Origin of the sequence: Brachybacterium sp. (assembly GCF_036379615.1) — a bacterium.
Lineage (GTDB): Bacteria > Actinomycetota > Actinomycetes > Actinomycetales > Dermabacteraceae > Brachybacterium.
The window spans coordinates 56131-112622 of record NZ_DASVGJ010000047.1; the positions used below are offsets into that span (position 1 = coordinate 56131).

General features: G+C 71.2%; 52 protein-coding genes and 1 pseudogene (2 of these 53 only partly in view). 23 read left to right on the top strand and 30 right to left on the bottom strand.

Going from position 1 to position 56492, the window contains the following annotated elements; translation table 11 throughout:
* The 6 genes from VF289_RS08905 to VF289_RS08930 form a co-directional block, all read right to left on the bottom strand.
* Positions 1-417 carry the beginning of a hypothetical protein gene (locus tag VF289_RS08905; protein WP_330883208.1) on the bottom strand. Its footprint begins 570 nt before the window's first position, so the window shows 417 of its 987 coding nt (coding positions 1-417); the start codon lies at positions 415-417; the stop codon falls past the left edge of the window.
* 177 nt (positions 418-594) lie between these two features.
* Entirely contained in the window at positions 595-1734 is a 1140-nt protein-coding gene (locus tag VF289_RS08910; protein WP_330883210.1) for an ABC transporter ATP-binding protein, read from the bottom strand.
* 38 nt (positions 1735-1772) lie between these two features.
* Positions 1773-3086, bottom strand: coding sequence for an ABC transporter substrate-binding protein (locus tag VF289_RS08915; RefSeq protein WP_330883212.1), 1314 nt, complete (start codon positions 3084-3086; stop codon positions 1773-1775).
* A 167-nt stretch (positions 3087-3253) separates the two neighbouring features.
* Positions 3254-4198: a carbohydrate ABC transporter permease gene (locus tag VF289_RS08920; RefSeq protein ID WP_330883214.1), complete on the bottom strand. Its 945-nt coding sequence runs from the start codon at positions 4196-4198 to the stop codon at positions 3254-3256.
* Positions 4199-4211: 13 nt separating this feature from the next.
* Positions 4212-5150, bottom strand: coding sequence for a sugar ABC transporter permease (locus VF289_RS08925; RefSeq protein WP_330883216.1), 939 nt, complete (start codon positions 5148-5150; stop codon positions 4212-4214).
* A 358-nt stretch (positions 5151-5508) separates the two neighbouring features.
* Positions 5509-7434: a glycoside hydrolase family 15 protein gene (locus VF289_RS08930; RefSeq protein ID WP_330883218.1), complete on the bottom strand. Its 1926-nt coding sequence runs from the start codon at positions 7432-7434 to the stop codon at positions 5509-5511.
* Positions 7435-7611: 177 nt separating this feature from the next.
* Here VF289_RS08930 and VF289_RS19580 point away from each other — a divergent pair.
* Positions 7612-7809, top strand: a pseudogene (locus VF289_RS19580) (FAD-dependent oxidoreductase); the annotation flags it as partial.
* An 83-nt stretch (positions 7810-7892) separates the two neighbouring features.
* Positions 7893-8642, top strand: coding sequence for an FAD-dependent oxidoreductase (locus VF289_RS19585; RefSeq protein ID WP_414644462.1), 750 nt, complete (start codon positions 7893-7895; stop codon positions 8640-8642).
* A gap of 170 nt (positions 8643-8812) precedes the next feature.
* Here the strand turns inward: VF289_RS19585 and VF289_RS08940 are convergent, their stop codons facing one another.
* The 3 genes from VF289_RS08940 to VF289_RS08950 form a co-directional block, all read right to left on the bottom strand.
* Positions 8813-10366 (bottom strand): S10 family peptidase, encoded by a 1554-nt coding sequence (locus VF289_RS08940; protein WP_330883220.1) that lies wholly within the window; start codon positions 10364-10366, stop codon positions 8813-8815.
* Between the two features lie 78 nt (positions 10367-10444).
* Positions 10445-10804 carry a hypothetical protein gene (locus VF289_RS08945; RefSeq protein WP_330883222.1) on the bottom strand — a complete coding sequence of 120 codons (360 nt, stop codon included), beginning with the start codon at positions 10802-10804 and terminating at the stop codon, positions 10445-10447.
* A 22-nt stretch (positions 10805-10826) separates the two neighbouring features.
* The gene (locus VF289_RS08950; protein ID WP_330883224.1) at positions 10827-12524 is read right to left on the bottom strand and encodes a sodium:solute symporter family protein; all 1698 of its coding nucleotides are present in this window, start codon (positions 12522-12524) and stop codon (positions 10827-10829) included.
* Between the two features lie 296 nt (positions 12525-12820).
* Here VF289_RS08950 and VF289_RS08955 point away from each other — a divergent pair, with 296 nt between their 5' ends.
* The 13 genes from VF289_RS08955 (at position 12821) to VF289_RS09015 (ending at position 30838) form a co-directional block, all read left to right on the top strand.
* Entirely contained in the window at positions 12821-14155 is a 1335-nt protein-coding gene (locus VF289_RS08955; protein ID WP_330883226.1) for an extracellular solute-binding protein, read from the top strand.
* Entirely contained in the window at positions 14152-15036 is an 885-nt protein-coding gene (locus tag VF289_RS08960; protein WP_330883227.1) for a sugar ABC transporter permease, read from the top strand. Before VF289_RS08955 ends, VF289_RS08960 begins: the two co-directional genes overlap by 4 nt.
* Complete coding sequence (locus tag VF289_RS08965) at positions 15033-15968, top strand: carbohydrate ABC transporter permease (protein ID WP_330883229.1); 936 nt, start codon at positions 15033-15035, stop codon at positions 15966-15968. The genes VF289_RS08960 and VF289_RS08965 overlap by 4 nt, the downstream gene beginning before the upstream one ends.
* Positions 15969-16119: 151 nt before the next feature.
* Complete coding sequence (locus VF289_RS08970) at positions 16120-17517, top strand: serpin family protein (RefSeq protein ID WP_330883231.1); 1398 nt, start codon at positions 16120-16122, stop codon at positions 17515-17517.
* 198 nt (positions 17518-17715) lie between these two features.
* The gene (locus VF289_RS08975) at positions 17716-19446 is read left to right on the top strand and encodes an ABC transporter ATP-binding protein (RefSeq protein WP_330883233.1); all 1731 of its coding nucleotides are present in this window, start codon (positions 17716-17718) and stop codon (positions 19444-19446) included.
* Positions 19447-19516: 70 nt separating this feature from the next.
* Positions 19517-21388 (top strand): beta-galactosidase family protein, encoded by a 1872-nt coding sequence (locus tag VF289_RS08980; RefSeq protein ID WP_330883235.1) that lies wholly within the window; start codon positions 19517-19519, stop codon positions 21386-21388.
* A 399-nt stretch (positions 21389-21787) separates the two neighbouring features.
* Positions 21788-22900 (top strand): ABC transporter permease, encoded by a 1113-nt coding sequence (locus VF289_RS08985; protein WP_330883237.1) that lies wholly within the window; start codon positions 21788-21790, stop codon positions 22898-22900.
* Positions 22901-22910: 10 nt separating this feature from the next.
* A complete protein-coding gene (locus VF289_RS08990) occupies positions 22911-23864 on the top strand; it encodes an ABC transporter permease (protein ID WP_330883239.1) in 954 nt (317 codons plus the stop codon).
* 111 nt (positions 23865-23975) lie between these two features.
* Positions 23976-25652 (top strand): ABC transporter substrate-binding protein, encoded by a 1677-nt coding sequence (locus tag VF289_RS08995; protein ID WP_330883241.1) that lies wholly within the window; start codon positions 23976-23978, stop codon positions 25650-25652.
* Between the two features lie 55 nt (positions 25653-25707).
* Positions 25708-26760: an ABC transporter ATP-binding protein gene (locus tag VF289_RS09000; protein ID WP_330883243.1), complete on the top strand. Its 1053-nt coding sequence runs from the start codon at positions 25708-25710 to the stop codon at positions 26758-26760.
* Positions 26757-27977 carry an ABC transporter ATP-binding protein gene (locus VF289_RS09005; RefSeq protein WP_330883245.1) on the top strand — a complete coding sequence of 407 codons (1221 nt, stop codon included), beginning with the start codon at positions 26757-26759 and terminating at the stop codon, positions 27975-27977. Before VF289_RS09000 ends, VF289_RS09005 begins: the two co-directional genes overlap by 4 nt.
* A gap of 86 nt (positions 27978-28063) precedes the next feature.
* Positions 28064-29287: a Gfo/Idh/MocA family oxidoreductase gene (locus tag VF289_RS09010; protein ID WP_330883248.1), complete on the top strand. Its 1224-nt coding sequence runs from the start codon at positions 28064-28066 to the stop codon at positions 29285-29287.
* A 132-nt stretch (positions 29288-29419) separates the two neighbouring features.
* The gene (locus VF289_RS09015) at positions 29420-30838 is read left to right on the top strand and encodes a phosphoglucomutase/phosphomannomutase family protein (protein WP_330883250.1); all 1419 of its coding nucleotides are present in this window, start codon (positions 29420-29422) and stop codon (positions 30836-30838) included.
* A gap of 18 nt (positions 30839-30856) precedes the next feature.
* Here the strand turns inward: VF289_RS09015 and VF289_RS09020 are convergent, their stop codons facing one another.
* From VF289_RS09020 to rpmB, 8 genes are all read right to left on the bottom strand, one after another.
* The gene (locus VF289_RS09020; RefSeq protein ID WP_330883252.1) at positions 30857-31174 is read right to left on the bottom strand and encodes a MazG nucleotide pyrophosphohydrolase domain-containing protein; all 318 of its coding nucleotides are present in this window, start codon (positions 31172-31174) and stop codon (positions 30857-30859) included.
* Positions 31175-31306: 132 nt separating this feature from the next.
* Positions 31307-31579, bottom strand: a complete 273-nt coding sequence (locus tag VF289_RS09025; RefSeq protein ID WP_330883254.1) for a type B 50S ribosomal protein L31 — start codon at positions 31577-31579, stop codon at positions 31307-31309.
* A 108-nt stretch (positions 31580-31687) separates the two neighbouring features.
* Complete coding sequence (locus VF289_RS09030; protein ID WP_330883256.1) at positions 31688-33283, bottom strand: FAD-dependent monooxygenase; 1596 nt, start codon at positions 33281-33283, stop codon at positions 31688-31690.
* 220 nt (positions 33284-33503) lie between these two features.
* On the bottom strand, positions 33504-33740 hold the full coding sequence (locus VF289_RS09035) for a hypothetical protein (protein WP_330883258.1): 237 nt from the start codon (positions 33738-33740) through the stop codon (positions 33504-33506).
* Between the two features lie 581 nt (positions 33741-34321).
* The gene (locus VF289_RS09040) at positions 34322-34585 is read right to left on the bottom strand and encodes a type B 50S ribosomal protein L31 (RefSeq protein ID WP_330883259.1); all 264 of its coding nucleotides are present in this window, start codon (positions 34583-34585) and stop codon (positions 34322-34324) included.
* Positions 34586-34628: 43 nt separating this feature from the next.
* Complete coding sequence (gene rpsN, locus VF289_RS09045) at positions 34629-34934, bottom strand: 30S ribosomal protein S14 (protein ID WP_330883261.1); 306 nt, start codon at positions 34932-34934, stop codon at positions 34629-34631.
* A complete protein-coding gene (gene rpmG / locus VF289_RS09050) occupies positions 34934-35101 on the bottom strand; it encodes a 50S ribosomal protein L33 (protein ID WP_330883262.1) in 168 nt (55 codons plus the stop codon). Before rpmG ends, rpsN begins: the two co-directional genes overlap by 1 nt.
* 9 nt (positions 35102-35110) lie before the next feature.
* Positions 35111-35347 (bottom strand): 50S ribosomal protein L28, encoded by a 237-nt coding sequence (gene rpmB, locus VF289_RS09055; protein WP_330883264.1) that lies wholly within the window; start codon positions 35345-35347, stop codon positions 35111-35113.
* A 57-nt stretch (positions 35348-35404) separates the two neighbouring features.
* Here rpmB and VF289_RS09060 point away from each other — a divergent pair, with 57 nt between their 5' ends.
* A complete protein-coding gene (locus tag VF289_RS09060; RefSeq protein ID WP_330883266.1) occupies positions 35405-36526 on the top strand; it encodes a GTP-binding protein in 1122 nt (373 codons plus the stop codon).
* 24 nt (positions 36527-36550) lie between these two features.
* Here VF289_RS09060 and VF289_RS09065 read toward each other — a convergent pair whose 3' ends face one another.
* Both VF289_RS09065 and VF289_RS09070 read right to left on the bottom strand, forming a co-directional pair.
* On the bottom strand, positions 36551-37366 hold the full coding sequence (locus tag VF289_RS09065) for a PrsW family intramembrane metalloprotease (RefSeq protein WP_330883268.1): 816 nt from the start codon (positions 37364-37366) through the stop codon (positions 36551-36553).
* A gap of 66 nt (positions 37367-37432) precedes the next feature.
* Complete coding sequence (locus VF289_RS09070; protein ID WP_330883270.1) at positions 37433-37999, bottom strand: helix-turn-helix transcriptional regulator; 567 nt, start codon at positions 37997-37999, stop codon at positions 37433-37435.
* Between the two features lie 88 nt (positions 38000-38087).
* On the opposite strand from VF289_RS09070, the gene VF289_RS09075 reads away from it, so the two are divergent.
* Positions 38088-39185, top strand: a complete 1098-nt coding sequence (locus tag VF289_RS09075) for an NAD(P)/FAD-dependent oxidoreductase (RefSeq protein WP_330883271.1) — start codon at positions 38088-38090, stop codon at positions 39183-39185.
* 223 nt (positions 39186-39408) lie between these two features.
* On the opposite strand, the gene VF289_RS09080 is transcribed toward VF289_RS09075, so the two are convergent.
* Positions 39409-40431 (bottom strand): zinc-dependent alcohol dehydrogenase family protein, encoded by a 1023-nt coding sequence (locus VF289_RS09080; protein ID WP_330883273.1) that lies wholly within the window; start codon positions 40429-40431, stop codon positions 39409-39411.
* A 204-nt stretch (positions 40432-40635) separates the two neighbouring features.
* On the opposite strand from VF289_RS09080, the gene VF289_RS09085 reads away from it, so the two are divergent.
* Positions 40636-41613: a helix-turn-helix transcriptional regulator gene (locus VF289_RS09085; protein WP_330883274.1), complete on the top strand. Its 978-nt coding sequence runs from the start codon at positions 40636-40638 to the stop codon at positions 41611-41613.
* A 36-nt stretch (positions 41614-41649) separates the two neighbouring features.
* Here VF289_RS09085 and VF289_RS09090 read toward each other — a convergent pair whose 3' ends face one another.
* On the bottom strand, positions 41650-42468 hold the full coding sequence (locus VF289_RS09090) for an NAD(P)H-dependent oxidoreductase (protein WP_330883276.1): 819 nt from the start codon (positions 42466-42468) through the stop codon (positions 41650-41652).
* Positions 42469-42596: 128 nt separating this feature from the next.
* On the opposite strand from VF289_RS09090, the gene VF289_RS09095 reads away from it, so the two are divergent.
* A complete protein-coding gene (locus VF289_RS09095) occupies positions 42597-43676 on the top strand; it encodes an AraC family transcriptional regulator (RefSeq protein WP_330883278.1) in 1080 nt (359 codons plus the stop codon).
* On the opposite strand, the gene VF289_RS09100 is transcribed toward VF289_RS09095, so the two are convergent.
* Together VF289_RS09100 and VF289_RS09105 are read right to left on the bottom strand one after the other, a co-directional pair.
* Positions 43648-44598, bottom strand: coding sequence for a permease prefix domain 1-containing protein (locus tag VF289_RS09100; RefSeq protein ID WP_330883280.1), 951 nt, complete (start codon positions 44596-44598; stop codon positions 43648-43650). The two genes, VF289_RS09095 and VF289_RS09100, sit on opposite strands and share 29 nt — an antisense overlap.
* A 1-nt stretch (position 44599) precedes the next feature.
* Complete coding sequence (locus VF289_RS09105) at positions 44600-44959, bottom strand: PadR family transcriptional regulator (RefSeq protein WP_330883282.1); 360 nt, start codon at positions 44957-44959, stop codon at positions 44600-44602.
* A gap of 277 nt (positions 44960-45236) precedes the next feature.
* Here VF289_RS09105 and VF289_RS09110 point away from each other — a divergent pair, with 277 nt between their 5' ends.
* The 3 genes from VF289_RS09110 to VF289_RS09120 all read left to right on the top strand — a co-directional run bounded on the left by VF289_RS09110 (position 45237) and on the right by VF289_RS09120 (position 47044).
* A complete protein-coding gene (locus VF289_RS09110; protein ID WP_330883284.1) occupies positions 45237-45722 on the top strand; it encodes a pyridoxamine 5'-phosphate oxidase family protein in 486 nt (161 codons plus the stop codon).
* A gap of 184 nt (positions 45723-45906) precedes the next feature.
* Positions 45907-46134: a hypothetical protein gene (locus VF289_RS09115; protein ID WP_330883286.1), complete on the top strand. Its 228-nt coding sequence runs from the start codon at positions 45907-45909 to the stop codon at positions 46132-46134.
* Positions 46135-46165: 31 nt separating this feature from the next.
* Complete coding sequence (locus tag VF289_RS09120) at positions 46166-47044, top strand: biopolymer transporter Tol (RefSeq protein WP_330883288.1); 879 nt, start codon at positions 46166-46168, stop codon at positions 47042-47044.
* 49 nt (positions 47045-47093) lie between these two features.
* On the opposite strand, the gene VF289_RS09125 is transcribed toward VF289_RS09120, so the two are convergent.
* The 7 genes from VF289_RS09125 to VF289_RS09155 form a co-directional block, all read right to left on the bottom strand.
* Positions 47094-48608: a Y4yA family PLP-dependent enzyme gene (locus VF289_RS09125; RefSeq protein WP_330883289.1), complete on the bottom strand. Its 1515-nt coding sequence runs from the start codon at positions 48606-48608 to the stop codon at positions 47094-47096.
* Positions 48605-50395: an FAD/NAD(P)-binding protein gene (locus VF289_RS09130; protein ID WP_330883291.1), complete on the bottom strand. Its 1791-nt coding sequence runs from the start codon at positions 50393-50395 to the stop codon at positions 48605-48607. Before VF289_RS09130 ends, VF289_RS09125 begins: the two co-directional genes overlap by 4 nt.
* Positions 50388-51464, bottom strand: a complete 1077-nt coding sequence (sbnA, locus tag VF289_RS09135) for a 2,3-diaminopropionate biosynthesis protein SbnA (RefSeq protein WP_330883293.1) — start codon at positions 51462-51464, stop codon at positions 50388-50390. The genes VF289_RS09130 and sbnA overlap by 8 nt, the downstream gene beginning before the upstream one ends.
* 113 nt (positions 51465-51577) lie before the next feature.
* On the bottom strand, positions 51578-52363 hold the full coding sequence (locus tag VF289_RS09140) for an ABC transporter ATP-binding protein (protein ID WP_330883294.1): 786 nt from the start codon (positions 52361-52363) through the stop codon (positions 51578-51580).
* Positions 52360-53382 carry an ABC transporter substrate-binding protein gene (locus VF289_RS09145; protein WP_330883296.1) on the bottom strand — a complete coding sequence of 341 codons (1023 nt, stop codon included), beginning with the start codon at positions 53380-53382 and terminating at the stop codon, positions 52360-52362. The genes VF289_RS09140 and VF289_RS09145 overlap by 4 nt, the downstream gene beginning before the upstream one ends.
* A gap of 83 nt (positions 53383-53465) precedes the next feature.
* A complete protein-coding gene (locus VF289_RS09150) occupies positions 53466-54590 on the bottom strand; it encodes an iron ABC transporter permease (RefSeq protein ID WP_330883298.1) in 1125 nt (374 codons plus the stop codon).
* Positions 54591-54675: 85 nt separating this feature from the next.
* Positions 54676-55098: a metalloregulator ArsR/SmtB family transcription factor gene (locus VF289_RS09155; RefSeq protein ID WP_330883300.1), complete on the bottom strand. Its 423-nt coding sequence runs from the start codon at positions 55096-55098 to the stop codon at positions 54676-54678.
* A 128-nt stretch (positions 55099-55226) separates the two neighbouring features.
* On the opposite strand from VF289_RS09155, the gene VF289_RS09160 reads away from it, so the two are divergent.
* Positions 55227-56492, top strand: partial view of a NupC/NupG family nucleoside CNT transporter gene (locus VF289_RS09160; RefSeq protein WP_330883302.1) — the 5' portion only. It continues 204 nt past the right edge of the window; 1266 of the gene's 1470 nt are visible here — the first part of the coding sequence; the start codon lies at positions 55227-55229; its stop codon lies beyond the right edge, outside the window.

Below are 56492 nucleotides of genomic sequence, written 5' to 3' on the forward strand. Positions count from 1 at the left end.
GGAGTACAGGAAGGGATCGGCACCCTCGACGGCGCGCTCGGAGAAGGCACCGCCGATCGAGGACTCGTCGAGGTAGACGCCGTAGCTGCCCTTGCTGATCAGGTTCCCCGCCACCTCGGTGCCGGTCGCGTCGACGTAGCCGTCGGGGTTGACCACGACGCGGCCCCCGATGCTCGAGTCGGTGAGCAGCAGGTCCGCCCCGGCCTGCACGCGCACCTCGCCGTCGACGGTCACGCCGTCCAGGTCGCAGGAATCCCCCTTGGCGACGACCAGGTCGCCGGGCACGGTGACGTCCGCGGCGTCGCCGTCGCAGTAGGTGGTCAGCGCCGCAGAGGCGGTTCCGGCACCGACGACCATGCCTGCGGAGGCGAGGGCGAGGGCGGACAGCGAGATGACAGATCGGGAGAGGGTGCGCACGTCGGCTCCTAGTCGCGCCGTGCGCAGGGCTGCGCCGACGGCGGGTGGGGGAAAGAGGATTCCCTACGACCGTATCGGGGTGTGATCCACGTCGCCACCGATTCCCGAGGATCGCCCATGTTCCTTTGGACGGAGTTCACCTCGCGTCCAGCCCGTGCCCGCGCCACCCCGCAGCACTCACAGGTATTCGAGGTTGATCTCGCTCTCGGGGTGGAAGAACACGCAGCTGCCGGGGGTGGGGCGCACATGGATCGTGGAGTCCGGCTGGATGTCCTTGAAGCCGTGGTCCAGGCGCAGCACCAGCTGGTGACCGCGCACAGCGGCGGTCATCGACTCGGTCTCGCGGGCGTAGCAGTGGACGAACGCCTCGCCGCCCAGCTTCTCGACCAGCCGCACGGTGAGGGGGAGGCTCTCCCCGCCGTCCGTCGGCCCGGAGCCTCCGCCCACGATCTGCCAGCTCTCCGGGCGCACCCCGACGATCACCCGGTCGGTGGTCTTCTCGAGGTACTCGCGCGGGATGCCGAGGTCCAGGCCGTGCTGGGGCCCGAACAGGGCCCGGCCGTCGGAGGTGATGGTGGCACCGTCGATGAGGGTCATCGAGGGAGAGCCGATGAAGCCGGCCACGAAGGTGTTGCCGGGGTGCTCGTACAGGTGGGTCGGCTCGTCGACCTGCTGCAGCACGCCTTCCTTCAGCACGGCGACCCGGTCGCCCATGGTCATCGCCTCGGTCTGGTCATGGGTGACGTACACCGTGGTCACGCCCAGCTCGCGCTGCAGGGAACCGATCTGCGAGCGGGTGGAGACCCGCAGCTTCGCGTCCAGGTTCGACAGCGGCTCGTCCATGCAGAACACCTTGGGATTGCGCACGATCGAGCGGCCCATCGCCACCCGCTGGCGCTGCCCGCCGGACATCTGCGAGGGCTTCTTGTCCAGCAGCGGCTCGAGCTCGAGCATCGCCGCGGCGCGCGTGACCTGCTCCTCGATCTCGGTCCTGGGCAGCTTGAGGTTCTGCAGGGCGAAGGCCATGTTCTGGCGGGCCGTCATGTTCGGGTAGAGGGCGTAGGACTGGAACACCATGGCCACGTCGCGGTCCCGGGCGCGCAGCTCGCTCACGTCGACGTCGTCGATGAGGACGGAGCCCTCGTCGATCGGCTCGAGACCGGCCAGCATCCGCATCGCGGTGGACTTGCCGCTGCCGGAGGGCCCCACCAGCACCAGGAACTCGCCGTCCGCGACGGTGAGCGAGACCCGGTTGACCGCAGGCGGCCGGGAGGGGTCATAGATGCGGGAGGCCTGCTGGTACTCGACGGTGGCCATGGTGTTCCTCGTGCTCCTTCAGGGGGTCGGGCGGGTGCTCACAGATTGGGGGTGATGTCCCGGTCGATGACCTCCTGCGTCTCGGTCTGCAGGTCCTCCATCACCAAGGCCACGTCCTCGCCGCCGATCGCGATGCGGTCCAGGCCGGCGCCGATGCGCTGGCCTCCGCCGCTGACGAACACGCGCGCGGAGTCCTGCGGGGCGGTGTTCTCGCTCAGCTGCTGGATCGCGGTCATGGCGTTCGGGTTCTCCTCGAGGTATGCCTTCTCCTCGGGATCCTCCATCGCGGACTTCCGCACGGGCATGTAGCCGGTGGCCTGGCTGAACATGATCGTGTTCTTCGTGTTGGTGAGGAAGTCGGCGAACTTCACGGCCATCAGCTTGCGCTCGTCGGAGATCCCCGCGGGGATCGCGACGCCGGCACCGCCGGTGGCCGCGCCCGGGGTCGGGCCGGGCAGGTAGGTGGTGCGGAAGTCGAACTCCGCGGTCTCCGTGAGCCCGCCGAGGGAGCCGGTGGACTGCAGCAGGGCCGAGGCGTTGCCGAGCGCGAAGGTGTTGTTGGCGTCCTTCTCGATCGCGATGTGACCGGCGGCGACCTGCTCCTGCAGGAAGGTCGCGGCGTCGATCGAGCCCTGCTCGGTGAAGGTCGGGGTCCACTCGTCCGAGTAGGCGCCGCCGAAGGTCCAGATCATGCCCTGGAAGTACCAGTCGAGGTAGTTGGAGCCGTCGGGGACGGTGAGCGCGGGCTTGCCGTCGTTCGCCTCGAGCATCTTCGGTGCCCACTCGGCGAACTCCTCCCAGGTCTCCGGGCCGCGGTCGGTGGGCAGCCCGGCCTTCTCCATCACCTCGGAGTTGAAGTACATGAGGGTGGTGGAGCGGGAGTAGGGCATGCCGTAGTGCTTGCCCTCGTAGGCGTAGTCCTCGCGCAGGGTGTCCACGAAGTCGTCGGAGTCGATCCCGGCCTCGGCCCACAGATCATCCAGCGCCGTGGTGGTGCCGGTGAAGGCGAAGTTGAACCAGGTGACGTCCGAGGCGACGATCAGGTCGGGCAGTCCGCCGCCGGCGAGCGCCGCGTTGAACTTCTGACCGAGCTCCTCGTAGCTGGCGCCGCCGTCGATGAGCGTCGCCGGGGTGTCGGGGTTCTCCTCGTTCCAGGCGTCGATGATCTGCTGCTCGAGATCCTTCGAGCTGCCGGGGTGGTTGGACCAGAACTGGATGGTGCCATCGCCCTCCTCGCCGCCGCCGTTCTCGCCGCCGCCGGCGGCGGTGGACCCTCCGGCGCAGGCGCCCAGGGCCAGGGCGGCCGAGCCGGCGCCGGCCATGCCGATGAGTGAGCGTCGCGTCAGTGCCATGTCGTTCTCCAATATCTGTGGGGGTCAGGGGCCGACGGGTGCCGGCCGGGGGTGTGAGGTCGGAAGCGGGATCAGGAACGGGGTCGGAGGGAGGGGCAGGAAGGGGGAGTCGGAGGGTGCGTCGGCGGGGCGCGTTCGCGCCGGGCGTCGAGGGCGCAGGGATCGGATCAGCCCTTGACGGCCCCGGCCGTCAGGCCCTTGATCATCTGCTTCTGCAGGATCAGGAACACCAGGAGCATCGGGACGGTGGTCAGGACGGTGGCGGCCATGACCGGACCCCAGTTGGTGATGCCCTCGTTGTCCTGCAGCTGGGTCAGTCCGATCGGCAGCGGCGCGACGGCGTCGGTGTCCGACATGAGGAACGGCCAGAGGTACTGGTTCCACTCGGTGACCACGGTGATCAGGGTGAAGGCGACCAGGGTGGGCCAGGACATCGGCAGCACGACGCGGAACAGGGTGCGGAAGAAGCCGGTGCCGTCCAGCTCGGCGGCCTCCATGATCTCCTTCGGCAGGGACAGGAAGTGGTTGCGCATGAGGAAGGTGCCGAAGGCGACCGCGGCCAGCGGCACGATGATGCCCTGGAAGGTGTTGCGCCATCCCCAGCTCGCCACCAGTGCGTAGTTCGAGATCACGGTGATCTGGTTGGGCACCATCAGCGAGGCGATGACCAGCAGGAACAGCAGGTTCCGGCCGGGGAAGCGCAGGAACGAGAAGCCGTAGGCGCACAGCACGCCCAGACTCACCTGCACCACGGTGAGGATCGAGGTGATGATGAGGGAGTTGCGCAGGTAGCGGTCGAACCGTACCGAGGAGAGCACGTAGGAGTAGTTCTCCGGGGCGAAGGGGTTCGGGAACCAGCTGATCGGGTCCGCGTAGATGTCGCCGTGGGTCTTCAGCGAGGTGACCACGATGAAGTACAGCGGCACGAAGAACAGCAGCACGGCCGCGATCATCCCCGCATAACCGAGGAGCTTCCCGGTGGTCCCGCCCTGGTAGGCGAGGTGGCGGGAGGAGGCGCGCTTCTTCTGGGCGGCGGTGAGCTGCGGGGCCTCGCCGGGCTCGAGCCCGGGGGCGGGAGGCAGGACGGCCTGCGCATCGTTGGTCATGGTCATGGTGGCCTCCGCCCTAGTCCTGCTTGTCCTGCAGCGCGACCTGGACCAGCGTGACCACAAGGACCACCAGGAACATGATCGTGGCGACCGCCGCGCCGAACCCGGCGCGGTTGTTCACGAAGGTCTCCTGGTACACCTGGTAGATGAGCGTGGTGGTGCCGGTGCCGAAGGGCCCGCCCTGGGTCATCACCTGGATCACGTCGAACACCTGGAACGAGTTCAGCAGCACGGTCACCGAGAGGAAGAACGTGGTGCCCTTGAGCTGGGGGAGCGTGACGCGCCAGAACTTGCGCCCGGCGCGGGTGCCGTCGATCTCCGCCGCCTCGTCGAGATCGGCGCGACGGCCCTGGAGCGCGGCCAGGTAGATCACGAAGGTGTAGCCGAGGTTCTTCCACACGTAGGTGGTCGTGATCATGAACAGCGCCCAGCCGGAGTGCTGGTAGAAGTGCGGGGAGTTCAGGCCCACGGCATCCAGCAGTGCCTGGATCAGCCCGTACCCGGGATCGAACACGAACTGGAAGGCGACGCCGATCGCGGCGCCGGAGATGACGTACGGCGCGAACACGATGGTGCGCACCATGTTCCGGCCGCGCAGGTGCTGGTCCAGCAGCAGCGCGAGCGCGAGCCCCAGCGCCATCGAACCGATCACCGCGACGAGCGTGAAGATCAGGGTGTTGCGGGCGATCTCCCAGCTGGTGTCGTCGGTGAACCACTCGATGTAGTTCCCGAGGCCCACGAAACTCATCGTGGGTGAGGAGATGTTCCAGTTGTAGAGGGAGATCCGGAAGTTGTCGATCAGCGGGCGGTACGTGAACAGGAACAGCAGGATCATGTTCGGCAGGATCAGCGCGGTCGCGAGGCCGATCTGGCGCCAGTTGAGCGAACGGGACCGCTTGATCGGCTCCTGGGAGGAGTCCGATCGCTCGAGTCCGGGGATCGCAGGGGTCGTCACGAGGGGAACAGTACGCGCGGCGCGGGGAGCCCGGGCGGGTCTCTGTGCATCGCTCCAGCGGTCCTGTCGGGCCCCCGCGGTCTCCGAGATGTGCATCCCATGTTCGACATATCTGCAGGTCAAGGAGATGCGTAGCGGGTATCGGCGACATCGCCCGGGAGGCGCGATGGCGGGAGCTCCTCGCCCGGAAACCGGCAGGCCCCGTGCCGTTCACCCGGTTGCCCGCCAGCCTTCATCTGCTCGCGATCCAGTCGTGACCTGGGGCGTGATGGGCGTCTCGGTGGACGGACCCCGCCCAGCTCATGGCCGTGCGTCCGGCGGGCACCGCCTCACCCGATGCGGGCCCGGCAGCGCGAGCTCAGCGAGGGGCGGCCAGGGCGTCGACAGCGCGGATCAGGCCCAGGTGGCTGAAGGCCTGGGGGAAGTTCCCGGCCATCCGTCCCGCGCCGCCGTCGAACTCCTCCGCGAACAGGTCCAGGTCGTTCCCGCAGGCCAGCAGCTGACTCATGAGGGCCTTGGCGTCGTCCCGTCGCCCGGAGGCGGCGTACTGCTCCACCAGCCAGAAGCAGCACACCAGGAACGGGTGCTCGTCCCCGGGCAGTCCGTCCTGGCCCTGCGTGCGGTAGCGCAGGATCAGCCCGTCCGCGGTGCGCAGGTCCTGCTCGATGCGGCCGACGGTGGCGAGCATGCGCGGGTCGTCCGTCGGGAGGAAGCCGGTGTGGGGGATCTGCAGCAGGGACGCGTCGACCTCGGTGGAGCCGTAGGTCTGGGTGAAGGCGCCGTCGGCCCCGACGCCGCGCTCCATGACCTCCTCGCGCACCTGGTCGCGCAGATGGATCCACCGCGTCAGCTCCTCCTCGGTGGCGGGCAGGCCGTGCTCGTGCACCGCGGTCACGGCGCGGTCGAAGGTCGCCCACACCATCACCCGTCCGTGCGTGAAGTACGCCGGCTCGCCGCGCATCTCCCAGATGCCCTGGTCGGGATCGTCGAGGTGGTCCTCGGTGTAGCGGACCAGCGCCTTCTGCAGCGGCCAGGACCACTGCGTCTCCTCGAGACCTGCTTCCCGCATCGCCTCCAGGGCGATCATCACCTCGCCCACCACGTCGGCCTGGTACTGGCCGGCGGCGCCGTTGCCGATCCGCACGGGCACCGAGCCCTCGTAGCCGGGCAGGTGCGGCAGCTCCTGCTCGGGCAGGTTCCGGTCCCCGGTGATCGAGTACATGATCTGCAGCCGCTCCGGATCCCCGGCGATCGCGCGCAGCAGCCAGTCGCGCCAGGTCGCGGCCGCGTCGACGTGGCCGTGGGCGAGCAGCGCCTCGAGCGAGAGAGCCGCATCGCGCAGCCAGCAGAAGCGGTAGTCCCAGTTGCGCACCCCGCCGAAGTCCTCTGGCAGGCTGGTGGTCGCGGCGGCGATGATGCCGCCGGTGCGCCGGTGGGTGAGCGCCCGCAGCACCAGCAGGGAGCGGGTGACGGGCTCGGAGTACTCGTCCTCGACCCGCACCTGGCCGAGCCAGTCCGCCCACTCGGCGACGGTCCCGGCCAGTGCGGCGTCGACCTCGGGCGCGGCCGGCACCTGCTGCCAGGAGGGGAACCAGGTGAGCACCCAGGCCGCGCTCTCCCCGGCGCGCAGGCGGAGCGCCCCGTGGTGGGCACGGCCGTGCGCGCTCAGCGCGGGGCCGTGCAGGGCGATGCCGTCCCCGCCGGCGACCGCGATCAGCACCGGTGCACCGTCCTCGTCGGTCCCGCGGCGCACCCAGGGCACGGCCTGGCCGTACTCGAAGCGGATCACCAGCTCCTGGACCACCTCGACCTCCCCCTCGTGGCACTCCACCTGGCGCACGAGATCCGCGTGGTCATCGACGTCACCGGCGAGGGAGGAGGCGCTGCCGGGGCCTGAGCCCGGCGTCGCTCCGGCCGCCTCACCCTCGCCGCCGTCGTCGCTCACCGCGGCATCGGAGTGCCCGGCCGCGGTGCCCGCGCCGGTGCCCTGCTCGCCGCCGAGGGAGATCGGCATGAACTCGGTGACCGTCGCCGTGCCGGTGGGGGAGCGCCACACCGTCTCCAGCACCATCGTCGAGGGCAGGTAGCGGCGGGAGAGGACCTCGCCGTCGGCGATCCGCAGCGACCAGTGCCCGTGCTCCTCGGTGCCCAGCAGCGCGCAGAACAGGGCGCCGGAGTCGAAGCGCGGCAGGCACAGCCAGTTGATGTCCCCCTCCCGCGTCACGAGCGCGGTGGCGCGCTGGTCGGACAGGAGAGCATGGTCTTCGATGAGCGGGCTCGACATGGTGACAGTCCATCACGGGCCCGCTGCCCGGGGGCGGACCACGCTGAGGCCATGGAGAACTCCCCGGAGCTTGCGCTGGATGTGCTGGTGATCGGCTGGGGCAAGGGCGGCAAGACCCTCGCAGCCACGCTCGCGGCCGCCGGCACCCGCGTCGCCATGATCGAGCAGTTCGCGACGATGCACGGCGGGACCTGCATCAACATCGGCTGCGTCCCCACCCGCCCGGACCTGCCCGGTGCGGACTCCCCGCGCGTGCACGACTCCACGTCGCTGCAGCACGTGGAGCCCTTCCCGCAGCGTCTCGTCGTGATCGGCGCCGGACCCATCGGCCTCGAGTTCGCCTCCATGTTCGCCGGCTACGGCGCCGAGGTGATGGTGCTGAACCGGCGCGAACGCCTGCTGCCGGGCGAGGACGAGGACGTCGCCGCCGAGGTGCTCCAGGGGGGGATGGGATCACCGTGCTGCACCAGGCGTCGGCGACGGCGATCGAGGACGGCCCGTCGGCCGCCGTGGTCGTCGCGGAGGTCGAGGAGATCGGGAGGGCCGAGGGGGTCGAGCGGGCCGAGGGGCGCGTGCAGCGGATCGAGGCCGAGGCGGTGCTGCTGGCCACCGGGCGCCGACCCGCGACCGAGGGCCTGGGTCTCGAAGCCGCCGGGATCGACACCGACGCGCACGGCGCGATCGTGGTCGATGCGCAGCTGCGCACCAGCGCCGACGGGGTCTTCGCGATCGGGGACGTCCACGGCGGTGCGCAGCAGACCTACCTGTCGCTGGACGACTTCCGGGTGGTCCTCTCCCAGCTCCAGGGCGATGGCAGCCGCAGCACCGAGGACCGGGTCGCGGTGCCCACCAGCACCTTTCTCACTCCGCCGCTCGCGGCCGTGGGCCTCACCGAGACCGAGGCGCTCGCCGAGGGCCGCGACATCCTGGTCGCCACGCAGAAGGTCGCCACGATCAAGGCGATGCCCCGCCCGAAGGCCGTCGCGGATCCGCGCGGCCTGGTGAAGATCGTGGTCGACGCCGGCACCGATCAGATCCTCGGCGCCCGCCTCTTCCACGTCGACGCGCAGGAGGTCATCAACCTCGTCGCCCTCGCGATGCGCACCGGGGCCACCGCGACGCAGCTGAAGGACGGGATCTGGACCCACCCCTCCTCGACCGAGGCGCTCAATGAGACGCTCGGGAAGCTCGCCCCGCCCCACGGGTGAGCCGCGGCCCGCGTCCGCGCGATTCCGCGCTCAGGACCTATGTCGTCGCGTCGGACAGGTCCTGAGCGCGGAATCGCTGCCGGGGTGCTGCGCCGTGGTGCGGGGACGGGGTGCTGGGACGCGATGCTGCGCCGCGGTGCGGGGACGGGGTGCTGCGCCGCCGCGGCGGGTCACTGCGTGGTGTCGGGCTCCGCATCGCTCGTGCCGCCGCGCTTCGTGCCGCCGGGCTCCGCGCCGGTGACGAACTCGCTGAGGTGCTGCGAGAGGGCGAGCCGGCTGGGCTCGTGGCAGTACATCATGTGCCCGGCCTCGTAGTACTCGATGCGGATCCGCTCGCTGTAGTCCTCGCGTGGGATCGCGAGCTGGGCGAGGACGTGCTCGCTGGCATGGAACGGGGTCGCCGCGTCGTGATAGCCGTGGGAGACCAGCACCTTGGTGTGCGGGGACTTCCGCAGCAGCCGGGAGAGGTCCGAGGCGACCTCGACGGAACGGTTCTCGAAGTCCTTGTAGCTCCAGGGGTGGACGCGGCCGGACATGATCTCGTAGACCACGTCGGAGGAGAACTCGAGCTCACCGCGCAGGTACTGGTTGATGGCCGCGGTGTAGGACGGGGCGAGCTGGTCGATCGACGGATCGGTCTCCATGCGCGGGGCGTTGCCGTCCCCGGCCGGCGCGGTGAAGCGGCCGTCGATCCGCCCCGTGACCAGGCCCTGATCCCGCAGCAGCTCGGCGAGGAAGGCCATGTGCTCGATGCGCAGATCGGCCCTCTCCACCCACTCCGGATCCACGCCGATGAGGGCGCCGATGCGGGCGGCGGCCTCCTGCTTCTGCTCCGGGGCGAGCCGCAGCCCGGCGGCGAGCAGCGCCGGGTACTCCTGCTCGGCGAAGGCCTCGGCCTCGTCGACCACGTCCTGCAGCATCCGCTCCTCGTGCTTGCCGTGCGCATGCGCGATCGCCGCATAGGTGGGCAGGTAGTGGACGTAGGGGCGATCGTTCGCCGGATGGAAGCGGATCGTGCCGAAGTCGAGCACCGGCGAGATGAGAGCGATCCCGGCGATGGCCACGTAGTAGCGGTCCATGAGGTGCGCGGCCACGGCGGAGGCGCGGGTGGTGCCGTAGGACTCCCCGGCCAGGAACAGCGGCGAGGTCCAGCGCTGATGGCGGGTCAGCCAGTCGATGACGAACGCGGCGATCAGGTCGCGATCCTCCGTCAGCCCGTGGTGCCGGGCGGGCTTCTGCCCGGGCGCGGGACGGGAGTAGCCCGTGGTCATCGCGTCGACGACCACCAGGTCCGCGTCCTTCAGGACCGTCTCGTGGTTGTCCAGCAGACGGTGCGGGGCAGCGGCCGGAGCGCCGGCGTCCCCCGAGTCGACCCGGCGCGGGCCCAGCAGGCCCAGATGCAGCCACACCGTCGAGGCGCCGGGACCGCCGTTGAAGGCGAACACCACCGGGCGCTCGGCGGCGTCGGTGCCCTGGGCGACGTAGGAGACGGAGAACAGCTCCGCATAGGCGGCTCCGCGCCCGTACTCCTCGCCCTCGGGCTCCTCCTTCAGCACCACGGTGCCGGCGGTGGCCGTGTAGTCGAGCGGGCCATCTGGGAGGGAGAGCGAGTGGAGGGTCGTGACCAGGTGGTCCTCGGGCGTCGGCGCGGCGGGCTTCTCTGCGGCCGACGGGTCGGCGGCGGTCCCTGCGGCGGTGTCGGTGGAACGGGGCTGGTCGGTCACACGTGCTCCTTGGTCGGATCCGGCGTCGACGACGATGCTACGTGGACCGGCGAACGCCGCGCCCCGGGTCGGTGCGGGTCAGTCGACCGCTGCGATGTCGTGGGGCTCCTCGGCGCCGGGCTCGTTGTCCCGCACGACCATGCGGATCGGGTCGAGCTTCGTCCACACCACGAAGGCGATCGCGACCACGACCATGGCCAGGCCCGCCCACAGGTTGGCGTTGACGCCGCCGGTCTTCTCCGCCTCCGCGGGGGTGAAGAAGAACAGCCCCCACACCACGAGGATCACGCCGAACAGGCCGATCAGGGTGCCGATGAAGTTGCGGATGTCGAAGGCGCCCGCGGTCTGGACCTCGCCGCCGGCTGCGGCGTTGCCGCTGCTGCCGCCGGTGCCGCGGCCGGTGCTGCTGCCGCCGGTGCTGTTGTCGGAAGTGCTCATGAGATCTCTTCTCCGTCCGGGCTCAGGCGAACACGATGTTGAGGAGGATGACCAGGACCAGGGCGAGGCCCGCCATGGGGACCGGACGGCGCCAGATCGGCAGGTCCTTCTCGTCGGGATCGACGAGATCCGACTGCGGGGTCTCGGAGTAGACCAGGCCCTTCAGCGCGTGCGCTGGCTTCGGGACGGTGAACTGGGTGACCACCACGGAGACCACGATGTCCACCACGAAGGCGGTGGCCGCGCACACGAAGGCGAGGCCCTGGCCGGGCAGCTCGAACACGCCGGCGAACTCGCTGGCGAACCACAGGCCCACCGCGGAGAGGGTGCCTGCCGCGAGGCCGGTCCAGCCGGCGGCCGGGGTCATCTTCTTCCAGAACATGCCCAGGATGAAGGTGGCGAACAGCGGGGCGTTGAAGAACCCGAACAGCGCCTGCAGGTAGTCCATGAGGTTGGAGAACGAGGCGGCGATCAGCGCGGTGAAGATCGCGATCACGCAGGCGGCGGCCGTGGCGAGGCGTCCCACCTTCGTGTAGTGGTCGTCCGGGGCGTCCTTCTTCACGTACTGCTGGTACAGGTCGTAGCTGACCACCGTGTTGAAGGCGGAGATGTTCGCGGCCATGCCGGCCATGAACGCGGCCAGCAGGCCCGCGATCGCGACGCCCAGCAGGCCGTTGGGCAGCACGTCCCGCATCAGCAGCAGCAGCGCGTCGTTGTAGGTGACGCCGGTGGCGGCGGCACCCTCGGCGTTGCCCTCGAAGTCGTACTTCTTGAAGTCCGCGAGCTCGTTCACCAGCACGGCGGCGATCATGCCCGGCACGATCACGATGAACGGGATGAACATCTTCGGGAAGGCGCCGATGATCGGGGTCATCCTCGCGGCGGTGATGGACTTGGAGGCCATCGCGCGCTGGACCTCGACGAAGTTCGTGGTCCAGTAGCCGAAGGAGAGCACGAAGCCGAGGCCGAACACGATGCCCACCACGGAGAGGATCGGGCTGTCGAAGCCGGAGAGGGCGGTGCCGGGCCAGGAGCTGAGCTGCTGCTCACCGAGCATCCCGTCGGCCGAGACGCTCTCCTTGAGGCCGCTCCAGCCGCCCACACGGTGCAGGCCGATGAGGGTCAGCGGCAGCAGCGCCGCGACGATCACGAAGAACTGCAGCACCTCGTTGTAGATCGCGGCGGAGAGACCGCCGACGGTGATGTAGAACAGCACGAACGCAGCGGCGAGCACGAGTCCCACCCACATCGGCCAGCCCAGCAGGCGGTTCACGATCGTGGCCAGCAGCGAGAGGTTCACGCCGGCGATCAGCAGCTGTGCGACCGCGAAGGAGATCGCGTTGATCAGGTGCGCCCCGGTGCCGAAGCGCATGCGCATGAACTCGGGGACGCTGCGCACCTTCGAGCCGTAGTAGAAGGGCATCATCACCACGCCGAGGAACAGCATGGCCGGGATCGCGCCCACCCAGAAGTAGTGCATGGTGGGCAGGCCCAGCTGGGCGCCGGTGGCGGACATCCCCATGATCTCGACGGCGCCGAGGTTCGCGGAGATGAAGGCGAGGCCGGTGACCCAGGCGGGCAGGGAACGGCCGGAGAGGAAGAACTCGATCGAGGTGGAGACGCCACGCTTGGCGTACCACCCCACACCGAGGACGAACACGAAGTACAACGCGATGATCGCGTAGTCGATCCACTGGGCATCGAGGCGGAGGTCGACCATAGGAGACGTTCTCCTTGGGGAATGAGGAGGGGAGCCTCGGCGTGCGCACAGCACCCGTGACGAGGCGTGCGGCAGCTTCACCGACGGCGGGACACTACCACCGCGTGCGGGTGGCGTCGCCCGCGCCGGAGGGAGCAGGCTGCGATGATGGTGGCCGCCGCGCAGGGGCGATGGCCCTGGACCGTCCGAGGCGTGACCGGTGTCTCGTCGGCGGCGCGGGCGTGCCAGAATAGTGCGCTGCACCTAATAGTCGTCAGACCGTGCGAGCTCGAGGACGAGTACCGATGAGGAGAACGATGAAGTCACCTGTGTCACGACGATCGGCGTTGGTGGGAGGCGGAGCCGCGCTGGCGGCCGGCCTGGCCGCCTGTGCGCCCCCGAACCCCGGCAACGTCAACGCCGAGGCCGCGATCCCGCCCAGCGAGGGCCCTGTGACCCTCAGCTACTGGGCGTGGCTCAAGGACCTGGACAAGGTCGCCGCGGTCTTCAACGAGTCCCAGGATCGGATCACGGTCGAGACCACCTGGATCCCCGGGGGCAACTCCGGCGGCTACGCCAAGATCCTCTCCGCGGTCGCCGCCGGCGGCGGCCCGGACATCGCCCAGGTGGAGCTGCGGCAGGTCCCCGAGTTCGCCCTCGCCGGTGCGCTCACCGACCTCACCCGCTACGGCTTCGCGGACATCGCCGACACCTTCGACCCCGGCGCGGTCGCGCAGGCTCAGGTGGGGGACTCCTACTGGGCGGTCCCGCAGGACACCGGCCCGGTGGCCACCTTCTACAACCGCGAGGTGCTCGAGGAGGAGCTGGGACTGGAGCCGCCCGCCACCTGGGACGCGTTCCGGGAGGTCGCGGGTGCGGTCTCCGAGGCCGGCAAGAACCTCATCAGCCTCGACCCCTCCGACGGCTCCCACCCCATCGCCTGGGCCATGCAGAGCGGCGCCGTCTGGTTCCGCCCCGAGGGTGACGGCTGGATCGTCGACATGCTCGGGGAGCCGTCGATGCGGATGGCCGAGTTCTGGGACGGGATCCTGGCCGACGGGATCATCGGCACCGGCTACGGCTCCTACACCACCCCCTGGTACGCGGCGGCAGGCGAGGGCAATGTGCTCGCCTCCATCAGCGGCTCCTGGTCCGACGCGCTCACCGAGTCCGTCCCCGGCGGCTCCGGGAAGTGGGGCGTGGCGCCCATGCCGCGCTGGGAGGACGGCTACGCCTCCGGCGGCCATGGTGGTTCGTCGGCCGCGGTGCTCTCCACCAGCAAGCACCCCATCGAGGCGCTCGAGTTCCTCACCTGGATGTGCACCGACCCCGCGGGCATCGACGCGATGATCGAGTACTCCGGCATCGGCTGGTCCCCGGCCAAGGACTACATCGGAGAGGTCCGCCAGCAGCCCTCCGAGTTCTTCTCCGGACAGAACTACAACGAAGAGATCATCGTGCCCATGGCCGAGGGACAGAACCTCGACTGGACCTGGGCGCCGATGATGCAGCGTGCGCAGGCCATCATCGGGGACGGCTTCACCCAGGCCGTCGCCGGCGGCAGCACGATGGTCGCGATGCTCGAGAACTCCCAGCAGGAGATCGTGAAGATCATGCGGGACATGGGCCTGGATGCGGAGGAGGCGCGATGAACCACAAGACGGCTCCCTGGGTGCTGCTGGCACCCTTCCTGGTGGTGTTCATCGGGACGATGATCATCCCGATCTTCATGGCGATCGGCTACAGCTTCACCTCGGTGCAGCGCCACGGTCTGCTCGGCGAGGCCGGCCTGACCAACTCCTTCGCCTGGTTCGACAACTACGTCGCAGCGCTGTCGAACGCGAACTTCATCGCGTCCATCGGGCGCATGATCCTGTTCGGCATCGTGCAGGTGACCGTCATGATCGTCGCCGCGACGGTGCTCGCGCTGCTGCTCGAGAGCGCGTCGGCGAAATGGCCCGGCTTCTTCCGCGCCACCTACTTCCTGCCCTACGGCATCCCCGGCGTGATCGCCACGATCCTGTGGTCCTTCCTGTACATCCCCGGCCTCTCACCGATCGTGGACGTGCTGCAGGTGGTCGGGATCAACGTCGACTTCCTCGGCCCGAACATGGTGCTGTGGTCCATCGCGAACATCGTGACCTGGACCTACACCGGCTACAACATGCTCATCATCATCGCGCAGCTGAAGTCGATCCCCGGTGAGCTGTACGAGGCCGCGAAGATCGACGGCGCGTCCTCCTTCCGGGTGGCGATGGCGATCCAGCTGCCGCTGATCCGCCCGGCCCTGATGCTCACGATCATCTTCTCGATCATCGGCACCCTGCAGCTGTTCGCCGAACCGCGACTGCTGCAGACCATGAGCGCCGGCATCACCTCGGAGTACACCCCGAACATGGCGGCCTACGCCTTCGCGTTCCAGTACAACGACATCGGCATGGCCGCGGCGCAGTCCGTGATCATCGCCCTGGCAGCCTTCCTCCTCTCGGCGATCGCGCTGGGAATCTCGAACTGGACGGAGAAGCGTCGATGAGCGCCCTCGAGACCCCCGCGCCCCCCGCGCCCACCCCGCGTCGCCGCAAGGAACGGGCCACCGACTCCCGCGCCGGTGCCCGGGACGCCGGTCGCAGGCCGACCACCACGATCATCGTCACCGCGATCCTGGTGATCGTCGCGCTGTACTTCCTGGTGCCGGTGTACTGGGTGGTCATCAACGCCACCAAGTCCACCGAGGACCTCTTCGGCACCAGCGGGTTCTGGTTCGGCGAGGACTTCCAGCTGTGGGAGAACATCACGTCCGTGCTCACCGCCAACAACGGGATCTTCCCGCGCTGGGGGCTGAACTCGCTGGTCTACTCCGGGATCGGCTCCGTGCTGGCCACCTACTTCGCGGCCGCCGCGGGGTACGCCCTGGCCAAGTACCGCTTCCCGGGGCGGAAGTTCGTCTACGGCCTGGTGCTGGGCGGCGTGCTGGTCCCCGGCACCGCCGTGGCCCTGCCGCTGTTCTTCCTGTTCTCCTCGATCGGGATCACCAACACCTACTGGGCGGTGCTGATCCCCTCGCTGGTGAGCCCCTTCGGACTGTTCCTGGCCTCGATCTACGCGAGCGCCGCGGTGCCCGACGAGATGCTCGAGGCGGGCCGGCTGGACGGCGTGGGCGAACTGGGACTGTTCCATCGCCTCGCCCTGCCGCAGCTGACCCCGGCGATCGTGACCATCCTGCTGTTCCAGTTCGTCGCGATCTGGAACAACTACATGCTCCCGCTGGTCATGCTCGCCGACGAGCGGCTGTACCCGATCACCCTGGGCCTGGACAACTGGCGGGCCCAGACCGATCGCCTGCCGGAGTTCTACCAGCTCACCACCACCGGCGCCCTGCTGTCGGTGATCCCGCTGGCGATCCTCATCCTGGTGCTGCAGCGCTTCTGGCGCGGCGGCCTGACGGAGGGGTCGGTCAAGGGCTGACCCGCAGGCGGCCAGCGATGGGCGGCACGCTCTGTCTTCACGGGCAGAGCGTGCCGCTCTCTCGTGTCGCTCTCTCGCACCGCCCCCTTGCACCGCCCCCGTCGCGCGGCGGCCCCTTGCGCGCGGCCTGCAGGACGACTTCGATGAGCACATGACGCCCGCGCTTCCCGACCACGCGACCATCGGCCCGGAGCTGTCCGCTCCCGCCCCGGCCCCCGACCGCCTCCCGCGCCGTGACCAGCTGGGCCGCCGGCCGGTGCTCGGGCTCGGCGCCCTGCTCCCGGCCCTCGCTCTCGGTCTGAGCGCCTGCGGCGAGGAGGACGGAGACGGCGGCGCCGCCCCCGACCTCCGCGCCGAGGTGCCGCGAGCCGACCCGGGACCCGCCGAGGGGGCCGGGGAGCTGGTGGTCCCCTTCACCGCTCGGATGCTGGGTGCAGTGGACCGTGCGGACATCAACGTCATCTGCTCGCCGCTGTCCGCCCAGGTGGCGCTCGCGATGATCGGGATGGGCGCGGCGGGTGAGACGCTCGCGCAGATGGAGGGCGTCCTCGGCGAGAGCATGGACGAGCTGGCGGCGAGTGGGAACACGCTCTCGAGCGTGCTCGCCGCCGTCGGCGAGCAGGAGCGCGAGGTCGCGGACGAGGAGCGCCCGGAACCCGCCCGTGCCTCGCTCGTGAACGGCACCTGGCTGCAGGAGGGCGTCGAGGTCGAGCAGTCCTACCTCGAGGACCTCGCGACCTGGTTCGGCAGCGGGGTGCACGAGGCGGACTTCGTCGATGAGGCGGAGCGGGCCGCCGCCCGCGAGGAGATCAACGGCTGGGTCGCCGAGTCCACCGACGGACTCATCGAGGAGCTGCTCATGGAGGGATTCCTGCGGCCCACCACCCGACTGGTCCTGGTCAATGCTCTCCATCTCAAGGCGGCCTGGCCGGAGCCGCTGACCACTGCCGGTGGCCGGTTCACCACGGCCGACGGCGAGGAGCTCAGCTGCGAGATGCTCCAGGGCGGCACCCGCACCTGGTACGAGGACGAGGTGTGCCGCGCCACCTCCCTGGACACCTACGGCGAGGACCTCGCGCTCGCTCTCGTGCAGCCCACCGGTGAGCTCGCCGAGGTGCTCGCGGCCTGGTCCGACGGCGCCGAGGACCCCGACGCGGGACTCGCGGCGCTGCTGGCCGGCCTCGAGGACTCGACGGCGACCACCCAGCTGAGCGTGCCCTCGTTCGACATCGGCTGGGAGGCCTCCCTCAAGGAGCTCCTCGAGGGGCTCGGCATGACCGACGCCTTCTCCGGCGCCGCCGACTTCTCGGGCGTGACCGGGCAGACGGACCTGGTGATCGACGAGATCGTGCAGAAGGCCGTGATCACGATCGACGAGAACGGGATGGAGGCCGCCGCGGCGACCGCCGTGGGGGTGGGCGAGACCTCCGCCCCGGTGCTCGAGCAGGAGCTCGTGCTCGATGCCCCGTTCCTGGTCGTCGCCTACGAGCGCAGCACCCTCGCCCCGCTGGTGGTCGGGTGGATCGGGGATCCGACGCAGACCCGCTGAACCGTGCGGGCCGCGTCGCCCTGCGCGTCGGCTCTGCACCGTCGGCCCTGCCTGCCGGCCCTGTCTGTCCGCTCTGTCTGCCGGTTCCGCCTGCTGGCACTGTCTGTCGGCTCCGCCTGCTGGCACTGCCTGCTGCGCCTCGAGGGCGATCGCGACAAAGACGGTGCGGATGTCGGACCCGTGTGAAAGGTTTGTCCGATGGGGATCTTCGCGGTGGGGGCATGGAGCATCAGGCAGGGCTGGGCCGCGGCGCCGCGCATGGTGCTCGCGGCCGTGGCCCTGGGGCTGCTGGTCGCGGCCGTGCCCTCGCTGCAGGTGATCCTCATGGCGGATTTCGTGCGCACCCTGACCGGGGCGGCCGCCTTCGCGGACGTCGCCGCTCCCTTCGCCGGGCTCGTGCTGCTGATCGCCTTCACCGGTCCGGTCGAGGCGATCGCCGGGACTCTGCAGTGGCGGGTCGTGGACCTCATCGGCCTCCGGTCCAAGCAGGAGGTCGCCTCGGCTCTCGCGACCCTGCCTCCCACCGTGCTGGCAGATGCGGCGGCCGCGGCGGACATCGAGGCCGGCAACAAGGCCGCCGAGGACGAGCTCGCCTTCCTCTATCCGTTCGTGCTGAGCCTGCTGCGCGACATCCTGTCGGTGGTCGGAGTGTTCCTCACCCTCGCCACGATGAGCCCGCTCGCCGCCGTGTTCGTGCTCATCTCCCTCGCCCCGATGCTCATCGCCTCCCAACGCATCACCCGCATCAGCTCCCGGATGTGGGATGACGTCGGCAAGCTCTACTGGCGCTCCCGGTATCTCCACCAGCACCTGGTCACCACCGCCCCCTCGATCGAGCTGACCTCCCTCGGCGCCACCGGGCAGATCTCGGAGAAGGTCTCGGCGACCGTCGGCCGGATCACCGAGCGCAAGGCGCAGACCTACCTGCCGATGCTCTCCTGGCGGCTGCTCGCCGGCGCGGCGACCTCGCTGCTGCTCGCGGGTGCGCTCGCCGCCCTCATCGTCGGCGTGAACTACGGCCCCGCCGCAGCGGGCGGGGTCTACGGCGTGATGGCCGCGATGGCGGCCGTCGGCTCCCTGGGATCGAACCTCGGGCACATCGTCGAAGGCGGCGCACCCTTCGAGCGGTATCTCAAGCTCCTGGCCATGCGCCGCGAGGAGCACGGACCGGTGACCCCGGCCGGCGCCGGCTCGCTCGTGGTCGTCGGCGTCTCCCACACCTACCCCGGCAAGGACGATCCCTCGCTGGTGGGGCTCGACCTGCGGATCGACAAGGGCAGCATCGTCGCGCTGGTGGGTGTGAACGGTGCCGGCAAGACCACCTCCGTCAATGCGATCGTGGGGACGCTGGATCCTGAGGTCGGCACGATCTCGATCGATGGCCGCACCCGCGCGGACATGCCGTTCCAGGAGTGGGTGGGGCACTTCGGCACCCTCACCCAGGAGTTCGGCCGGTACGAGCTCACGGTGCGGGAGTCGCTCCAGCTGGGCACCCCGCGCACCGACGTCACCGATGAGGAGCTGTGGGCGGCGCTCGAGGCGGCGAATGCTGCCCGCATGGTGCGCGGCTTCGAGAACGGTCTGGACCAGCAGCTGGGCTCGCAGTGGGAGGGTGGCGTGGGGCTCTCCGGCGGGCAGTGGCAGCGGATCTCGCTGGCCCGCATCCACCTGCGCGCCGCACCGATCTGGATCCTCGACGAGCCCACCAGCGCGATCGACGCCGAGGCCGAGCAGGACATCTTCCGCGAGCTGCAGCGCTCGAAGGCGGAGCGCATCACGATCGTCGTCTCCCACCGGGCCTGGACCCTGCGCGGTATGGACGAGATCCTCGTGGTCGACGAGGGTCGGGTCGTCGAACGGGGCCGGTACGACGAGCTGCTCGCCACGGGCGGCCGGTTCAGCGAGATCTTCGCCGAACAGGCAGGGTGAGGCACGTGCCGCGGGCCCGCCGCACCTGACACACTGGTGCAATACGTTTCACACGAGAGGACGTCCGACGATGCCCGCCCTGCTCCGCCCCACCCACGAGGGATTCCTGCGCGCCGGGGAGCCGCACCTGGTGATCTCCGGTGCGCTCCACTACTTCCGGGTCCACCCCGAGCAGTGGCGCGACCGACTGCGCCGACTGGTCGCCATGGGCTGCAACACCGTGGAGACCTACGTGGCCTGGAACGTGCACCAGCCCGCACGGGAGGTCACCACCTTCGAGGGGATCGCGGACCTCGGGCGCTTCCTCGACCTCGCCGCCGAGGAGGGGCTCGACGCGATCGTGCGCCCCGGCCCGTACATCTGCGCCGAATGGGAGAACGGAGGATTCCCCGGCTGGATCCTCGGTGACCGCAACCTGCGCCTGCGCCACCGCGACGCCCGCTACCTCGAGCTGGTCGACGCCTGGTTCGACCAGCTGATCCCCGTGATCACCGAGCGGCAGGCATCCCGCGGCGGCAACGTGGTGATGGTCCAGGTGGAGAACGAGTACGGCAGCTTCGGCGACGACAGCATCTACCTCGCCCACCTGCGCGACGGGCTGATCGCCCGCGGCATCGACGAGCTGCTGGTGACCTCCGACGGCCCGGCGCGGATGTGGCTCACCGGCGGCACGGTCGACGGGGCGCTGGCGACGGTGAACTTCGGCTCCCGTGCGCTGGAGGTCCTGGCGATGGCCGAGGAAGAGCTTCCCGGCCAGCCGCAGATGTGCATGGAGTTCTGGAACGGCTGGTTCGACCACTGGGGCGAGGAGCATCACGAGCGCACCGGCGGCGAGGCGGCCGGGGAGCTCGCGGACATGCTGGGCCGTGGCATGAGCGTGAACTTCTACATGGCCCACGGCGGCACCAACTTCGGCCTGCGCGCCGGGGCGAACCACGACGGCGCGCTGCAGCCCACCACCACCAGCTACGACTACGACGCCCCGATCGCCGAGAACGGTGCGCTCACCGAGAAGTTCCGCGCCTTCCGCGAGGTGATCGCCCGCCACCGGGAGCTGCCCCCGCTCGAGGAGCATCTCGCGCAGCTGGGCCTGCTCGCCGCCCCGTCCACCCTGCCCGCCGCCGAGGTGAGCATCGAGAAGGTCGCCTCCCTACGCGGCACCGAGCGCTTCACCCGCCCCGCCGCGCTGCACCCGGTGCCGCCCGCCTTCGAGGACATCGGGCTCGAGCGCGGCCTGCTGCGTCTCACCCGCGAGATCGAGATCGCCGCCGCCGATCGCGACGGCCGGTCCGTGATCTCCCCGCTGAAGCTCTATGACCTGCACGATCGCGCCTGGGTGTACGTCGACGGGATCCCCGTCGGCGCCGCAGGTGTGGTCGGGAACGAGCAGCACGAGACCGACCCCGCCACGATCGAGCTGACCCCCTTCGCAGACCGCCTGCTGCCGGACGGCGGTCGCCGCACAGTGCGGGTGGAGATCCTGGTGGAGAACCTGGGCCGGGTGAACTTCGGCCCCCGGCTCGGGGAGCGCAAGGGCATCCTCGGCGGGGTCTGGCAGGCGATCCGCTTCCTCAACGACTGGGAGGCCGATGCCTGGCCGCTCGAGGAGATGGGGGAGGAGCTCGCGGCGCTGCTGGCCCAGGCCCCGGCCTGTGAGGGCGCGCCGGATGCCGAGTCCCTGCCGGTGCTGGTCGGTGCCTCTTTCGAGGCTGCCGCACCCGCGGACACCTTCCTCGACGTCTCCGGCGCCGGCCACGGGGTCGCCTACGTCAACGGATTCTGCGTGGGCCGCTACTGGAGCATCGGCCCCCAGCAGACCCTCTACGTCCCTGCGCCGCTGGTGCGCCAGGGGCGCAACGAGGTGCTGCTGCTGGACCTCGAGAAGGTCCCGCGACGCCTCGCGCTCGCCGAGGAGCACGCCTTCGGGCGCACCGACCGCTGAGCAGCGCGGGCGCGCCGTCCGCTGAGTCACGCGGGCGCGCGAGCCCGAGCAGTGCCTGCGCGCGACAGCGCGCCTGCAGCGCCAGCGTGCCTGCGGCACCAGCGTGCCTGCGCGCCACCTCGGAGCACCTCAGGTCACGAATCGATGTCGACCCGTTCGCGGGGCGTGCGGAGATTGACCAACGGGCACTTCGGCCCTAGTCTTCGTAAAACCATTTGCATGTGTGATCTCCTGCACACGCACGATGTGGACTCGACGCCGAGACCCCACTCGAGCAGCCGGGCCGACGAGAACCCCTCCCGTCGGGCCGGAGGATCCCGGAGATCGCACGGCAGACCCCCGACGAAGCGGAGCGCAGACGATGGGCCGTGAGCGGATGACCCCCAGGGAGCCCCAGTGATGAGCCAGCCGACGGCGACCGGTCGTCGCGAGGTGCCGCTCGAGGAGCCGCTGCGCCCGGACTCCGGGATCGTCGGCGCCAAGGGCCTTCTGCGCCGTCGCCGGGGGAGCGGGCGCGGCGCGTACTTCCTCCGCCGGGTCGGCAGCTATCTGGTGGTCATCTGGGCCGCGGTGACGTTGAACTTCGTCATCCCGCGCTTCATGCCGGGGGACCCGGCCGAAGCAGTGCTGCGGCGCATCCGCCAGACCACCGGCGAGCCGCCCACCGCGTCCCAGGTCGACGCCGTGCAGCGCCTCTACGGCGATCCCACCGATAACCTGGTCCAGCAGTACTTCGCCTATTGGGGTAGCGTGTTCCGCTTCGACTTCGGCGTCTCCACCGCTCATTACCCGACCCCGGTCTCCGAGATCGTGCTGCAGGCGCTGCCCTGGACGCTGTTCCTCATCGGCGTCAGCACGATCGTCGCCTGGATCATCGGCACGGTGCTCGGGGCCGTGATGGGGTGGCGGCCCGGCAGCCGATTCGACTCCTGGTTCGCGCCGCTGTCCACCTTCTTCCATGCGTTCCCGGGCTTCTGGATCGCGCTGGTGCTGCTGTGGATCCTCTCGATCCAGTTCGAGTGGTTCCCCGTCGCCGGCGGCTACGACGCCTCCGTCCCGATGCAGATCAACAACGTGTACTTCCTGGCCAGCGTGTTCTTCTACGGCGCGCTGCCGATGGGCGCGCTGATCTTCATCGGCTTCAACGGCTGGCTGTTCTCGATGCGCAACGTCATGGTCGCGACCGTCACCGAGGACTACGTGCTGATGGCCCGCGCGAAGGGGCTGCCTGAGCGGAAGGTCCTGTTCGGCTATGCCGCCCGCAACGCACTGCTGCCGAACGTGACAGGCCTGGCGATGGCGATCGGCGGCGTGATCGCCGGCGCGGTCCTCATCGAGGCCGTGTTCACGTATCCCGGCATGGGGTATCTGCTGCAGACCTCCATCACCGGACACGACTTCCCGGTCATGCAGACGGTGCTGCTGATGCTCACCTTCACGTCGATCCTCGCCAACTTCATCGCCGACTCGATCTACGTGCTGCTGGATCCGCGCGCGGCCGAGACGCACTGAGGAGCCCAGAATGTTCACCGGATTCCTGCAGAACCGCCGCGTCCAGGTGGGCCTGGTCGTCTTCGGGCTGTGCGCCCTCATCGCGATCTTCGGCGACCTGATCCTCGCGATCTACGGCTTCGGCCCGCTCGACGTCGACTACGACCACACCTCGACCCCGCCCGGTGAGGGCGGCCATCTGATGGGCACCACCATCTCGGGCCAGGACGTGCTCTCCCAGCTGGTCGCCGGCGCCCGGGGCTCGCTCGCCGTGGGCACGCTCTCCGCGCTGCTGGCCTGCTCGGTCGGGGCGATCCTGGGCGTCTCGGCCGGGTACATCGGCGGGGTGTACGACACGGTGGTCAACGCGATCACGAACGTGTTCATCACGATCCCGTCCTTCGCACTGACCCTGATCGCCGCCGGATACATCTCCTCCGCCGGAGGTCCGGGCTCGGCCGGCATGGGCTGGGTGCTGATGGCGTTCCTCATCGGCATCTTCGAGTGGCCGGGGATGGCCAGGTACATGCGAGCCCAGACCCTCACGCTGCGCGGCCGGGACTTCTCGATGGCGACCAAGCTGCTCGGGGAGTCCACGTGGCGCCTGATCCTCTTCGAGATCATGCCGCACCTGCTGGGCATCATCTCGGCCCGATTCCTCGCCGCGATCATGGCCGGCATCCTCGCCGAAGCCGGTCTGAACTTCCTCGGCGTCTCCACCGGCGGCGTCATCTCCTGGGGAACCATGATCACCAACGCCCAGAACCAGGGAGCCCTCACGCTGGGCTGGTGGTGGTGGTTCCTCCCGCCAGGCATCGCCATCGCCATCATCGGAACCGCGACAGCGATGGTGAACTTCGGGCTCGACGAGGTCACCAACCCGAAGCTGCGCACCGGCAACCGCAGGGTGGTCCGCGCCTTCCTCCGGCGTCAGCGCGAGCAGGCCCGCAGCGGGCGGCGCGACACCGCCTCCGCCGATTCCTGAATGCACTCTCCCCGTCGCCCCGGTCGCCGAGCCCGGCCCCTCCCCAGCCCCTCGTCCCGCCCCACCCCGTTCTTCCCACACATCACTTCGCACGAATCAGAGGTAGGAACCATGACCACGAGCTCCTCGCGCCGCACATTCCTCGCCGGCTCCGCCGCCGTCGCCGCGACCGGCATCGCCGCCGGCTGCAGCTTCGACAGGGGAGACGGCGGCGGCACCGGAGGCGGTGAGGGCACGAAGGCCGAGATCAACGTGAACTCCTTCGGCCCGCGCCCCACCTTCATCGAGAACTTCAACCCGTTCTCCCCGACCGACGGCGTCGTCGGCTCGAACTTCTTCTACGACCCGCTGGCCTATCTCGATGTGAACAACAGGTACGAGATCACCCCGTGGCTCGCCGAGAGCATCGAGTTCGACCCCGAGGCGCGGAAGGCCACCGTGACCCTCCGCGACGACATCACCTGGTCCGACGGCGAGAAGATCACCACCGCCGATCTCGTCTACACGGTGATGGAGCTGCCGCAGCAGGCCGAGAAGCAGAAGGCGAACGTCACCTCCTACGACTTCGAGGTCACCGCCGTGGACGAGCGCGTCGCCGAGGTCACCTGGAGCGAGGAGAACGCGGACATCAACGGGGACCGCACCCTCGCAGTCGTCGCGCCCTACCCCAAGCACGTCTTCGAGAAGGAGGACCTCGCGACGTTCACCAACGCCGAGCCGGTCACCTCCTCCCCGCTGACCGTGGCGTCGTTCTCGCCGCAGCGGGTCTCCCTGAGCGTGCGCGAGGACCACTTCATGGGCGCCTGGGAGCACATCGGAACCGTGAACTGGGTGCCCTACGGCAGCCCGGAGATCGGCAAGTCGATGATCCTGCAGGGCACGATGGACATGGCCACGCTGTCGCTGCAGAACGCCGAGGAGACCGTCGTCGCCGAGGGCAATCACTACTGGACGGTGGAGCTGGTGGGCTCCGAGAGCCTCATCTTCAACACCGCCAAGGCACCGTTCGACGACAAGCACGTGCGCAACGCCGTCTACGCGGCGCTGGACACCGACCAGATCCACTCCCTGTTCGACATCGGTCTGCTCTCCACCAGCCCCACCACCATGGACGAGAAGGTCTTCGGCGAGGCCGTGCTCGAGGAGTACCGCGCCCCGCACGCCGCCGATGCCGAGGCCGCGAAGAAGCACCTGTCCGACGGCGGCTGGAGCGTCGAGGGCGGGAAGCTGGTCAAGGACGGGAAGACCTACCCGATCTCCTTCAAGACGGTCGCCGACTACGTCAACTGGGCCACCTGGTCCGACGGCGTGAAGGCGCAGCTGAAGGACGTGCTGGGCCTGGACGTGTCGATCCTGAAGATCCCGGACGCCCAGATCTGGGACCAGTTCGCCACCGGCGAGTTCGAGATCGGCATGTCGTGGGTGGGCGGCGGGCCGCACCTCTCGGCCGTGTACGCGGACTGGCACTCGGACAACGCCCTGCCCGTCGGGGAGTCGAGCGCGGCCAACTACGGGCGGGTGAAGAACCCCGAGCTCGACGAACTGCTGAACGCCTCGAAGGTCGAGTACGACGAGGCGAAGCTCGTCGACCTCAGCCAGCAGATGCAGGAGATCGTCGTCGAGGAGTGCTACTGCGGGCCGTTCAACCCCTCGGCCTCCTTCCTCGAGGCGAGCGGACGCAACTTCGAGGGGTTCCCGCCGATGCCCCTCGGGGAGGGCGACATCATCCCGCGGCCCTACGGTCCCGAGGGCTGGCAGACCATGTCGACCCTGTCCCCCACGGGCTGACCCCGCCCGCCCACCGCACTGCCCGCCCGCCGCACCATCGTCCCGAGGAGTACCCGTGGCCCGTCGCGAAGTCGGAGACGTCCTGCTCGAGGTGCAGGACCTCGATGTCGACTACCTGACCCTGAACGGAGCCGTCCGAGCTGTCTCGGACGCCTCGTTCACCCTGCACCGAGGGGAGATCCTGGGCCTCGCCGGCGAATCCGGCTCGGGGAAGTCGACGCTCACCACCGCACTGCTGCGCCTGCAGCGGGACCCGGCCGTGACCGCCGGGGGCACGGTGCTCCTCCACGACGGCGCCGGTGGGGTGACGGACCTCGTGCCGCGCACGGACAAGGAGCTGCTGCACCTGCGGTGGGACAAGCTCGCGATCGTCATGCAGTCCGCGATGGACGCCTTGAACCCGGTCAAGCGACTGGGCGCCCAGTTCGTCGACGTGCTGCGCGAGCACGATCCGCGGATGAGCGCGAAGGAGGCCCTGCAGCGTGCCGGAGATCTGCTGGCGCTGTCGGGGATCCCGCGCGATCGCGTGGACTCCTTCCCGCACGAGATGTCCGGCGGCATGCGGCAGCGCTCGCTGATCTCCCTGGCCCTGGCCTGCGATCCAGAGCTCGTGGTGATGGACGAGCCGACCACCGCGGTGGACGTGGTCATGCAGCGCACGATCATGAGCCAGGTGCTGCGTCTGCAGAGAGAGCTGGGATTCGCGATCATCTTCGTCACCCACGACCTCTCGCTGCTGCTCGAGCTGTCGGACCGGCTGGCCATCATGTATGCGGGACGGATCGTGGAGGTCGGACCGTCGGAGGAGCTGTACCGCAGCCCCCGGCACCCCTACACCCGGGCGCTGCGCGACTCCTTCCCGCCGCTCTATGCGCCGCTCGTGGAGATGCACGGCATCCCGGGCAGCGCGCCGGACCTGCTGAACCTGCCGGCGGGCTGCTCCTTCGCCCCCCGCTGCGAGAGCGCGATGGCGATCTGTCACGAGAGGCGCCCGGAGCTGCTGCAGGTGGCAGAACAGGTGGATGCGGCATGCCACCTCAACACACCGCAGGCCCGCGTCGCGACAGTCGGGGCAGCAGCCGGGACGACGGAGGGAGAGGACGCATGAGCACGACGGACAGCACGACAGAGGGGTCAGTGCGGGACGCGGCAGGAGCGGCGTCACCGGGGGAGGAGCGGGATGTCGTCCTCGAGGCGCGCGGGGTGACCAAGCACTTCCAGGTGCGGGGCAAGAAGGGGACGAGCATCGTGCGGGCGGTCGAGGACATCGACCTGCAGCTGCACCGCGGTGAGATCGTCGCGATGGTGGGTGAGTCCGGTTCCGGCAAGACCACGGTCGCGCGGCTGCTCAGCCTGTACTACCCGGCATCTGGCGGGGAGATCCTCCTGGACGGGAATCCGGTCCAGCATGTCGCCGGTCGGAAGGCCAAGCAGTACTACGCCAGGGTCCAGCTGCTGTTCCAGGACCCCTTCGCCTCGCTGAACTCCCTGAAGTCGATCCGCCACGTGCTGGGCCGAGCGCTGCGGATGCACGGCAGGGCCCGCACGGCCAAGCAGGTCGAGGCGAAGGTCCTCGAGCTGCTGGAGAGGGTGAACCTCACTCCGCCCGAGCAGTACATCGACAAGTACCCCCACGAGCTCTCCGGCGGTCAGCGCCAGCGCATCGTGATCGCCCGGGCCCTCGCGGTCGAGCCCGAGGTGATGCTCGGCGACGAACCGATCTCCATGCTCGACGTCTCGATCCGCCTGGATGTGCTGAACCTGCTCAAGCGCCTTCGCGACGAGGAGGGTCTGGCACTGCTCTACATCACCCATGACATCGCCTCGGCCCGCTATATCGCGGACCGCATCAACGTGATGTACGCGGGCCAGATGATCGAGGGCGGCGCCTCCGAGGACGTCATCCATTCCCCGCAGCACCCCTACACGCGGCTGCTGCTGGACTCCTCCCCGGATCCGGGCCGAGGTCTGGAGGGGGACCAGCAATCCCTGTTCGACCAGGTCGGCGATCTGGGCGAGCCGCCCAGTCTGATCACCCCGCCCCGCGGCTGCCGGTTCAATCCGCGCTGCCCCTTCGCGATGGACATCTGCTCCCAGAAGGCCCCCGAGCCGGTCGAGGTCACCCCCGGCCACTGGGCCAAGTGCTGGCTCCACCAGGAGGGCAAGGCGCACCTGCTGAGCCAGGACCGCATCCGCTTCGGCGTGCCCGCCGATGTGGCGGCGGCGGAGGCGGGCCTCCAGCACGCCGACGCCGAGGACGCGCTCACGCGCACCGTCGCCCTCGACTCCGAGACCACCTCTGATCTGGGACCCTTTCAGTCATGACCCCGCTCGAGCACCCCACTCAGCCACTCCCCACCGCCCCGACCGGTGCCCCGGTCGACCCCCACCCCTCAAAGGATCTGATCCCCATGTCCCCCGACCTCCGCCTCGGCGTGATCGGCTTCGGCGCCCGCCACACTCTCGCCACCCACGCCCATCGCCCCGGCGAGGGCTCTCGCGTCACCGTGGTGGCCGACCCGACCGAACGCGCGAAGATCCGGGCTCGCGAACTGTTCGGGGACGAGGTGGCCACGGTCGACTCGGTCGAGGAGCTCCTGTCCGGGCACGAGGTCGACGCGGTGATGATCCTGACTCCCGACTTCGCCCATGCCTCGGTGGCGCTGCGGACGCTCGGCGCCGGAATCGCGACCTTCTGCGAGAAGCCGATGGCGATCTCGGTAGAGGACGCGGACGAGATGCTGGCCCTGGCCAAGGAGCGCCGGGCCCGACTGTTCGTCGGCCACAACATGCGCCACATGCCCGTGATCCGGCAGATGAAGGAGATCGTCGACTCCGGCCGGATCGGTCGTGTGCGTGCGATCTGGTGCCGCCACTTCGTGGGTGCTGGGGGCGACTTCTACTTCAAGGACTGGCACGCCGAGAAGGAGAAGGCGATGAGCCTGCTGCTGCAGAAGGGCGCCCACGACATCGACGTGATCCATTGGCTGGCCGGCGGCTACACCCGTCGCGTCTCCGGCATCGGCGACCTCGCCGTCTACGGGGACATCGCCGATCGGCGCGACAACTCCGACCGCCGCATGGGTGACTGGTACGACGAGGACATCTGGCCGCCCACCGCGCAGAGGGAGCTGAACCCGGTGGTGGATGTCGAGGACATCTCGATGCTGCAGATGACGCTCGACAACGGTGTGCTCGCCTCCTACCAGCAGTGCCATTTCACCCCCGACTACTGGCGGAACTACACCGTGATCGGGGACGCCGGCCGGATCGAGAACATGGGCGACGGCTCCGGCGACCAGATCCACATCTGGCAGTCACGCCGCTCCGGTCCCGGCCGACCGGACGCCGTGGAGGTGGTGGCCCGTGCCACCGGCGGCCACGGCGGCGCGGACCCGAGCCTGGTCGCCGAGTTCCTGCGCTTCGCCCGTGCGGGGGGCCGCACCGACGTGTCCGTCATCGCCGCCCGGGAGGCGGTCGCCACCGGAGTGCACGGCGCCCTGTCGATTCGGGAGGGCGGCGTGCCCCACGACGTGCCCCCGGTCCCCGCCGACGTCGTGGAGTACTTCGACGGCGGGCAGCAGCCCCTGCAGGAGCAGGAGCACGAGCACGATCAGGAGAGCGTCGAGGTCTGAGCTCCCGGCACAGGGCCGCATCCGCCCGTCCCGCCGCCTCCTGTCTCATCGCATCCATCCCGCCTCCCCTTCCGCCCGCCCGTCCCGCCCGTCCTGTCTTGTCCCCCGTCCCCCTTTCTGAAGGAGCATCCCGTGATCAGGTTCGGCACCGGTGGCTGGAGAGCCATCATCGGCGACGAGTTCACCCGAGAGAACGTGCGCCTGCTCGCACAGGGTCTCGCCGACCGCATGCACGCCGAGGGCGTCGCAGACCGGGGACTGGTGGTCAGCTACGACCGCCGCTTCCTCTCCGACGTCGCCGCGTGGTGGGCGATCGAGGTGCTCGCCGGCAACGGCGTACCGGTCACGCTGATCACCCGCCCCGTTCCCACCCCGATGGGCATGTGGACGGTGCGGCAGATGGGCTGCGCCTACGGGATCGCCGTGACCGCCAGCCACAACCCTGCCCTCTACAACGGCATCAAGGTCTTCACCGAGGGCGGACGGGACGCCGAGATCGAGGTCACCGACGAGCTCGGCGCCCACATCGCGGCCCTCGACCCGGCGGAGGTGCGCTCGCTCGCGCCCCACGAGGTGCGCGACAGCGACCTGGTCACCGAGCAGTCCTCGATCAACTGGTATCTCGACGCCATCATCGAGCAGCTGGATCTGGAGACCATTCGGCACGCCCACCTGCGCGTCGTCCTGGACCCGATGTTCGGCGTGGCCCAGACCAGCCTGCAGACGGTCCTGGTCAGCGCCCGCTGCGATGTCGCGGTCATCAACGCCCGGCACGATCCGCTGTTCGGCGGCCGCATGCCCTCACCCGCCGAAGGCAGCCTCGCTCCGCTGCGCCAGGCCGTGCTCGACCAGGGTGCGGATCTCGGCATCGCCACCGACGGCGATGCGGACCGGCTGGGCATCATCGACGACCAGGGCGGCTTCCTCAGCCCCAACCAGATCCTGGTGCTGCTGTACGAGTACCTCCTGGCCGGCAGGGGCTGGCGCGGCCCGGTGGTCCGCAATCTCTCCACCACGCACCTGCTGGACCGGGTCGCGGCCGCGCACGGCGAGATCTGCCACGAGGTGCCGGTCGGCTTCAAGTGGATCAGCGCGAAGATGGAGGAGACCGACGCCGTGATCGGAGGGGAGTCCTCCGGCGGACTCACGGTGCGTGGACACATCCCCGGCAAGGACGGCATCCAGGCCGGCAGCCTGCTGGTCGAGATGGTCGCCGCCGCCGGCAAGCCCCTCTCACAGATCTACGCCGAGCTCGTGGAGCGTTACGGGCGGCTGGAGATGGAGGAGTCCTCCTACGGATACACCCCTGCGCGCCGCGAGGAGCTGCAGCGGCGGATCTTCGAGCAGCACGAGCTGCCGGCGTTCACCCGTGAGGTCGAGCGGATCGCCTGGGAGGACGGCTGCAAGGTGTACTTCGCCGACGACTCCTGGCTGACCATCCGCTTCTCCGGCACCGAACCGGTGATCCGGGTGTTCTCCGAGGCGCCCACCGTCGAGGAGGCCCAGGAGCTGTCCCGCACCGTGGCCCACCACTACGGTCTGGAGGCCTGAGGCAGGTCCCGCCTGCGTTCAGCCCTCCGGCTGGCGCTCATACCGGAACCACTTGTCGGCGACGGCGTGCTCGGGATCGATGCCCAGCTGGCGGGCGTAGACCAGGCACATGCCGAGCACGTCGCCCAGCTCCTCCTGCACCACCCGCGACTGCTCCTCCGCGCTCAGGCCCCGGTCGCGGCTCTGCCCGGTCGCGGTGAGGTGCGCCTGCGCGAGCTCGCCGACCTCCTCGGTGAGCTTGAGCAGCGCCCAGCTCCCGGACCGCTCGATCCCGTACACCTCCGCGTACTGCGCGGACAGCGCCTCGATCCGGTCGGCGATCTGGTTCAGCTCCATCCCCGCACCCTATGCGCCGCGCTCTGAGAACAGTCGCGGGAAGGCGGGCGGTCGCACCGCGGTGACTGTCGAGCTCCCGGGCCCGCCGCCGCACACGGCTCAGGGGCGGGGAGCCACCGGGCGCCGACGCCCTCAGGCGGTGGGGTGAGGGGACGTGACGATCTTGTTCGCGTAGCGACGGCGGAAGCGCTCGACGCGACCGGCGGCATCGACCAGCCCGGCGCGGCCGGTCCAGAACGGGTGGGAAGCCGCGGAGACCTCGACGTCGACCACCGGGTAGTCGTTGCCGTCCTCCCAGGTCACGGTCCGCTCGGAGGTGCGGGTGGAGTTCGTGAGGAAGGCGGTGCCGGCGCTGCGGTCGCGGAAGACGACGGGGCGGTAGTCGGGGTGGATGTTCTTCTGCATGAGGATCTCCTCCGTTGATGACTGAAAGGTCAACTACGAAGGGGGTGCGAGTATTCCCGCGAGAGCGTGGCGATCGTCGCCGAGCGCTCTCTCACCCTCGCGCCCCTCTCACCCTCGCGACTCCCGCACCCCGTACGCCGTGAGCGTCGCCTGCACGTCATCCACTGCCACCGCCCCGGCGTGCACCGGCCACGAGGCCGCGACGACGCCGTCGGGCCGCACCAGGTACAGCCGGTCCCGGCGCAGCCGGCCGCGCGCCTCGGGGGAGAAGGCGAAGGGGCCCTGGATCCAGTCCGGCAGTCCCGTCGGCCGAGCGGCGTCCGCCCCATAGGTGTGAAGCTGCCAGGTCATCTCCCGCAGCACCGCACGGTTCTCCTCGGTCGGTGGAAGGCGCAGGCCGACGGCGCGATCCAGCGCCCACCGCGGTGGCGGCCCGCCCTGCGGCATCGCGTGGTAGCGGATCCGGTACTGGCCGAGCAGCCCGGCGAGGTAGGGACCGAGGTCCGTGTCGAGGATCCGCGGTGCGAGCACGGCGAGCACGTCGCGAGCGCGGCGGCGCAGGAATCCGGTTCCGCGGCCTGGCCGGGCGATGATGCCGAAGGCGCGGTCGGTGGCGGAGATCAGGGTCATCGCCACCGAGCGGCGCTCGCTCTCGTAGCGGTCCAGCGCGGTCTCCTCGAGATGCCCTGCGGAGATGTCGGCCAGCAGGTGGGCCAGGTGATGGGCGTCCTGCAGGCCGGTGTTCATGCCCTGGCCGCCCACCGGGGAGTGCACGTGCGCGGCGTCGCCGGCCAGCAGCACGGGCCCGCGACGGAAGTGCGTGGCCACGCGATGGTGGACGCGGTAGGCGGAGAACCAGTCGACCCTGTCGTACGTGATCCCGAGATCCGAACGCATCCCGGCGAGCGCCTCCTCCTGCGGGGGCTCCTGCTCGCCGTGCAGCCACACCGCGCGCACGTGCCCGCCGGGACCCATCGGGAAGGTGATCGCGAAGCGCTGTTCCCCGAAGCGTGCCGTGAGCGCGTTCGCCGGGGAACCGCTCACGCCGCGGAGATCTGCGACGCAGAAGGTCGCGTCATCGGTGACCCCCTCGAAGGGCAGGCCCAGCGCATGGCGCACGGGTGAGCCCGCGCCGTCGGCGCCGATCACCCAGCGGGCACGGATCCGCACCGGTCCCTCGGGCCCCAGGATCCGCACCTCTGCGGGGGCCGCGTCGCCGAGCGTCGCGAACCCCAGGAAGCGGTGGCCCCAGTGCACGGGCGAGCCTTCTGCGGAGAGCGTCCGCGAGAGCAGCTCCTCGTTGCGGGACTGTTCGAAGATCTGGGCACCGGGGAAGGAGGTCCAGCCCTCCTGCATCCTGCCGAACTCGACTCCCGGGGCGGTGCCGGGTCCGAACTGGAGGCGAGCGGCGGCGTTGCCGCCGGTGAGCACCTGCTCGGCGAGTCCCAGCTGGTCGTAGATCTCCATGCTGCGGGCCTGGACCACCAGTGCGCGCGATGCGCGCGTGGGTCCGTGCTTCCCGTCGACGATCAGGGAGTCGACGCCGCGGCGATGCAGGACCAGGCCCGCCATCAGACCGGTCGGACCCGCGCCGACCACCAGCACGTCCGTCTCCAGCACCTCCGGCTTCGGCTCGTCGGCGTTCAGGGTCTGGGTCTCCAGCGTGCCGTTGACGAGCGGGGTGGGGGCGGGGTCGGTGGGCATGGCGGGCCTCTTCTCGACGTGACGGCGAGTCGTTCCTGCCGCCACGGTAGACCCGGTCGCCCGCGTGAGGGTCAGGCCGGAGGGGGCACGGTGTCCGTGCGAAGGGTGGCGCGGCGGCTCCGCCGCGCGGACCGGGGCGAACGCGGAACGGGCCCGAGCCCGTCCGGGGACGGCTCGGGCCCGTGGGCACCAGGGGTCGGCGGGCGACTGCCCGCCGCTCTCAGGCGGAGGCGCCGACAGGCTGTCGCCGCGGGTGGCGGGACTGCTGGCGTGCGAAATGCGCCGCGGAGGACAGGTCCACCTCGACGACGGGGTAGACGTTGCCGTCCTCCCAGGTGGTCGAGAGGTCCGAGGTGCGGGTGGAGCGGGTGAGGTAGCGCAGGCCTGCGCTCTGGTCGCGGAAGACGACCAGATGGGACTGCGGTCGATGCGGGGTGGTCGTATCGGTGTACTGCATGGTGCTTCTCCTTCGGCGCCGGCCGAGAGGCCGGCGTGATGTCTGTGTCCGGCGGGATGCCGGATGCGCGAGGTGCGCAGTGCGGCGACCGGTGCGCTGGGGCGCGGCGGTCGCGAGGTCGGTGCTCGCGCGGTGCGGGTCGACCGGTGGCGTCCTCGCAGCGACGTCCCCCGGGAGGCCGCCTCGTCGGCGGGAAGGGGTCGGCGCGAAGAGCGCGGGCCGTGTGGATCGTTCCCTGGACGCTGCCGTCATGGCAGTGCGGGAGCCGATCACGGCGGCCGGGGCGGCTGGGGCCGCCCGAGGTGGACCTGTGGTGGTCCGATGGGCAGTGGTGCTGCCCGGTGGCGGGGAGTCCCGCCGGGTGGCGAGAAGATCGCCGGTCCCGTGGCGCGGGCGTCTCCGTCCGCGACCTCGTGGACGCTATCAGCATGCAACGGGAGCCGCCAAGGGTTTATTCCCGCAGGCGGCGATGGATCACGAAGCCGGTCGGCAGGCGGGATGCCTGCCGCCCGCCATCGCGTCCCACGCAGAGCGGTCCGGGCGCCGCCGCAGCGGGCACCCGGACCGAGGGTCGGGCGGGGTCAGTCCGCGACCGGGGCGGACGGCATCCCGTAGCGGCGACGGAACTTCTCCACCCGTCCGGCGGTGTCGAGCACGGTGGCCCGCCCGGTGTAGAAGGGGTGGGAGGCCGAGGAGACCTCGATGTCGATCACGGGATACTCCTGGCCGTCGTCCCAGGCCACCGTCCTGTCCGAGGTGCGGGTGGAGCGGGTCAGGAAGGAGAAGTTCGCGCTCGCGTCACGGAAGACGACGGGGCGGTACTCGGGGTGGATGTCGGTTCTCATGGTGTTCTCCCGGGAGGGGTGAGGGGTGAGGGGTGAGGGGTGCTCACCAGCTGGATTTCGTGATGCCGGGCAGTTCGCCGCGATGGGCGGCGGCGCGGAAGCGCACCCGGGACAGCCCGAAGGTGCGCAGGAAGCCGCGGGGCCGGCCGTCGATGGCGTCACGGTTCCGCAGGCGGGTGGGGCTCGCATCTCGCGGCAGGCGCTGCAGCGCCCGACGGGCGAGCACCTTCTCGCTGGTCGTGGCAGAGGGGTCCTTGAGCGTGGCCTTCAGGGCTCGGCGTCGCTCGTCGTACCGGGCCACCGTCTCGCGACGGCGGCTGTCGGCGGCGATCTTCGAGGTCTTCGCCATCAGCGCTCCTCACGGAACAGGACGACGGTCCGCGCTCGCGGATCGAACTTGCGGGCGGTGAGACGGTCCGGGGTGTTCCGGCGGTTCTTGGTGGTCATGTACGTGTAGCCGGTGCCGGCGGTGGAGCGGAGCTTCACCGTGCCGCGCACGTCACTCTTCTTGGCCATGGGTTCCTCTCAGATCTTCTCGCCGCGGGCACGGATCTCGGCCACGACGGACTCGATCCCTCGACGATCGATGGTCTTCAGGCCCTTGGCGGAGACCTGCAGACGGACGGTCCTCCCGAGCGAGGGGACGAAGAACCGCTTGGACTGGATGTTGGGGTCGAAGCGTCGCGACGTGCGGCGATGGGAGTGGGAGACGGTCTTCCCGAAGCGGGGGACGGCCCCGGTGACTTGACAGCGTGTGGACATGGGCGGTGATACTACTTATTGATAACCATTATCGTCAAGAAGCTGGAGCCCGCTGACGTGGCTGACACCCCTGAATCTGTTCACTTTCAACCAGCAGGGCGCGGCGAGTATTCCCTGCCCGTCGCGGTGCTCTCGGGAATCGATCCCGTGCTGCGAGAGTCGCTCCTGGCGAGCCTGCTGCTGGACGCCGACGGGGTCGTCGCCCTGCGCTACGAGGTCGATGAGAGGGCCTCGGCGCTGCGCCGGTTGATCGTCGCGGCCGACGGCGTGATCGAGGACGAGATCGTCCATCTCGACCACCCCTGCGCCTCCTGCGCCATGCGCGAAGACGCGGTGCCCACCCTGGCTCGCCTCTCCACCGCCGCCGGCGTCACCGCCGTGCTGCTCGCCCCGCCGCTCAGCGCCGAGCCCTCGATCGTCGCCGGCGCGCTGCGCCCCCATCAGGACCGCTGGCACCTGAGTGCTGCCGTCACCGCGGTGGACCTCGCCTCCGCACGGGAGGACCTGCTCGGCGACGACACCCTCGCCGAGCGCGATCTGCGATGGGCTGCCGGCGATGCCCGCAGCGTCGGCGAGGCGCTGGCCGCCCAGATCGAGTACGCCGACACCCTGGTGGTCGAGGGATCGCCGGACGGTCCCGGGGCGGAGCTCGTCGAGCACCTGCGCGCCCCTGAGCAGCGCCTGGTGCACGGCACCTTCGCCCTGACGGCGCCCGAGGTGCTCGGCGGGACGCTCGACCACCTGCTCGCCCTTCGTCGCCGCGACGTGCGCTATGTCGAGCCCCACGGCGGGCCGGTCACGCACGGCACCTGGACCCTCGACCTCTGCTCGCGGCGCCCGTTCCATCCGGACCGCCTGCTGGAGAACATCGAGCAGCTCGGTGCCGGACACCTGCGCGGGCGCGGGCGGTTCTGGGTGCCCGACCGCCCCGACAGCATCTGCCAGTGGGACGGGGCGGGCGGGCAGGTCTCGATCGGCGCGGTCTGGCGGGCCGGCCGCGAGCTGCCCACCACCCGGCTCGTGATCACCGGCATCGTTCCCGCCGACCGGGACCGGGTGCGGGACGCCTTCGGTCGCAGCCTGTTCACTGCCGAGGAGTGGGAGGCCGGTCTCGAGTCCTGGCTCGGCGCCGAGGACCTCCTGGCCCCGTGGCTGGGCGCTCGCGGCGCGGTGGCGTAGGGCGGCATCTCGCGACCGGGCTGGTCAGGCGGTCCGCGTCGGGTGCGTCCCCGGCATCGGCATGACCGGCGCCGGGGCCGCGCCGCCGACGCCGCTGACGCCTCCATCGACGCCGCGGCTGATGCTTCCGCCGCCGGCACTCATGGTGCGCAGCGCGCGGCGCGCGGCGGCGCGGTGCGCGAGGATCGCCAGGGTCAGCAAGGTGGCGACGCTGACCAGGCCGATCGCCGCGCGGAGCAGTCCGCTGCCGGTCGCGTCCCAGGTGGTGTGCAGCACGATCGCGCCCACGCACGCGACGGCCAGCGCCAGCACACCGCGACCCTTGTGGGAGGTCTCCACGAGATGCCACAGCGCCGCGCAGATCGCGCCGGTCCAGGCCACGTGCCCGGCCGGCACCAGGATGCCGCGCAGCACGAGGGTCGCGTCCAGCGCGCCCAGCCCGCCGTTCCTGGCCAGCAGGGCGGTGAAGCCGTAGCCCATCGTCTCCAGCACCGCGAAGCCCATGCCGGCGGCGATGCCGATCACGATGCCGCCGCCGCGAGTGACGCGGTGGGCGAGCGCCAGCACGATCAGCGGGACCACGAGCTTCGCGGTCTCCTCGATCGCGCCGACCAGCAGGATCGATCCTCGGCCCAGGGTCATCCCGGCGAGGGCCTCCTCGAGGCCTGCCGCGCTGATCCCGAACAGGCCGCCGATCCCGGCGGTCGCCAGGAGCGTCCAGGTGGGCACGAGCGGGCCGGTGCGGCCGAACTGGGCGAACAGCAGCACTGCCAGCGGAATGGTCACGGAGCCCACCAGCAGCACGGTCGGGACCATGGTGGGGTTGCGGGTCAGCAGCATGATCCCGAAGGTGACCACGTAGGCGAGGACGCCGACGACGAGCGCGAGGGACCACGCGCAGGGGTGTCATTCCTGCGCGTCGTGCTCGTGTCCGCGCCGCGCCTGCGGGTCGACGAAGAGCAGCACGTCCGCCGGTCCTCCCTCGGCGCCGAAGGCGTGGGGGAGCATCGTGTCGAACTCGGCGGACTGGTTCTCCGTGACCCGGTGGCGGCGCTCACCCAGCAGCAGGGTGAGGGTGCCGGAGAGGACCACCAGCCATTCGTGCCCGGGGTGGGCGCGCATCTTCTCCGGCGCCGGCGGCGGGCCGACGACCCGGCGCCGCAGGACCACCGTGTCGGGGCTGTGCCGGATGCGCCAGCGCAGCGCCTCCATGCCGTGCTCCGCGGTCGCGTTCGAGACCACCTCCTCGGTCTGGGTCTCGACCAGCTCGTCCAGGCCTGTGTCCAGAGCGCGGGCGAGCACCACCAGCTGGTCGAGGGCGAGGCGCCGCTGGCCGTTCTCGATGCGCGAGAGGGTGGAGGGGCTGAGGTGGGCGCGGGTGGCGAGGCCGCCCAGCGAAAGGCCCTGGGCGAGGCGCAGAGCACGCAGTCGTTGCCGGACCAGGCCGTCCACACTCGAAGAATCTTGCTCCATGCGCAAGATGCTATGCCGCAGGTGCAACGCGTGTCTACGGTCGTCCCATGCCTCCTGCCGGAGGCCCCACGACCGAGAGGACCCCGTCATGACCCCCGCAGACACGATCTCCCCCAGCTACGACTCCACCAACCAGGGCTCCGCCGACCAGGGCTCCACCCGCCGGGACTCCGCCGGTCAGGTCCCCATCGGCCAGCCCGCGACGGACGCTCTCCCCGCCGCCCTCGTCGACGTCGCCGTGATCGGAGGCGGCGCCGCCGGGCTGAACGGTGCGCTGATGCTCGCCCGCTCCCGCCGCAGCGTCGTCGTCATCGACTCCGGCACGCCCCGCAACGCCCCCGCCGAGGGCATCCACGGTCTGCTCGGCAACGAGGGCACCCCGCCGGCGGCGTTCCTCGCCCGCGGCCGCGCCGAGCTGCGGCAGTACGGCGGCCTGATCGTCACCGCGGAGGTGGCGAGCGCCCGCGCCGCCGACCCGTCGGCCGAGGGTGACCTCCGCTTCGAGGTCGCCCTCGCAGACGGTCGCACCCTCACCGCCCGTCGCCTGCTGATCACCACCGGCACCCGCGACGAGCTCCCCGCGATCCCGGGCCTGGCCCAGCACTGGGGCCACGGCCTCGTGCACTGCCCGTTCTGCCACGGCTGGGAGGTGCGCGACCAGGCCATCGGCGTCCTCGCCACCCGTCCCGCCTCCTTCCATCACGCGCTCATGTTCGCCGCCCTCAGCGACGACCTGACGGTCTTCACCATCGACGGGCTCGAGGTGGACCCCGGCACCCGTGAGCGATTCGATGCGCTCGGGGTGCGGGTCATCGAGGGTGGGGTCCAGGAGATCGTCGCGTCGGCCGACGGCGGCATCGCGGGGGTCCGCATGGCGGACGGCGAGCTGGTGCCGCGCGAGGTGCTCGTGGCCGCGACCGTGCTGCATCCCCGGCTGGACGGGCTCGAGGAGCTGGGCCTCGCCGTCGAGGAGCTGTCCGGCGGGATGGGGTGGAAGGTCGCGGCCGATCCCAGCGGGGGCACCGAGATCCCCGGGGTGTCGGTCGCCGGCAACGTCACGGACCCGGCCGCGCAGGTCGGGCTCTCGGCCGCGGCCGGCGCGCTCGCCGGTGCGCGCCTGCACGGCATGCTCGTGATGACCGACGCCGACGCGGCCGTCACGCGCCGGGCTCACGCGACCGCCTGACCTGGTTCCCACGCTCCGCCCGCGGACGGCGGCCGACCGAGTGCAACAGAACAGGTCGAATGAATCGTCGATAGCACCAGCTCTGTTGCACTGACCGGGGCGGGGCGGGGCGGGGCGGGGCGGGGTGGGGCGGGGCGGGCCGGGCCTGGGCGGTGCGGGGCGCGGTGGGCACGGTGGGCTGGGTGAGCGGCGCGGGGAGCGGCGGGCTGGGCGAGCGGGGTCCTCACATGGTGAGCAGCACCTTGGTGGCGCGGCGCTCGTCCATCGCGCGGTAGCCCTCGGCCGCCTCGGTCAGCGGCAGGGTGAGGTCGAAGACCTTCCCGGGGTCGATCTCGCGCCGCCAGATCAGGTCGATCAGCTCGGGCAGGTAGCGGCGCACCGGCGCCGGGCCGCCATGGAGATGGACGGCGGAGAAGAACAGCTCGCCACCGGGGAGCTGGACATCGTGCGAGACGCCCACGAAGCCGACGGAGCCGCCGGGGCGGGTGGCGCGGATCGCCTGCATCATCGACTCCTGGGTGCCGACGGCCTCGATCGTCGAGTGCGCGCCGAGCCCGCCGGTCAGCTCCTTCAGACGGGCCACGCCCTCGTCGCCGCGCTCGGTGACGATGTCGCTGGCCCCGTACTCGCGGGCCAGCGCCTGCCGATCCGCGTGGCGGCTGAAGACGATGATCCGCTCGGCCCCCATCTGCTTCGCGGCCAGCACGCCCATCAGGCCCACTGCGCCGTCGCCGACCACGGCCACGATCCGTCCGGGGCCGGCGCCGGCGGCGTCGGCCGCGAACCAGCCGGTGCCGAGCACGTCGGAAGCGGCCAGCAGCGAGGGGATCAGGTCCGGATCGGGAGGGCCGGGGGTCTTGACGAGGGTCCCGTCGGCGAAGGGGATGCGGGCCATCTCGGCCTGGGTGCCGATCTCACCGTCGACGAAGATCGCGTGCACGCAGCGGGAGGGGTGTCCCTCGCGGCAGATCTCGCACTGCCCGCAGGAGATCACGAAGGAGCCGACCACGAAGTCTCCCACCTCGAGCGTGGTGACCTCCTCGCCGATCTCCTCGACCACGCCCACGTACTCGTGGCCCATGTGCTGGTGGTCGGGCTGGTCGGCGCCGCGGTAGGGCCACAGGTCCGAGCCGCAGATGCAGGTCGCGGTGAGGCGGATGATCGCGTCGGTCGGCTCGATGAGCTGTGGATCCTCGCGCTCCTCGACACGGACGTCGCCGGGGGCGTGCATGATCACTGCGCGCATGGGGTGCTCCTTCTGGGGCTGCGTGTTCTTCGGGTGCGGCTGCTGCCGCCCCCGCTCCCGCTCCCGGGGCCGACGGCGCCGCGGGGCGGGTGCCGGACCATCACACCGGGTCCGCCGGCGGACGGGGAGTGTCTGTCGAGAGGTGTACCCGCAGGGGACCCCTGGTGTCGGGCAGCTGCGGGGGATCGGTCCTATGGTGGCCTCATGGACAACAGAGCCGAGGTGCGCGAGTTCCTCATGACCCGCCGCGCGAAGGTCACGCCGCAGCAGGCGGGGCTGCCTGAGGCGGGCGGTCGCCGTGTCGCAGGACTGCGCCGCAGCGAGGTCGCGACGCTCGCCGGGATGAGCGTGGAGTACTACGCAAAGCTCGAGCGCGGTGCGATCGCCGGAGCCTCCGCCTCCGTGCTGAACTCCCTGGCCACGGCTCTGCAGCTGGACGACACCGAGCACCGCCATCTGCTGGACCTGGCCCGTGCCGCGGACGGCATCCCCACCTCGAGCCGTCCCCGGCGCCGCAGCGGGGCGTCCCCGGCTCCCGTGAGGCACACCCTGCAGTGGATGCTCGACTCCCTGACCGGCACCGTCGCCTTCGTGCGGGACCAGCACCAGAACCTCGTGGCCGCGAACGCGTTGGGGCGAGCGTTCTACCTGCCGGTGCTCGGGGACGAGGAGGGGGGAGCGGACCGGGACGAGGCGGCGGACGGCGGCGCGCGCCTGACCGCAGACCTCACCACAGGCAGGGGCCGGATCCCGAACCTCGCACGATTCCAGTTCCTGGACCCTGCCTCTCGTGACTTCTACCCCGAGTGGGAGCGCTTCGCGCAGATGTGCGTGGGCTCGATGCGCGTCGAGGTCGGCAAGGACCCGCATGACACGGCGATGCAGGATCTTGTGGGGGAGCTGTCCACCTGCTCCGAGGATTTCCGCCGGCTCTGGGCCGCGCATGACGTGCACACCCACGGCTCAGGCACCAAGCTGTTCCGCCACCCGGTGGTGGGCGAGGTGACCGTCGCCTACGAGGAGCTGCTGCTGAGCGCCGAGCCCGGCCGCGCCCTGATCACCTACACGGCCGAGCCGGGCTCGACCTCCGAGGAGCGACTGCGCCTGCTCGCCACCTGGGCCGCGACCCGACGCCGCGACCGGGCCGACGAGGCCGCCTCCGTGGACGCGCGCACCGACTGACGGCCTCCGCCCGTCGGCGGCCCCGTTGTCGCGGAGTCACCGCGCCAGGTGCGGTGCGGGCTCACGGTGGATCTCGAGGTCGCTGCGCCCGGGCAGCAGCACGGGATCCAGCGCCCGCAGATCGTGGGGGTAGTCGCCGTCGCGCAGCCGGCGGTAGGGGATCGGCTGCTCGCCCGCCAGGCCGTCGAGCCGGGTGAGCAGCCGCTCGGTCTCCCGCCCCACGCCCTCGGCGTCGAGCCCGTCGGCGTCGTGGATGACGTGCAGATCCAGGACGTCGATCCCCACGTACCAGAGCGCGCCGTGGGTGAGGGGGAAGAGCAGGGCGTCGAGGTCGCCGCTGAGGCCGCGAGGTCCGAGCGTCCTCGAATCGTCGCCGGCGGTGACGATCACGAGGGCGCGGCGTCCCGCCAGGCCCCCGTCACCGTAGCGGCGGGGCATCCCGCTCTCGGGGTCGAGGGTGCCGTCGTAGGCGAAGCCCTCGGTGAAGACCCTGTCGATCCATCCCTTGAGCACGGCGGGCGGGCCGTACCACCACAGCGGGAACTGGAGGATCAGCAGCTCGGCATCAGCGAGCTTGGCCTGCTCGGCGAGCACCTCCGGTGAGGCCATCCCCTCCTGCGACGCGCGTCCCGCCTGGACGGCGAGGTTGCCCGGCGCGTCCGGGTCGGGGCCGAGGTCGGAGGGCCCGAAGACGGGGTCGAAGCGCTGGGAGTACAGGTCCGAGGTGTGGAGGGTGCGGGTGCGGGAGAGGGCTTCGGTCCCGGCCCGGAAGAGGTGCCCGCCGAGGGACTCCCTGCGCGGGTGGGTGTGGACCCAGAGGGCGGATCCGGGGACGGGAGGGTGTGCGAGAGGCATGGAGGCTCCTGAGGTCGAGAGGTCACGTCGTGGACCGGCGCGGTGTCAGGGACCAGTCCACCGTCCCGGTGCGAGATGCTCAATGCTCGAAACACTGCGATCGATGCGCCAGCGTCTACGCTGGAGCGGTGGATACCCTCAGCGAGGTCCTCGACAACCTCCGATCCTCCGGTGCGCTGGTGGGGCGGAGCCTGCTCGCGGCGCCCTGGCGGCTCCGCCTCCGGACCACCGGCACGATCACCCTGGTGACGATGCTGCGCGGGGACGGATGGCTCCTCCGTGACGGGCAGGATCCGCTCCCGCTCACCCCCGGGGACGTGGCGATCGTGACCGACGCCGGATGGATCGACCTCGCGGACTCCCGCGCCACACCTCCCGGGTGCACCTGTCTCGTCATCGCCGACGGGCGCTGCGCGGACGCCGCCGGACGGCCCGTCGACAGTGCGGACACCGGCCTCGACGGACGGACCGGGCCGGAGCGTCTGGAGGGTGAGCATGCGCTGCTGACCGGGGCGTTCCCGACATCCGGGAGGATCGCGGACAGGCTTCTCGGCGCGCTGCCCCCGGTGCTCCTCGTCCCTCGCAGCGCCCGGACGGAGGTGGCGCTGGAGCTGATCGAGGAGGAGATCGGCGGCCGCGAGCCGGGACAGCAGGCGATGCTGGACCGGTTGCTCGACCTCGTCCTGCTCCGCGTGCTCCGCGAGGCCTTCGCCGCGCCCGGCGCGACCGTGCCCGGCTGGTACCAGGCCGCCGGGGACATGGTGGTCGGTCCGGCGCTCGCCGCCCTTCATGCGGATCCGGCCCGGGACTGGACCGTCGCCTCCCTCGCCACAGAGGCCGGGGTGGCCCGGGCGACCTTCGCCCGACGCTTCGCCGAGCTGATGGGCGAGCCGCCGATCTCCTATCTGGCCGGATGGCGACTGTGCCAGGCCGCGGACCTGCTCGTGGAGAGCGAGAGCACTCTCGAGACGATCGCTCGCACCGTCGGCTATGGCAGCTCGTACGCGCTGAGCGCCGCCTTCACGCGGGAGTACGGCATGCGGCCCACCGCCTACCGCTCCCGCACGCGGTCGCACGAGACCCTCGAACCCTGCGGGGTCAGCGAGGCCGGAGAGGCCAGCAGGGTCAGCGAGGCCAGCAGGGTCAGCGAACCCAGCAGGGTCAGCGAACCCAGCGGGGTCAGCGCCGGGCGTCCCGGGCGGTCTTGATCCAGCCGTCGATCGCATCCCAGGCAGAGCCGCCCAGGATGCCGACCACGAGGATCACGCCCAGGGTGAAGGACACGTCGCCATCGACGCCGCTGGCGCGTGCGATCTCCAGCAGCTCCGGGTTCAGCAGCCGGCCCTGGCCCAGCAGGGTGAGCGCCCAGCTGACGAACCCCACGGCGAGAGCGGTGTTGACGATCGCGGCGGCCGTGGTCCAGCGCTTTCGCACGAAGTTCGCGATCGCAAGGGCCGCCTCGAGCAGCAGCAGCGCAGCGAAGAGGAGGATCCATCCGGGCCAGAGGCTCGGGTGGAGCACCGGGAGGGTGCTGCCGTCGATCACGGCGAGGCCCCGCGTCAGGTCCCAGGCGACGGCCCCGAGCATCAGCGCGATGAGCACGAGCGAGGGGATCAGGTCGGCGCGTCCGGTGCCGGAGCTGCGCTCCTCCGGCAGCTGGTCCACGTCCCAGGTGGTCCCGGTCTCGGTGCGAGTGCGTTCGAGGATCACGAACACGAGGGTCACCCAGAAGAACAGATGGACGGTCACGGAGAGTCCGATCGCGATCGCCTCGGCGATCACTCCGCCCACGCTCGCGCCGCTGATCGCATGGGCGATCCCGGCGCCGAGCATCGCGATCGGCGGCACGATGATCAGCAGCGTCTTGAGCAGGCGAAGCCAGGTCAGGTAGTACCGCGGCCCGATGAGGTGCAGGGGTCGGTCGGTGTAGCCGGCCGCCAGCGCGGCGGGGTCGCCCAGCTCGGTGAGAGCGGCGCGCTCCGCGACCTCGGGGTCCTCTCCCTGCTCGATCCTGGCCTCGACGGCGTCGGCGATCGAAGCGGTGAGCTCTTCGCGCACATCCTGCTCGAGGTCGGCGGGCAGGGAGCGGGCGGTGGCATCGATGTAGCGGGAGGTGAGGGTGGAAGGCATGTCAGTGCTCCTCGTCGGTGGAGGTGTCGGCAGTGTCGGTGGCAGGGAGGGAGCTGATCGCGCCGGTCAGCGCCGTCCACTCGGCGGTGAGGGTGTCCGCCAGGCGCTCGCCCTCGGCAGAGGTGCGGTAGAACTTCCGCGGCCGAGCCTCCTCGGTGTTCCACTCGCTGGTGAGGAAGCCCTGCTTCTCCAGCCGCCGCAGCAGCGGGTAGAGCGTGTTGGCATCCGTCGCGAAGCCATGGCGCTCGAGGTCCTCGAGCAGGCCGTAGCCGTACCCGGGTGAGCGCAGCAGCTGCAGGCACGCCAGCACGACGGTGCCGCGCCGGAGCTCCTGCAGGTGGAGATCGAGGGGTTCGTTCATACCTCACACCATAGTGTGAGTCGCACAGTGTTGTCTAGTGCAAGGTTCGAGTGCACTCTGCCCGGTGCCCCGTTGCGCGCGGCGCACCGACCGGTCGGACCCCTGGGACCCGCCGCTCGCGATGAGTAGCGTCAGGGTGACAGCCCCGTTCTCAGGGATCGCCCTTCGGGGGAAGCCCGGTCGCACGGTCGATGACCGCGGACCCGACGAGCGGGGCGACGGCGCACGACGACACGTCGCACGACGACTCGGAGCACGACGACACGACGGAGGAACCATGGCGAATGACGACACGCTCACCCAGCAGGACGTGGTGCAGAAGCTCCGCGACACCGACCTGGTCATGCTCACCACCGCGCTCCCGGACGGGAAGCTCCTGTCCCATCCCATGGCGATCCAGGGCGTCAGCGAGGAGGCGGACGTCTGGTTCTTCGTGAGCCTGAGCGGCGGTCAGGCCGAGGCGCTCCGCAGCGGGCCGGAGGTGAATCTCGCCGTCGCGGAGGCAGGGTCCTGGCTCTCCGTCGCCGGCAGGGCCGCCTTCGTGGAGGACAGGTCGGTCGTGGAGCAGCTCTGGACCGACAGCGCGGAGGCTTACTTCCCCGGCGGCGCGGAGGATCCGGACCTGGGTCTGCTGCGCGTCAGCGGCACCTCCGCTCAGTTCTGGGGGCTTCCCGGCGGTCGGGTCGCCGGGCTCGCGCAGATCGTCAAGGCCAAGGTGTCCGGGGAGCAGGCGCCGGGCGGCACCGGCACCACCGAGCTGTGAGCCCGGGCGCCGCGCCCGCGGAGGCTCGCCCCCCGGGGCCTCGCGACCCGAGCTCGGACACTCCGTCGTGAGGGAGCCGGAGCGCGGGCGCGAGGAGGACGGTCCGGAGCGCACAGAGGATGGGCGGTATCTCGTCGTGCGAGGCAGGCGCTGGCGCGCGACGGATCCGTCGCTGAGCGAGTCCGTGGCATCGCGACTGCGCTCGGAGCTGGGCCGGGCCCGGTCGGCACTGCGCGGCTCGCGGGACCCGGTGGTCATCGCCGCCTGGAGGGAGCGGGTCCAGCTCGCCAAGGAGGGGCTCGGCGAGCGCGGTACGGCCTGGTGGGAGATGAGCGAGGCGGATCGCGCAGGGCGCGCGGACCAGCGCCTGCGGGAGCTGGAGGCGCGGGAGGCCCCCGGCACGGCAGGATAGGGGGACCGACCCTCGTCACGAAGGACTCTCCATGCCTCGCTCCCTCGCCCCGGACCAGCGCTCCCGAATCCACGTGCTCGACGTCGACACCGGCGAGGATCGCGTCGTCCACGAGTGCGCCGAGGTGCTGTACGAGGCCCCGAACTGGTCCCTCGACGGCGCCGCACTGATCCTCAACGGCGACGGCCACCTGTTCCGCCTCGGCGTCGAGGGCGGGACGCCGGTGCGCCTCGATCTGGGCGACCTGGCGCCGCTGAACAACGACCACGTGCTCGACCCCGACGGTGTGCACGTCTACGTCTCCGCCGAGGACGGCCACATCCACCGCGCCCCGCTCGCGGGCGGCGCGACCGTGAGGATCACGCAGAACGAGGGTCGCCTCCACTTCCTCCACGGCGTCAGCCCCGACGGCGGGACGCTGCTCTACACCGGGGTGCAGCGGAACGCGGACGGCTCCTGGCTCCCGCCGGACCTGTTCGCGATCCCCGCGACCGGTGGGGAGTCCGTGCAGCTCACCGATGACGAGTTCCCGGACGACGGTCCCGAGCACTCCCCGGACGGCACCTGGATCTACTTCAACTCCGAGCGGGCCCGCACCGTGCCCGGTCACGCGCAGCTGTTCCGCATGCGCCCCGACGGCACGGGCGCCGAGCAGCTCACCGCCGACGAGCGCGTGAACTGGTTCCCGCACCTCTCACCCGACGGCGAGCGCCTCGCGCACATCAGCTTCCCGCCCGGCACCGAAGGGCATCCCGCGGACCTCCCGGTCATCCTGCGCCTGAGCGCCCCCGACGGGACCGGGCTGCGCGACCTCGTACACCTCGACGGAGGGCAGGGCACGCTCAACGTCAACAGCTGGGCCCCGGACTCCCGCCGCCTCGCCTACGTCGACTACCCGATCGGGGAGTGAGCCGGGCCCTCCGCTCGGGCCCGTCGGGCCGGGCCCCGGCCCCGCACTGTCAGACCGGGTCGTGCCAGGGACGCTGGGGCGCGACCGCGTCGATCCGGTCGCGGGCGAACCCGTCGGCTCCGCGCACGAGGTTCGAGGCGAGCGGGATCTGGTGCGAGGCGCTCTCGAGGATGTGCATCAGGTACCCGGCCGTGTTCGGCAGCGCGATCACGTCCCCGATCCCCACGCCCTCGGGGAAGCGCAGTCGGCGGCGCAGGATCAGCTCCGCCTCGATGCAGTAGGCGCCCACCAGGAAGGCGTCCATCGGTGCCGAGGGCGGGCCGCCCGCGCGGACCAGCAGCGGATCCACGAGGAAGTCGTCCGAGGTGGAGCGGCACTGGGTGCGGTTCATCTCGAGCCCGACCAGGGGGATCCCGTCGCTCGTGGCGGTGCGCTGGATGACCCGGGCGAGGGTCATCCCGCAGCCGTCGAGCAGGGAGCGGCCCGGCTCGCAGCGCAGCTCGAGCCCGCGCTCGCGCACGGCCCGGGCGGCGTTCACCCCCGGCGCGACCTCGGCGTCGAGCAGGGTCTCGAGCCAGGTGCCGCGCACCACCTGCTGGTGGTAGGGATAGACCTGCCGCAGCGGTTCGCCGCGCCAGGTCGGAGACGTCTCCGGGCCCTCGTCCTGCCGATCGTGCGCTTCCCAGAAGCTGGTCCACTGCTCGGCGTCGTCGAGGTAGGACATGGGGATCCCGCCGCCGATGTCGAGGAAGTGAGGCTGATGGCCCGCCTCGCGCAGCGCGTCGATCAGGTCGAGCGCCTCGGTGAGTGCCTGGGCGCGGGCGAGCGGGTCGTAGCCGTGCAGGTGGAAGTGGAGCCCCTGGATGCTCATCCCGTCCTCGGCGAGGTGGCGGGAGGCGGCCCAATGCCGCCAGGTCTCGGCGGACTCACCGAAGCGGGTGGGGCCGACGGGGCCGGTCGGGGAGGGCGCGAGGCGCAGCGCGACCGGTCGGGTGGCGGTCGGCGCGGACTGTGCTGCGGACTGCGCGGCGATGTGCTCCGAGCCCGGCGCCGCACGCCGCTGCGCGCCGTGGAGGGCGGCGATCTCCTCCCGGGCGGCGGCGGCCTCGTCGAGGTTGTCCAGGACCAGGGTGGTGCCGGCCTCGAGCGCCAGGCGCAGCAGGGGGCGGGGCTTGATCGCGGCGGTGACCACGATGTCGCGCGCAGGGAATCCGAGGTCGAGGGCCTGCTCGAGCTCGCGGTGGCTGCCGAGGTCGAGGCCGAGCCCCGCCTGGTGGGCGGCCTCGATCAGGCCCAGGGTCTTGTTCGCCTTCCGTGCCACGAAGATCCTCAGCTCCACGTCGTGGGCCTCGGCGACGTCGGTCAGCTCGCGTGCATTGTCCGCGAGGGCACCGAAGTCGTGCACGTTCAGCGGGCTGCCGTGCTCCTCGAGCAGCTGCGCGCAGGTGGCCGGATCGGTGAGCAGCTCCCGCATCCACGGCGCGAGGCGGGCTGTCAGCGGCGGCAGGCCGTGGCAGCCCTCGCGCAGGCCGGCGTCGGGGGCGGTGGGCGAGGGCGTCGTCATGCGGTCTCCTCCAGTGCTCCGGACCGGGCGGCACGACGGGAGAGCCGTGCCGCCCAGTGTCCGGTCTCGGCGTGCAGGTGCCGGTTCAGGGTGTCGTGTCCGATCACGTGGTCCTCGGTGGCGCGGCCGAGCAGGGCAAGTCCCTCCGCGCGGTCGCCGGCCGAGGTCAGCGCGGTGCCGTCGGCCTCGATGACTGCTCCGCGGCGACCTGGCCGCAGCGTCACCAGTCCGCTGCTCAGCAGCTGCCGGGCCAGGGGATCGACGATGCCGCGCAGGCCCGGCGGGGCCACCACCGCATCGACCACCACGTCGGGTGCTCCGGCGCCCGCCGGGATCCCGTGCACGCCGTCGGCGCGGAGAGAGGTGCCCGCATCGACCCAGCTCAGGTCCAGGGCGCCGGAGTCGATCATGGCGATCAGCATCCGCGCCACGTCCAGCGGCGGGCCGAAGGCGAAGCGTTCCAGCACCTGTTCGGAGGCGAGGAACCGCGTCCATGCTGTGCCGTCCGCCTCGCTGCCGCGCAGTGCCGCGGTGAACTGCGGGTAGAGCTGCACCCAGGTGCGCCCGAGCGCCCAGGCCGGGCCCCCGGCGCGGGAGCCCTCCGCCACCGCGATGCTGCGCCGAAGCGCCCTTTCGGCACGACCGGGGCCCTGCGGGAGGTCGGGCTCCGCGCCCGTCGAGAGGGTGCGCATGACCGCCCGACGATGCTCCTCGAACGGGGCATCAGGCCCGGTCAGCATCTCCGCCGCGACATCGACCGCGAGGTCGAGCACCTGCTGGGGGGTGAGGGGTCCCGCGGACTCCAGCCGGCGCGCGCCGCGTGCGAGGGCCCGTTCAGCCGTTGCCGGGAGCTGCGTCCCGGGCAGGGGCTTCGCGTCCAGCAGCAGGCCGTGGCGGGTGGTGGGAAGGATGACCGCGGGCTCCTCGGGGCTGCGGTGGTGGATCAGGCCCGTCGTGCCGGAGGGATCCGGGCGGAACGCGGCGCCGCGACCGAGGGTCAGCGTGAGCGCCCCGTCGACGAAGGTCAGGGCGCCGCCTCGCATCGCGACCCGGCATCCCGGCGGCACGTGCTCGGCCGAGAGCATCTCCTGGACGGGGAGCACCGCGGGCCGCAGTGGCAGCGCAGCGGTCCAGGTGGGGGCGAGGGCGCTGTCGTGGCCGGTGGCATGACCGGTCGCGAGCAGGATCTCCTCGGCGGGGCCCAGCAGCTGCGTCGGCACCTGCGACGCCGGCACCTGCCCCTGCCCCTGCTCCGCCTGCCCCTGCCCCCGCTCCAGCTGCCCCTGCGTCCCGGGCGCCTGCCGCGAGGCGGTCACCTCCAGTCGCCACCGCTCGCCGTCGCGGTGGACCGCGAGGGCACGGCCGCGGTGGTGGCGGAGCGTCGCCCAAGGGGCGAGGGAGGCCTGCATCCGTCGCCAGCGCAGCCGCAGGTACTCCCCGACGACGGCACGCGGCGGGTACGGCTCCTCCGCGAGTTCCGGATGCGTGGTGCGGGCCCAGTCGGGGAAGGACGGGGCGGCGCCGGTGGCAGGAGCGTCGAGGATCCCCGAGCCGACGTTCAACCGCAGGTGGTGGGGCTGGGAGGGGTGGTAGGCGGCACCGGTGCCGAGGTGCTCCCCGGGATCGACGACGGTGATCTCGACCAGGGGACCGGCAGACTCGGGGAGGTCGCCGCCGTCCCGACCCTGCGCGGCGAGCTCCTCGAGCGCGTACAGCGCCTTCGCCCCGGCCCCCACCACGAGCAGGCGCAGTGGGTCCCCGGCCGTGCCCGGTGCCCGCTCAGCCACGGCGGGCGGAGGCGACCAGGGCGGTGGTCGCGGCGTCCAGGGCGGCGGCGTCGGCCCCGAGCGTCCGCTGCACCCAGTGGTCGTCGTAGACCGTGTCGAGGTAGGGGACCCCGCCGTCGTGCACGATGAACACCAGTCGCGACCCGGGCGCGAGGTCCGGTACGAGCGTGCCCAGTGCGTGGACGATGCCGCCGGTCGAGGCGCCGGCGAGGATGCCCTCCCGTCGGGCCAGCAGGCGCGCGCCGACCACGCAGTCGAGACCGTCCACGCGCATCACGCGGTCCGGGGCCACGGTGCGGGAGATGTCGGTGACGACCCCCGCGCCGAGGCCGGGCAGCGGGCGCGGTGCGGCGGTGCCGCCGAACAGGACGCTGCCGACCGCGTCCACCGCGACGGTGCGCGTGTCCATCCGGTGCTCGTGGAGGTAGGCGGTGCAGCCTGCGATCGTGCCGGTGGTGCTCACCGCCGCCATCAGCACGTCGAGCCGGTGATCGAGGGACTCCGCGACCTCCCGCATGGTGCCGGTGGTGTGCGCCGCGGGATTCGCGGGATTGCCGTACTGGAACAGGTTCACCGCCCCGGGGATCTCCTCCATCAGCTGCTCGACGCGCCGGAACCGGGCGGTGAGCAGGTCACCGCTGAGCGGGTCCGGCTCGGAGACCAGGTCGATCTCGCCGCCGAGCGCGCGGATGGTGGCCACCGTGGTCGCATTGGTGCGGGAGTCGACCACGCACACGAAGCGCACGCCGTGCACGGAGCACACCCGGGCCAGGGCCACGCCGAGGTTGCCGGAGCTGGACTCCACCACGGTGCCTCCGGCCGTGAGCCGGCCGCTGTCCAGGGCGTCGCGCACCATCGCGAGCGCCGGGCGGTCCTTGGTGCTGCCGCCGGGGTTGACGGACTCCAGCTTGGCCAGGATCTCGACGCCGGAGTCGGGGAAGAGGTGCTCGAGGCGCACCAGCGGGGTGCCGCCGACGGCTCCGGAGATGCCGAGCACCGGCTCCGCGCCGCCGGGCCGCCGGGGAGCGTCGGCGGAGGGGGCGGGGGCCGTGTGCGGTGGGGTGGTCACGCCGTCAAGCTACGGGAACATCGCGCCCGGTGAACAGCATCGAGGGGACCGAACGGTCGGCACCTGGTCGGGGATCTGTCGGGGGGCTCTGCGATTCCCCGGCGAGGCCGCGTTCAGCCGGTCGCGGGCCGGGACCGGAACAGGAGCTGCGCGGTCCCGTCGGACGCGTCCCGCCGGTCCGCCGCGACGGCGTACACCTCGCCGACGAGGGCTTCGTCGAGCACCTCGGACGGGGGTCCATCGGCCCGGATCCGGCCGTTCTCCAGCACCACCACGCGGTCGCAGTAGCGGGCGGCCAGGTTCAGGTCGTGAAGCACCACCAGCGTGGTCAGGCGCTGGGCGCGCACCAGCTGCAGGGTGTGGTGCTGGGCGCCGATGTCGAGGTGGTTGGTCGGCTCGTCGAGCAGCAGCAGGCGCGGCTGCTGGGCGAGCGCCCGGGCCAGCAGCACCCGCTGGCGCTCGCCTCCGGAGAGGGTCGTGAGGTCCTGACGGGCCAGGTGGGCGGCGCCCGCGAGCTCGAGCGCCTCGGCGGCGAGGAGCTCGTCGGCCCGGGTGGTGGCGCCGAAGACGCCTCGGTGGGGGAGCCGGCCCAGCATCACCGCATCGGCGGCGGTCATCGGCAGCTCGCCGGGGCTCTCCTGCGTCATCACGGCGAGGCGCCGGGCCCGCTCACGCCCGGACAGGGACCCGAGATCCCGGCCCTCGAGCCGCACCTGCCCGGTATCGGGCACCAGGTCGCGGTGCAGGATCCGCAGGGCGGTCGTCTTCCCGCTGCCGTTGGGGCCCACCAGCCCCACCACCTCGCCGCGGCGGGCGGTGAGGTCCACCCCGCGCAGCACCTCGAGAGCGCCGAAGCTATGGGTCAGCCCGCGGGCCTCGAGCACCGTCTCGCCGCTCACGCCGGCTCCCGCCGCGTCAGCCAGGCACCGATACGCTCGAGCCCGTCGACGATCAGCGGCGAGGCGGGCTCGGTGAAGTTGAACAGCAGCGGCAGCACGGCCTCCTCCTGCACGGCGCGCAGCGACGTGAGCTGGCTGTCGGCGAGCATCTCGGCGAGCAGCTGCTCCTCGGGGACCGTCCCCTCGTGCAGCACCACGACCACGTCGGGGTCGGCGGCCAGCAGCGGCTCGGTCCCGCTCTCGAAGACCCGCTGCGCGGTGTCCGCGAAGACGTTCTCGATCCCCAGCGCATCCAGCTGCGCGGTCGCCATGGAGGGCGCGCCGTAGGCGTACAGGGGCCCACCGCCCGCGCTCGCGTAGAGCACCGCGGCCGTGCGCGCCTCGTGGGGGAGGTCCGCGACGGCGTCGATCCGCTCCCGCAGAGCGGCGACCAGGGCCTCGGCCTCGGCGGCGCGGTCGAACACCGCCCCGTAGGTCGTGATCTCCGCGAAGAGCATGTCGACACTCGCCCGCTCCTCGAGTCCGCCGCAGTACGAGCGGGGCATCAGCACCTCTGCGCCGCCCGCACGCAGCCCCTCACGGGTGAGGCCGTCCGGCAGGCCCAGCACCAGGTCGGGCCCCTGCGCCATCACCACCTCCTGGCTGATCTGCAGGTGTCCGGTGGTGTCGATGTCCTCGGAGAGCATCGGGATCTGCTCCAGGCGGCCGATGAGCTCCGCGTCGTAGTAGCCCTCCGGGAAGGAGCCGGCGCGGGCGACCACCCGGTCCAGCACCCCGAGCCCGTCGAGGGTCGTCACCGGGGCGCTGTCCAGGAGCACCACCCGCTCGGGCACGGCCTCGATCAGCACCTCGGCGTCGCAGTCGGTGAGCGTCAGCGGGAAGCCACCGCCGGCCGCGCCCTCCGAGCTCCCCGCACCACCCTCCGACGCACCACCGCGGGCGGTGCAGGCGGCTGCGCCGAGGCCGAGGACGCCGGCGAGCGTGGTCAACACCGCGCGGCGGGAAAGGGACGAGGTCATGGGGATCCTTTCGGGACGACGGGGGACGGGGACGATGGATGAGGCGACGGAGGGGACGGCCTGGACCCGGCGGTGAGCCGGGCTCACCCCTCCCGGGCCTGCATCCGGCGGATGAGGATCAGCAGGAACGGGGCGCCGACGGCAGCGGTGATCACTCCGATGGGCAGCTCCCGCGGCGCCATCACCAGACGCGCGACGACGTCGGCCCACACCAGGAAACCGGCCCCCAGCAGGGCGCTCGCCGGGATCGCGACCCGGTGCCGGGACCCGACCAGGCGCCGGGCCAGGTGCGGGATCACCAGGCCCACGAAGCCGATCGCCCCGGCTCCGGCGACGGCCGCCGCAGTGCACAGCGAGACGATCACGAGCAGGCCGATGCGTGCCCGGTCCGGGGAGATGCCCAGTCCGTGGGCGATGCCGTCCCCGGCGGCCAGGGCATCCAGCAGCGGGGCGCGAACGGTGAGCACCACGGTGCCCAGCACAGCGGCGACCAGGGCGATCGCGAGGAAGGCGTCCCATCGGCCCAGCGAGAGCGAGCCCAGCATCCAGAACATCACCGAGCGTGAGCCCTCTGCGGAGTCCGAGGAGAAGATCAGCAGGCTGGTCACTGCGGAGAGCGCGTAGCCGACCGCCACCCCGGACAGCAGCAGCCGCAGCGAGGTGACGCGCCCGTTGCTGCGTGCGATGACGAACACCAGCAGCGCTGCGGTGAGCGCTCCGGCGAAGGCCAGAACCGACTGCGCGTACTCGCCCAGCGCCGCCCCCACCCCGAAGAGGATCGCGGCCGCCGCGCCGGTGGAGGCACCCCCGGAGACGCCCAGGATGTACGGGTCGGCGAGCAGGTTGCGCACCATCGCCTGCAGCGCGGCGCCGCTGATCGCCAGGCAGGCGCCGACGGCCGCCCCCATCAGCACCCGCGGCACCCGGACCGACCACACGATCGCCTCGGCCGCTGCGTCGGCGGGGACGGGGACCGGCAGGCCGAGGTGATGGGCGATGACCTGCAGCGTGAGCGCGGGGGAGAGCGGGACCGGGCCGATCCCCACGCACAGCAGCAGGCTGAGCGCCACGAGGCCGGTGAGCACGGTGAGCAGCAGTGTGCTGCGCCGCGCACGGGCGCGCAGCCCGAGGGGATCGCCGGAGGCGGCGGGGACGGTGGCCGCGGGATCAGCGGCCGACGGTGCGGAGGAGCGATGCGCAGTGGACATGGCCCTCCTTCCTCATCACTTGCACCACCGTACAAGTATCGGGAGAAGGTGGGGTCCACCGTGCCGGTGGTTGTCGGCGGGCGGCTCAGCCGTGGGCCGGCGGTGGGTCCTCGGTGTGCTCTCCAGGATGGTGGATGCCGGGAAGATGCGCGGATCCGAGGGAGTGCAGCAGGTCGTGAATCACTCCGTCGGCCAGTTCGTAGCGGACTTCCCGGCCGGTGCGCCGTGCGCGCACCCAGCCGGCGTCCCGCAGCAGCGCGAGGGCGTGCGAGGTGGTCGACTCGTGCGCCTGGAGCGCGCTGGCGAGGTCGGAGCTGCGCACCCCGGGGTGGGCGTGCAGGCAGAACAGGAGCCGCAGGCGCCGTGGATCCGAGAGCAGGGCCAGGCGGGCGGCGAGCTCCTCCATGCCGTCGGCCTGCGCGAGCACGCCCCGCAGTTCGGCGACGAGCGCCTCGTCCGTGACCTCCTCGGAGGAGGCGCGCACGTGCAGAGGCCGGGAGCGATCCATGGGGACACCGTAGCGGGGACGGTGGGGCCGGCGGCTGCGGCCCTGCCGCTGTGCGCGGTCCTCGAGAGCCTCCCCCTACACTGGCGCACGATCACGCCCTGTCCCCGATCCTCTGTGAGGTGAGTGCGATGGTCGACCTGCTCTGGGGGCTCGGCGGTATGGCCGGGCTGCTGGTGATCGCGGTCGCTCTGTCCAGCAACCGCCGCGCGATCAAGCTCCGCACCGTGATCGGAGCCTTCGCGCTGCAGCTCCTCCTGGGGGTGATCGTCCTGTACTGGGGGCCGGGGCAGTGGGCGCTGGAGAAGGTCTCCGCCGGGTTCCAGGCCGTCATCGACACCTCGAGCGAGGGCATCTCCTTCCTCTTCGGCGGTCTGCTGCCGATGGAGGGCGAGGGCAGCATCTTCGCCCTGCAGGTGCTGCCGGTGATCGTCTTCTTCGCCTCGCTCACCGCGGTGCTCTATCACTGGAAGATCCTGCCGAGGATCGTGCACCTGCTCGGCGGCGCGTTGGGGAGGGTCCTCGGGACGGGCTACGCCGAGTCGGTCAACGCCGCCGCGAACATCTTCGTGGGCCAGACCGAGGCGCCGCTGGTCATCCGCCCCTATATCAAGGGGCTCTCCCGCTCCGGGCTCTTCGCCGTGATGGCGGGAGGGCTCTCCACCGTCGCGGGCTCCGTGCTGGTGGGCTACTCGTTGCTGGGCGCGCCGCTGGAGTACCTCATCGCCGCGAGCTTCATGGCTGCGCCCGGAGCGCTGCTGATGGCGAAGATCCTGGTGCCGGAGGACGACCCGGAGGCCGTGGCCCGCGAGGCCGCCATGGTCGCCGGCCGCGGTCAGGGCTCGACGCGTCGTGGCGCTGCGACCGGAACCGCGGCCACCGCCGTCGCGGATGCCGGAGCTGCGGGCGCCGGAAGCGTGGCCACCGGCGACTCGCCCACCGACGACTCAGCCACCGACGACGCAGCCACCGGCGACTCAGCCACCGACGACGCACCCACCGCAGACGCGAGTGCCGATCGCTCGGCCGCCCAGCGCCCCGCCCATGACGAGGACGTCGACCGCGAGGACGAGGACGAGCTCTCGTACACCAATGTCATCGACGCCGCCGCGGGCGGTGCGGCCGACGGGCTCAAGCTGGCCCTGAACGTCGGCGCCATGCTGCTGGCGTTCATCTCCCTGATCGCGCTGATCAACCTGTTGATCGGCGTGGTCGGAGGCTGGTTCGGCGCCGGGGACCTCACCTTCGAGCAGATCCTGGGATGGGTGTTCGCCCCGATCATGGCCATGATCGGTGTGCCGTGGAGCGAGGCCGTGGCCTCGGGCAGCTTCGTGGGCCAGAAGGTGGTGGTCAACGAGTTCGTGGCCTTCGCCGGATTCGGCCCGCAGATCGACCAG

Excerpts from the sequence above, each read along its gene's own strand:
- VF289_RS08910 (WP_330883210.1), bottom strand. The coding sequence starts at position 1,734 with ATGGCCACCGTCGAGTACCAGCAGGCCTCCCGCATCTATGACCCCTCC.
- VF289_RS08915 (WP_330883212.1), bottom strand. The coding sequence starts at position 3,086 with ATGGCACTGACGCGACGCTCACTCATCGGCATGGCCGGCGCCGGCTCG.
- VF289_RS08920 (WP_330883214.1), bottom strand. The coding sequence starts at position 4,198 with ATGACCATGACCAACGATGCGCAGGCCGTCCTGCCTCCCGCCCCCGGG.
- VF289_RS08930 (WP_330883218.1), bottom strand. The coding sequence starts at position 7,434 with ATGTCGAGCCCGCTCATCGAAGACCATGCTCTCCTGTCCGACCAGCGC.
- VF289_RS08945 (WP_330883222.1), bottom strand. The coding sequence starts at position 10,804 with ATGAGCACTTCCGACAACAGCACCGGCGGCAGCAGCACCGGCCGCGGC.
- VF289_RS08950 (WP_330883224.1), bottom strand. The coding sequence starts at position 12,524 with ATGGTCGACCTCCGCCTCGATGCCCAGTGGATCGACTACGCGATCATC.
- VF289_RS08955 (WP_330883226.1), top strand. The coding sequence starts at position 12,821 with ATGAAGTCACCTGTGTCACGACGATCGGCGTTGGTGGGAGGCGGAGCC.
- VF289_RS08960 (WP_330883227.1), top strand. The coding sequence starts at position 14,152 with ATGAACCACAAGACGGCTCCCTGGGTGCTGCTGGCACCCTTCCTGGTG.
- VF289_RS08965 (WP_330883229.1), top strand. The coding sequence starts at position 15,033 with ATGAGCGCCCTCGAGACCCCCGCGCCCCCCGCGCCCACCCCGCGTCGC.
- VF289_RS08970 (WP_330883231.1), top strand. The coding sequence starts at position 16,120 with ATGACGCCCGCGCTTCCCGACCACGCGACCATCGGCCCGGAGCTGTCC.
- VF289_RS08975 (WP_330883233.1), top strand. The coding sequence starts at position 17,716 with ATGGGGATCTTCGCGGTGGGGGCATGGAGCATCAGGCAGGGCTGGGCC.
- VF289_RS08980 (WP_330883235.1), top strand. The coding sequence starts at position 19,517 with ATGCCCGCCCTGCTCCGCCCCACCCACGAGGGATTCCTGCGCGCCGGG.
- VF289_RS08985 (WP_330883237.1), top strand. The coding sequence starts at position 21,788 with ATGAGCCAGCCGACGGCGACCGGTCGTCGCGAGGTGCCGCTCGAGGAG.
- VF289_RS08990 (WP_330883239.1), top strand. The coding sequence starts at position 22,911 with ATGTTCACCGGATTCCTGCAGAACCGCCGCGTCCAGGTGGGCCTGGTC.
- VF289_RS08995 (WP_330883241.1), top strand. The coding sequence starts at position 23,976 with ATGACCACGAGCTCCTCGCGCCGCACATTCCTCGCCGGCTCCGCCGCC.
- VF289_RS09005 (WP_330883245.1), top strand. The coding sequence starts at position 26,757 with ATGAGCACGACGGACAGCACGACAGAGGGGTCAGTGCGGGACGCGGCA.
- VF289_RS09010 (WP_330883248.1), top strand. The coding sequence starts at position 28,064 with ATGTCCCCCGACCTCCGCCTCGGCGTGATCGGCTTCGGCGCCCGCCAC.
- VF289_RS09020 (WP_330883252.1), bottom strand. The coding sequence starts at position 31,174 with ATGGAGCTGAACCAGATCGCCGACCGGATCGAGGCGCTGTCCGCGCAG.
- VF289_RS09025 (WP_330883254.1), bottom strand. The coding sequence starts at position 31,579 with ATGCAGAAGAACATCCACCCCGACTACCGCCCCGTCGTCTTCCGCGAC.
- VF289_RS09030 (WP_330883256.1), bottom strand. The coding sequence starts at position 33,283 with ATGCCCACCGACCCCGCCCCCACCCCGCTCGTCAACGGCACGCTGGAG.
- VF289_RS09035 (WP_330883258.1), bottom strand. The coding sequence starts at position 33,740 with ATGCAGTACACCGATACGACCACCCCGCATCGACCGCAGTCCCATCTG.
- VF289_RS09040 (WP_330883259.1), bottom strand. The coding sequence starts at position 34,585 with ATGAGAACCGACATCCACCCCGAGTACCGCCCCGTCGTCTTCCGTGAC.
- rpsN (WP_330883261.1), bottom strand. The coding sequence starts at position 34,934 with ATGGCGAAGACCTCGAAGATCGCCGCCGACAGCCGCCGTCGCGAGACG.
- rpmG (WP_330883262.1), bottom strand. The coding sequence starts at position 35,101 with ATGGCCAAGAAGAGTGACGTGCGCGGCACGGTGAAGCTCCGCTCCACC.
- rpmB (WP_330883264.1), bottom strand. The coding sequence starts at position 35,347 with ATGTCCACACGCTGTCAAGTCACCGGGGCCGTCCCCCGCTTCGGGAAG.
- VF289_RS09065 (WP_330883268.1), bottom strand. The coding sequence starts at position 37,366 with ATGCTGCTGACCCGCAACCCCACCATGGTCCCGACCGTGCTGCTGGTG.
- VF289_RS09070 (WP_330883270.1), bottom strand. The coding sequence starts at position 37,999 with ATGGAGCAAGATTCTTCGAGTGTGGACGGCCTGGTCCGGCAACGACTG.
- VF289_RS09075 (WP_330883271.1), top strand. The coding sequence starts at position 38,088 with ATGACCCCCGCAGACACGATCTCCCCCAGCTACGACTCCACCAACCAG.
- VF289_RS09080 (WP_330883273.1), bottom strand. The coding sequence starts at position 40,431 with ATGCGCGCAGTGATCATGCACGCCCCCGGCGACGTCCGTGTCGAGGAG.
- VF289_RS09085 (WP_330883274.1), top strand. The coding sequence starts at position 40,636 with ATGGACAACAGAGCCGAGGTGCGCGAGTTCCTCATGACCCGCCGCGCG.
- VF289_RS09090 (WP_330883276.1), bottom strand. The coding sequence starts at position 42,468 with ATGCCTCTCGCACACCCTCCCGTCCCCGGATCCGCCCTCTGGGTCCAC.
- VF289_RS09100 (WP_330883280.1), bottom strand. The coding sequence starts at position 44,598 with ATGCCTTCCACCCTCACCTCCCGCTACATCGATGCCACCGCCCGCTCC.
- VF289_RS09105 (WP_330883282.1), bottom strand. The coding sequence starts at position 44,959 with ATGAACGAACCCCTCGATCTCCACCTGCAGGAGCTCCGGCGCGGCACC.
- VF289_RS09110 (WP_330883284.1), top strand. The coding sequence starts at position 45,237 with ATGGCGAATGACGACACGCTCACCCAGCAGGACGTGGTGCAGAAGCTC.
- VF289_RS09120 (WP_330883288.1), top strand. The coding sequence starts at position 46,166 with ATGCCTCGCTCCCTCGCCCCGGACCAGCGCTCCCGAATCCACGTGCTC.
- VF289_RS09125 (WP_330883289.1), bottom strand. The coding sequence starts at position 48,608 with ATGACGACGCCCTCGCCCACCGCCCCCGACGCCGGCCTGCGCGAGGGC.
- VF289_RS09145 (WP_330883296.1), bottom strand. The coding sequence starts at position 53,382 with ATGACCTCGTCCCTTTCCCGCCGCGCGGTGTTGACCACGCTCGCCGGC.
- VF289_RS09150 (WP_330883298.1), bottom strand. The coding sequence starts at position 54,590 with ATGTCCACTGCGCATCGCTCCTCCGCACCGTCGGCCGCTGATCCCGCG.
- VF289_RS09155 (WP_330883300.1), bottom strand. The coding sequence starts at position 55,098 with ATGGATCGCTCCCGGCCTCTGCACGTGCGCGCCTCCTCCGAGGAGGTC.